General features: G+C 37.8%; 46 protein-coding genes, 1 tRNA gene and 1 pseudogene (1 of these 48 running past the window's edge). 24 read left to right on the forward strand and 24 right to left on the reverse strand.

Features of this window, described 5'->3' with window-relative positions:
* Positions 1–250: 250 nt before the first annotated feature.
* A complete protein-coding gene (gene tfoX / locus KP712_RS07365; protein WP_111407845.1) occupies positions 251–904 on the reverse strand; it encodes a DNA transformation protein TfoX in 654 nt (217 codons plus the stop codon).
* Positions 905–1,280: 376 nt separating this feature from the next.
* Here tfoX and recA point away from each other — a divergent pair, with 376 nt between their 5' ends.
* Positions 1,281–2,345, forward strand: coding sequence for a recombinase RecA (gene recA, locus KP712_RS07370; protein ID WP_048953163.1), 1,065 nt, complete (start codon positions 1,281–1,283; stop codon positions 2,343–2,345).
* Between the two features lie 79 nt (positions 2,346–2,424).
* Entirely contained in the window at positions 2,425–2,883 is a 459-nt protein-coding gene (gene recX, locus KP712_RS07375) for a recombination regulator RecX (protein ID WP_048953162.1), read from the forward strand.
* Here the strand turns inward: recX and crcB are convergent.
* From crcB to hcp, 4 genes are all read right to left on the reverse strand, one after another.
* Positions 2,880–3,266: a fluoride efflux transporter CrcB gene (gene crcB, locus KP712_RS07380; RefSeq protein WP_048953161.1), complete on the reverse strand. Its 387-nt coding sequence runs from the start codon at positions 3,264–3,266 to the stop codon at positions 2,880–2,882. The genes recX and crcB overlap by 4 nt on opposite strands.
* Positions 3,266–4,084: a Cof-type HAD-IIB family hydrolase gene (locus KP712_RS07385; protein WP_048953160.1), complete on the reverse strand. Its 819-nt coding sequence runs from the start codon at positions 4,082–4,084 to the stop codon at positions 3,266–3,268. The genes crcB and KP712_RS07385 overlap by 1 nt, the downstream gene beginning before the upstream one ends.
* Before the next feature lie 111 nt (positions 4,085–4,195).
* Positions 4,196–5,218 (reverse strand): NADH oxidoreductase, encoded by a 1,023-nt coding sequence (hcr, locus tag KP712_RS07390; RefSeq protein ID WP_215770780.1) that lies wholly within the window; start codon positions 5,216–5,218, stop codon positions 4,196–4,198.
* A 102-nt stretch (positions 5,219–5,320) separates the two neighbouring features.
* The gene (gene hcp, locus KP712_RS07395; RefSeq protein ID WP_215770781.1) at positions 5,321–6,973 is read right to left on the reverse strand and encodes a hydroxylamine reductase; all 1,653 of its coding nucleotides are present in this window, start codon (positions 6,971–6,973) and stop codon (positions 5,321–5,323) included.
* A gap of 363 nt (positions 6,974–7,336) precedes the next feature.
* On the opposite strand from hcp, the gene KP712_RS07400 reads away from it, so the two are divergent.
* From KP712_RS07400 to mnmG, 10 genes are all read left to right on the forward strand, one after another.
* Positions 7,337–8,341: an ornithine carbamoyltransferase gene (locus KP712_RS07400; protein ID WP_215770782.1), complete on the forward strand. Its 1,005-nt coding sequence runs from the start codon at positions 7,337–7,339 to the stop codon at positions 8,339–8,341.
* A 9-nt stretch (positions 8,342–8,350) separates the two neighbouring features.
* Positions 8,351–9,283, forward strand: a complete 933-nt coding sequence (gene arcC / locus KP712_RS07405; RefSeq protein ID WP_114908408.1) for a carbamate kinase — start codon at positions 8,351–8,353, stop codon at positions 9,281–9,283.
* Positions 9,284–9,388: 105 nt separating this feature from the next.
* A complete protein-coding gene (locus tag KP712_RS07410) occupies positions 9,389–10,918 on the forward strand; it encodes a YfcC family protein (protein WP_005658950.1) in 1,530 nt (509 codons plus the stop codon).
* Positions 10,919–11,008: 90 nt separating this feature from the next.
* Positions 11,009–11,476 (forward strand): Lrp/AsnC family transcriptional regulator, encoded by a 468-nt coding sequence (locus tag KP712_RS07415; RefSeq protein WP_139989312.1) that lies wholly within the window; start codon positions 11,009–11,011, stop codon positions 11,474–11,476.
* 81 nt (positions 11,477–11,557) lie between these two features.
* Entirely contained in the window at positions 11,558–12,262 is a 705-nt protein-coding gene (pepE, locus tag KP712_RS07420) for a dipeptidase PepE (RefSeq protein ID WP_215770783.1), read from the forward strand.
* A gap of 17 nt (positions 12,263–12,279) precedes the next feature.
* Positions 12,280–13,575, forward strand: coding sequence for a C4-dicarboxylate transporter DcuC (gene dcuC / locus KP712_RS07425; protein WP_005635328.1), 1,296 nt, complete (start codon positions 12,280–12,282; stop codon positions 13,573–13,575).
* A gap of 69 nt (positions 13,576–13,644) precedes the next feature.
* On the forward strand, positions 13,645–14,916 hold the full coding sequence (locus tag KP712_RS07430) for a M20 family metallo-hydrolase (RefSeq protein WP_215770784.1): 1,272 nt from the start codon (positions 13,645–13,647) through the stop codon (positions 14,914–14,916).
* A 91-nt stretch (positions 14,917–15,007) separates the two neighbouring features.
* On the forward strand, positions 15,008–16,981 hold the full coding sequence (cpdB, locus tag KP712_RS07435) for a 2',3'-cyclic-nucleotide 2'-phosphodiesterase (RefSeq protein ID WP_215770785.1): 1,974 nt from the start codon (positions 15,008–15,010) through the stop codon (positions 16,979–16,981).
* A 194-nt stretch (positions 16,982–17,175) separates the two neighbouring features.
* Positions 17,176–17,544, forward strand: coding sequence for a rhodanese-like domain-containing protein (locus KP712_RS07440; protein WP_140530022.1), 369 nt, complete (start codon positions 17,176–17,178; stop codon positions 17,542–17,544).
* Between the two features lie 454 nt (positions 17,545–17,998).
* Positions 17,999–19,888: a tRNA uridine-5-carboxymethylaminomethyl(34) synthesis enzyme MnmG gene (mnmG, locus tag KP712_RS07445; RefSeq protein ID WP_215770786.1), complete on the forward strand. Its 1,890-nt coding sequence runs from the start codon at positions 17,999–18,001 to the stop codon at positions 19,886–19,888.
* A 117-nt stretch (positions 19,889–20,005) separates the two neighbouring features.
* On the opposite strand, the gene cydC is transcribed toward mnmG, so the two are convergent.
* From cydC to KP712_RS07460, 3 genes are all read right to left on the reverse strand, one after another.
* A complete protein-coding gene (cydC, locus tag KP712_RS07450; RefSeq protein WP_215770787.1) occupies positions 20,006–21,664 on the reverse strand; it encodes a thiol reductant ABC exporter subunit CydC in 1,659 nt (552 codons plus the stop codon).
* Positions 21,657–23,402, reverse strand: a complete 1,746-nt coding sequence (locus KP712_RS07455; protein ID WP_139989324.1) for an ABC transporter ATP-binding protein/permease — start codon at positions 23,400–23,402, stop codon at positions 21,657–21,659. Before KP712_RS07455 ends, cydC begins: the two co-directional genes overlap by 8 nt.
* 140 nt (positions 23,403–23,542) lie before the next feature.
* The gene (locus KP712_RS07460; protein WP_279386095.1) at positions 23,543–25,822 is read right to left on the reverse strand and encodes a TonB-dependent hemoglobin/transferrin/lactoferrin family receptor; all 2,280 of its coding nucleotides are present in this window, start codon (positions 25,820–25,822) and stop codon (positions 23,543–23,545) included.
* Between the two features lie 268 nt (positions 25,823–26,090).
* Between KP712_RS07460 and hemC the strand changes: the two genes are divergently transcribed.
* The 4 genes from hemC to KP712_RS07480 are packed head-to-tail and all read left to right on the forward strand — an operon-like array spanning position 26,091 to position 30,308.
* Positions 26,091–27,020: a hydroxymethylbilane synthase gene (hemC, locus tag KP712_RS07465; protein WP_215770788.1), complete on the forward strand. Its 930-nt coding sequence runs from the start codon at positions 26,091–26,093 to the stop codon at positions 27,018–27,020.
* Between the two features lie 12 nt (positions 27,021–27,032).
* Complete coding sequence (locus KP712_RS07470; RefSeq protein WP_215770789.1) at positions 27,033–27,779, forward strand: uroporphyrinogen-III synthase; 747 nt, start codon at positions 27,033–27,035, stop codon at positions 27,777–27,779.
* 9 nt (positions 27,780–27,788) lie between these two features.
* The gene (locus KP712_RS07475; RefSeq protein ID WP_140524278.1) at positions 27,789–29,036 is read left to right on the forward strand and encodes a uroporphyrinogen-III C-methyltransferase; all 1,248 of its coding nucleotides are present in this window, start codon (positions 27,789–27,791) and stop codon (positions 29,034–29,036) included.
* Between the two features lie 9 nt (positions 29,037–29,045).
* Positions 29,046–30,308: a heme biosynthesis protein HemY gene (locus tag KP712_RS07480; RefSeq protein WP_215770790.1), complete on the forward strand. Its 1,263-nt coding sequence runs from the start codon at positions 29,046–29,048 to the stop codon at positions 30,306–30,308.
* Positions 30,309–30,401: 93 nt separating this feature from the next.
* Here KP712_RS07480 and psiE read toward each other — a convergent pair whose 3' ends face one another.
* From psiE to plsB, 13 genes are all read right to left on the reverse strand, one after another.
* Positions 30,402–30,821 (reverse strand): phosphate-starvation-inducible protein PsiE, encoded by a 420-nt coding sequence (psiE, locus tag KP712_RS07485; RefSeq protein ID WP_215770791.1) that lies wholly within the window; start codon positions 30,819–30,821, stop codon positions 30,402–30,404.
* Between the two features lie 204 nt (positions 30,822–31,025).
* Entirely contained in the window at positions 31,026–31,454 is a 429-nt protein-coding gene (locus KP712_RS07490) for a F0F1 ATP synthase subunit epsilon (RefSeq protein ID WP_005629232.1), read from the reverse strand.
* Positions 31,455–31,484: 30 nt separating this feature from the next.
* The gene (gene atpD / locus KP712_RS07495) at positions 31,485–32,858 is read right to left on the reverse strand and encodes a F0F1 ATP synthase subunit beta (RefSeq protein WP_215770792.1); all 1,374 of its coding nucleotides are present in this window, start codon (positions 32,856–32,858) and stop codon (positions 31,485–31,487) included.
* A gap of 16 nt (positions 32,859–32,874) precedes the next feature.
* Positions 32,875–33,744: a F0F1 ATP synthase subunit gamma gene (gene atpG / locus KP712_RS07500; protein ID WP_140520017.1), complete on the reverse strand. Its 870-nt coding sequence runs from the start codon at positions 33,742–33,744 to the stop codon at positions 32,875–32,877.
* 15 nt (positions 33,745–33,759) lie between these two features.
* Positions 33,760–35,301, reverse strand: a complete 1,542-nt coding sequence (gene atpA / locus KP712_RS07505) for a F0F1 ATP synthase subunit alpha (RefSeq protein ID WP_005629241.1) — start codon at positions 35,299–35,301, stop codon at positions 33,760–33,762.
* Positions 35,302–35,313: 12 nt separating this feature from the next.
* Complete coding sequence (atpH, locus tag KP712_RS07510; protein ID WP_005649413.1) at positions 35,314–35,847, reverse strand: F0F1 ATP synthase subunit delta; 534 nt, start codon at positions 35,845–35,847, stop codon at positions 35,314–35,316.
* A gap of 12 nt (positions 35,848–35,859) precedes the next feature.
* Positions 35,860–36,330 (reverse strand): F0F1 ATP synthase subunit B, encoded by a 471-nt coding sequence (gene atpF / locus KP712_RS07515; protein WP_046949257.1) that lies wholly within the window; start codon positions 36,328–36,330, stop codon positions 35,860–35,862.
* A 38-nt stretch (positions 36,331–36,368) separates the two neighbouring features.
* On the reverse strand, positions 36,369–36,623 hold the full coding sequence (atpE, locus tag KP712_RS07520; protein ID WP_005632219.1) for a F0F1 ATP synthase subunit C: 255 nt from the start codon (positions 36,621–36,623) through the stop codon (positions 36,369–36,371).
* A 48-nt stretch (positions 36,624–36,671) separates the two neighbouring features.
* Positions 36,672–37,469, reverse strand: coding sequence for a F0F1 ATP synthase subunit A (gene atpB / locus KP712_RS07525; RefSeq protein WP_046943039.1), 798 nt, complete (start codon positions 37,467–37,469; stop codon positions 36,672–36,674).
* A gap of 36 nt (positions 37,470–37,505) precedes the next feature.
* Positions 37,506–37,880, reverse strand: a complete 375-nt coding sequence (locus tag KP712_RS07530; protein ID WP_048953129.1) for an ATP synthase subunit I — start codon at positions 37,878–37,880, stop codon at positions 37,506–37,508.
* 125 nt (positions 37,881–38,005) lie between these two features.
* Positions 38,006–38,617, reverse strand: a complete 612-nt coding sequence (rsmG, locus tag KP712_RS07535) for a 16S rRNA (guanine(527)-N(7))-methyltransferase RsmG (protein WP_111407833.1) — start codon at positions 38,615–38,617, stop codon at positions 38,006–38,008.
* A 183-nt stretch (positions 38,618–38,800) separates the two neighbouring features.
* Positions 38,801–40,474 (reverse strand): YadA-like family protein, encoded by a 1,674-nt coding sequence (locus KP712_RS09135; protein WP_252346389.1) that lies wholly within the window; start codon positions 40,472–40,474, stop codon positions 38,801–38,803.
* Positions 40,475–40,702: 228 nt separating this feature from the next.
* Positions 40,703–43,129: a glycerol-3-phosphate 1-O-acyltransferase PlsB gene (plsB, locus tag KP712_RS07545; protein ID WP_215770793.1), complete on the reverse strand. Its 2,427-nt coding sequence runs from the start codon at positions 43,127–43,129 to the stop codon at positions 40,703–40,705.
* A 175-nt stretch (positions 43,130–43,304) separates the two neighbouring features.
* Between plsB and lexA the strand changes: the two genes are divergently transcribed.
* The 6 genes and pseudogenes from lexA to KP712_RS07575 all read left to right on the forward strand — a co-directional run bounded on the left by lexA (position 43,305) and on the right by KP712_RS07575 (position 50,716).
* On the forward strand, positions 43,305–43,928 hold the full coding sequence (gene lexA / locus KP712_RS07550) for a transcriptional repressor LexA (RefSeq protein ID WP_005632942.1): 624 nt from the start codon (positions 43,305–43,307) through the stop codon (positions 43,926–43,928).
* A 142-nt stretch (positions 43,929–44,070) separates the two neighbouring features.
* Positions 44,071–44,895, forward strand: coding sequence for a diaminopimelate epimerase (dapF, locus tag KP712_RS07555; protein ID WP_215770794.1), 825 nt, complete (start codon positions 44,071–44,073; stop codon positions 44,893–44,895).
* A 129-nt stretch (positions 44,896–45,024) separates the two neighbouring features.
* A complete protein-coding gene (gene purL, locus KP712_RS07560) occupies positions 45,025–48,972 on the forward strand; it encodes a phosphoribosylformylglycinamidine synthase (RefSeq protein ID WP_215770795.1) in 3,948 nt (1,315 codons plus the stop codon).
* A gap of 128 nt (positions 48,973–49,100) precedes the next feature.
* Positions 49,101–49,730 (forward strand): YkgB family protein, encoded by a 630-nt coding sequence (locus KP712_RS07565; RefSeq protein ID WP_140523550.1) that lies wholly within the window; start codon positions 49,101–49,103, stop codon positions 49,728–49,730.
* Positions 49,731–49,816: 86 nt separating this feature from the next.
* Positions 49,817–50,044 (forward strand): annotated as a pseudogene (locus tag KP712_RS07570) (phosphoribosylformylglycinamidine synthase subunit PurQ); the annotation flags it as partial.
* A 291-nt stretch (positions 50,045–50,335) separates the two neighbouring features.
* Positions 50,336–50,716, forward strand: a complete 381-nt coding sequence (locus tag KP712_RS07575) for a cupin domain-containing protein (protein ID WP_111407827.1) — start codon at positions 50,336–50,338, stop codon at positions 50,714–50,716.
* A 281-nt stretch (positions 50,717–50,997) separates the two neighbouring features.
* On the opposite strand, the gene selB is transcribed toward KP712_RS07575, so the two are convergent.
* Both selB and selA read right to left on the reverse strand, forming a co-directional pair.
* The gene (gene selB, locus KP712_RS07585) at positions 50,998–52,857 is read right to left on the reverse strand and encodes a selenocysteine-specific translation elongation factor (RefSeq protein ID WP_215770796.1); all 1,860 of its coding nucleotides are present in this window, start codon (positions 52,855–52,857) and stop codon (positions 50,998–51,000) included.
* Positions 52,854–54,239: an L-seryl-tRNA(Sec) selenium transferase gene (selA, locus tag KP712_RS07590; protein WP_215770797.1), complete on the reverse strand. Its 1,386-nt coding sequence runs from the start codon at positions 54,237–54,239 to the stop codon at positions 52,854–52,856. The genes selB and selA overlap by 4 nt, the downstream gene beginning before the upstream one ends.
* 70 nt (positions 54,240–54,309) lie before the next feature.
* On the opposite strand from selA, the gene KP712_RS07595 reads away from it, so the two are divergent.
* Both KP712_RS07595 and mutS read left to right on the forward strand, forming a co-directional pair.
* Positions 54,310–54,404: transfer RNA gene (locus KP712_RS07595), tRNA-Sec, on the forward strand.
* Between the two features lie 58 nt (positions 54,405–54,462).
* Positions 54,463–57,048, forward strand: coding sequence for a DNA mismatch repair protein MutS (mutS, locus tag KP712_RS07600; protein ID WP_215770798.1), 2,586 nt, complete (start codon positions 54,463–54,465; stop codon positions 57,046–57,048).
* A gap of 125 nt (positions 57,049–57,173) precedes the next feature.
* Here mutS and fabR read toward each other — a convergent pair whose 3' ends face one another.
* On the reverse strand, positions 57,174–57,671 hold the 3' portion of the coding sequence (gene fabR, locus KP712_RS07605) for an HTH-type transcriptional repressor FabR (protein ID WP_065265674.1). Its footprint extends 126 nt past the window's final position; 498 of the gene's 624 nt are visible here — the last part of the coding sequence; the start codon falls outside the window, past its right edge; its stop codon occupies positions 57,174–57,176.

The raw sequence follows: 57,671 nt of genomic DNA on the forward strand, positions 1-57,671 counted from the left end.
CTACTTAAAAAAGTAATTATGAATTTTCAGTTAAGCACCTATTAAGACTTCAAAATTAAAATATTTTAAAACAAGTCAATCAACAAGTGCCCACACAGATTGTCTGATATATTGTTAAAGAGCAAAAAACAACGACGCACTTGGAAACTTAAAGACTTCACAACAGTGCGTCGTTGTGTGCGGTGCATTATAGGCGTTTTAAAACCCTTTGCAACCCCTTTTTAAGAAATTTTATTTGAACGCGCAAATTTTACTCATCATCTAATTTTTTATAACCTTTTAAACCGTTAGCCCTCAAAACTTCATTCAATTTTTTTAATAAAGCTTCTTTTTCTGCTTTAGTGAACATTTGGCTATTTTTATTAAGTAATGCTCCAACTAATTTCCAGTAGAAATCTAAAGTAGCACCACTTCCTGCTTTTTTTAATCGAACCATAGCATTCTCTGCGCCAATTTCCCTCAGCATTTTAACATCTAAAATACCAGCTTTAATTAGCGCTCTCTCATGCCTAATAGTCAAGTTAGCCAAATCTTTCAAACGGTTTAGTTTATTTAATGTACGCTTCAACTTCTGCTTTTGAATTTGTTTAATAGATAGAATTACTAGTTTTCTACATAATGCATTATCACCTATAACCTGATTAGATAAAGCATAATACTGAGAAAGAACAAAGCGTTTATTTACTTCATTTGTTGTAAAAGGCTCACAACCAAGCCTAATAAGATAAGATGCTAACTCTCCCTCCCCTCTCAAGTAGAGTTTCTTATTTTGCCAAATTGCAAACATCGTTTCTCCTTTATGAAATAACCCATATCCTGTAAAAAGGTTCCTGGAGGTAACATTTCCTACCAACTGATCTAACAGAGAGCAAACTACATCAATATGTTCGTCTTTTATATTCATATATATCTCCAAAATGAATAATTTGTTGAAAAAATCGGTAGAAGTACTTCTGCTTTTTTTATATCACGAACTTTTTTCATTACCTAAAAATAAATTTCAATTTTGTGAACCTGATCGCAAAATAAAATTTATTTTTAAAGAAACACTTAAATTACTATGAATAATCAATATAGTAAAAATCCTTCTTACAACATAAAATAGAGATAAAAGAAGCAAATTTATTTCTAACTATTTTTATTTATTTTATCTATAAATATTCAAAACTAATTCTGAACTGTTGTTCACATTTCTCATAAAATATAGAAATTTCTCTTGACCTGTACATCAATACAGATATAATCACAAAAAACTTGAACATTCAAACAGGAATTCACTTATGGCGACTCAAGAAGAAAAACAAAAAGCACTAGCTGCAGCATTAGGACAAATCGAAAAACAATTTGGTAAAGGCTCAATTATGAAGTTAGGCGATACCAAAACGTTAGATGTAGAATCTATTTCTACTGGATCACTTGGCTTAGATGTTGCACTGGGAATTGGTGGTCTACCTATGGGACGAATTGTAGAAATTTTCGGACCTGAATCATCTGGTAAAACAACATTAACTCTTTCCGTCATTGCTCAAGCGCAAAAAGCGGGAAAAACCTGTGCATTTATTGATGCAGAACACGCCCTTGATCCTATTTATGCAGCAAAACTTGGGGTGGATGTAAAAGAACTTTTTGTTTCTCAACCAGATAATGGTGAACAAGCACTTGAAATCTGCGATGCATTAGTTCGCTCTGGCGCAATTGATGTAATCATTGTTGACTCCGTTGCCGCACTGACACCCAAAGCTGAAATTGAAGGGGATATGGGTGATTCCCATATGGGGCTACAAGCTCGTTTAATGTCACAAGCTTTACGTAAACTTACTGGCCAAATTAAAAATGCAAACTGTTTAGTTGTATTTATTAACCAAATCCGAATGAAAATAGGTGTGATGTTTGGTAACCCTGAAACTACCACAGGCGGCAATGCATTAAAATTCTATTCTTCTGTTCGCTTAGATATTCGTCGCACAGGTTCTGTAAAAGATGGCGAAAATATCATTGGAAATGAAACCCGCGTAAAAGTAGTGAAAAACAAACTAGCAGCACCATTCCGTCAAGTAGATTTCCAAATTCTTTATGGTGAAGGTATTTCAAAAGCAGGGGAATTATTAGAACTTGGTGTAAAACACAAGCTTGTAGAGAAATCAGGTGCGTGGTATGCCTATAATGGAGAAAAAATTGGCCAAGGTAAAACTAACTCAATGAAATGGCTCAATGAAAATCCAGAAAAAGCAGATGAGTTAGAAGCTCGTTTACGCGCAGAATTAGTGGCTAATCCAGAACAAGCTTTAATGGCTGATATTGAACAATCTGAAAATAGTTCCGGATCAGAAAGTGATTTTGAATAAATCAAATCATTAACGCCAAAAGTGCGGTCATTTTTAACCGCACTTTATATCAACTCAATAAAAATAAAGGAATCATTCCTTGTCATCCCTTGCTTTTAATTACATAGTTAATCTTCTTTCTCGCAGAGAATATAGTGAATTCGAGCTCCGCAATAAAATGCAGGAAAAGAACTTTTCGGAAGAAGAAATTGATGATGCATTATCTTTATGCCAGGCAAAAAATTGGCAAAGTGATCGTCGTTTTTCAGAAAATTATCTAAATTCACGCGCACAAAAAGGTTATGGTGTAGGAAGAATTCGACAAGAATTACTCCAATTAAAAGGTGTGTCTTCTGATATTATTGATGAAGTTTTAATGGAATCAGAAATTAATTGGTATGAAATGGCTGAGAACTTGTTACGTAAAAAATTCCCAAATTACAACGAACAGCAAACGCCTAAAATGAAACAAAAAATTTGGCAATATATGCTATCACATGGATTTCGTAGCGATGAATTTGCTGATTTAATTGGGCAAAACCAAAGTGAATGGGATTAAGATAAAAGTTGAGAACAAATTTTATATATCCAAATGCCCAATACAGTCATAGCTAAACATCCGAATAAATGCATCATCAATACACAAAATCCATTTAACCACTTGTCATTAAAAAATAATTCCACAATTTCGGAAGAAAAAGAAGAAAATGTGGTTAGCGATCCTAAAAAACCGGTAATTAAAAATAACCGCCATTCAGAACTAATTTGTGGAAATTGCCAAAAAAGCCCAAGTAATACACCAATAATTAAACAACCAAGCAAATTAGCTATTAAAGTTCCAAAAGCAAATGAGGAAAATAAAGGATTAAATAACAATCCTATAGCCCAACGCAATGACGCACCTAATATTGCACCACAACTTATAAATAATAATGCCTGCATTAATAATCTAATCCAAATTGGGTTCGCAAATAACGAGCGACTGATTCTTCTTTATTTGAACCAATAACTTCTAACTCTGGACAAGCTTTTTTTAAACGAACATCTGCATCTTGCATGATGCAGCCCTTACCAGACCAAGAAAGCATTTCTACATCATTCATTCCATCACCAAAAGTAATACAGTCTTTTAACTCATACTCACGTGATTCGAGTAAATGTTTTAATGCATCCCCTTTTGAAACATTCTTATTCATTACTTCCAAACAAGCTAATGCTGAATAAACAATTGTCGTTACGTCACCAAACTTATCTCGTAAATAACTTTCTACTTCAACTAAATCCTCAGGAGTTTTACCAATAAAAAAGACTTTTTCTGTCCCACGTCCATGATGTTTGGAAAAATCGACAACGTTATAATCGAATCCAGATTCTTTATGGAACTGACGCATTGCAGGGATATCTTTGTTAGTAAACCAACCTTCATCTTGATAGCTATTCATGCATACTTTGGAAGTATCAAATGGCGTTTTGTAAAGCTCGAGAACTAAGTCTTCAGGCAAACTATTGCTATAAAGCAAATTACCCTGTAAATCCCGTACACGAGCACCATTTGATGTAATCATAACCGCACGTTCCGCACCAATTTTTCCAAGAATAGATGACACATCGGTATGGTTACGCCCCGTTGCCAAAATGATATCCACTCCGTTTTGCTCTAATGCTCTCAGCGTATCAATGGTAAGATCACCGACTAAATGTTCAGGAGTTAAAAGGGTGCCATCTAAATCAGACACCATTGCTCGAAAAGGTAAATTCATAAAAAACTCAAAAAATAATTTGCGGTTATCATATCACTAAATATACAAATTGCCCTTGTCTAAGATCAATGTATAAAAACCGTAATAAAAATAACCGCACTTTATTAAGGATTAAGGCATTAAATCAACTGATATATTTCCTTTCATTTGACAGCAACACGCTAAAACATAACCTTGTTTAATTTCATCTTCTGTCAGTGGTCCGTTTGAACTCACTTCATAATCACCACTCACCACTAAAGTTTTACAAGAACCACAAATACCTTCTCTACAAGCGGCAATAATCGGTGCTTTATGCTCTTCCAAAGCAGCTAACAATGTTTTTCCAACAGGTACAGAAAAAGTTTGAGGTAGTGGATTAGTAATAGAAAGCGTCACTTGTTTACTATTATCTAACATACAATTTTCTGCTGAAGAATGAAATTGCTCTAAAAAGAAACGCTCGGATGGGATACCAAGGGATTCTGTCATCGCACGTAAATCATTCATATAACTCTCTGGGCCACAAGTCAGCACTGTATAATCAGCTATATTGGGTACAAGGTCAGATAACATTTGACTATTTAAACGTCCAGATATAAAGCCATCATCCGCATCAACAGAAGCATTAATAAATAATTTTAACTGTGGAAATTGTTCTTTCAGTAATGCCCATTCTCGTTTAAAGATAACATCTTTAGGCGAATGGACACTATAGAATACAACCACATCTACACCTGGTTTATTTTTTAATAACCAGCGCGTCATAGACATGATTGGCGTAACGCCACATCCACCAGCCACAAGTAAATATCGATCACTTACAATGCGGGTACAGGTAAATTTACCCATTGGATCGGATAGCCAAATTTGATCACCTTCTTTAATTTCGGATGTAATCCAATTAGAACCTACTCCGTTTTTAATACGACGAACAGTTAAAGTAACAAAACGGCTCATTCCTGGCGTAGACGATAGCGTATAAGCTCGTACAATATTTGGTGTATTACGAATACTTACTAAAGCATACTGGCCAGGCTCATAAGGGTAAAAATCTTGTGCGATTAATTCAATTGTATAGACATCATCAGTTTCCTGATGAATAGCATGTACCTGCATTTCGTTATAACACAACGGATTCTGATTATTTGACATAGAATTTTCTCTTTGAAGATAGAAAAAAGTGCGGTGGATTTTTAAAATGTTTATAAAACTAAACTACAAATTAAAAAATCGACCGCACTTTTCTATGAAATGTTATTTAGCTAAAGCTTCTGCCATATCTTGTTCTGGAGTAGTCAAGCCGCGCAAACCGAATTTTTCATTTAATAATGCCATCACATTATCATTTAAAAATGCTGGAGCAGTCGGCCCTGTATAGATATTTTTAACACCTAATGCCAATAAGGTAAGCAAAATAACAATAGCTTTTTGCTCAAACCAAGAAAGTACCAGCGTTAATGGCAATTCGTTAACGCCAATACCCAGTTTTTGTGAAAGATTTACAGCAAGCATTATCGCAGAATACGCATCATTACATTGCCCAACATCTAACAAGCGAGGTAACCCATCAATAGAGCCAAAATCCAATTTATTAAAACGATATTTACCACAACCTAAAGTTAAAATCGCACAATCTTCCGGCACTTGACGAGCAAAATCAGTGTAGTAGCTACGTTCACCTTTGCTGCCATCACAACCGCCCACTAAGAAAACATGACGTAATTTTCCACCAGCAACAAGATTAATCACCGCATCTGAAGCATCTAATAAAGTTTGACGACCAAACCCAACGGTAATTTTGTGTTCTAATTCATCATAAGGGAATCCTGCCATTTCTTGTGCTTTTGCGATAACTTGACTGAAATCACGATCTTCAATGTGCGTTACACCAGGCCAGCCTACAATACTACGGGTATAAATACGATCTGAGTAATTACCAACATTAGGATCAATAATACAGTTAGAGGTCATAATTACAGGACCAGGGAATTTCGCAAATTCTTTCTGCTGATTTTGCCAACCGCTTCCATAGTTACCAACCAAATGGTTGTATTTTTTCAATTCTGGGTAACCATGCGCAGGCAACATTTCACCATGAGTGTAAATATTTATTCCTGTTCCTTCCGTTTGTTCTAAAAGTGCTTTTAAATCTTTTAAATCATGACCAGAAATTAAAATACATTTTCCTGCTACAGGCTTCACATTTACCGTTGCTGGAATAGGATGGCCAAATGCTTCTGTTTCACCCGCATCTAATAAACTCATTACTTGAAAATTCATATTACCGATGCCAAGAGCCTTTTCTAACAATTCATTTAGATCACTTGGATTCGTTCCTAGCCACGCCATAAACTCATGGAATTGACGATATACTTCATTATCAAATTTACCTAAAACATGGGCATGTTCCATATAAGCAGCCGCACCTTTTAAACCGTATAAACAAAGCATACGTACGCCATGTACTTCTTCTCCAATCAAAGTGCGATCAGAATTTAGGGCAAAATTCGCAGCTTGTTTTGTTAAATCAGAAATCGTTGCACCTTCAAGCTGTAAATGAGCTAATGGATGGTTTATATCAATACTTGGATTTAGTGTACGGCAACGTTTCATTAAATTATCGCGATAAGCTATGGCTTGTTGCGCATATTCAACAATACGTTGAGAATCAAAGTTTACATTAGTCAAGGTAGAGAAAAATGCCTGTGCTGTAAAAGCATCAATTTCATTATCGATAATAGCTAAATCTCTTGCTTGAATAGCCCAAGCAGATAAGCTTTGCAGAGTTGCAATAAGAAGATCTTGTAAATCAGAAGTTTCCGCAGTTTTACCGCACATTCCTTGAGAGTAACTACAACCATTACCCATTGGAGTACGCATAGTTTGTTCACATTGTACACAGTACATAATTAAGTCCTTTTGTTAGAATAGAAAGTTTCGTTATAAACCCGATAAAATCACTCAGATTTATGGAAAAATGATAAAACCTTTTTTCTACTAGATACAAAAGGAAATTTTAATTAATTAGAACTTGTTTGATCTAGATTAAGCTAATACCAATAATGAATTGATTTTCTAGTTTAGAAAAACATAAATTCTAATAACACTAAAAACCTCGCAATAAAATTCGATATCTTTACATTACTAGCTGAAATACGATAACAAATTTCATTTTATCTCTCTTACAATACAATTGTTCGAACAACAAGCAGTATCATCGAATGACGTATGTTTATTCCCAATGGATAGTCAAAACACAAGGAGATTATTATGGCTTTCAATATAAAAAATAGACATTTACTTAGTCTTGTTCATCACACAGAACGTGAAATTAAATATCTCTTAGATCTCTCTCGAGATTTGAAACGAGCCAAATATGCAGGCACAGAACAACAAAAATTAAAAGGCAAAAATATCGCGCTCATCTTTGAAAAAACCTCCACCCGCACACGCTGTGCATTCGAAGTCGCCGCTCATGATCAAGGCGCACAAGTCACCTACATCGACCCTAACTCCTCCCAAATTGGCCACAAAGAAAGTATGAAAGATACCGCCCGCGTATTAGGCAGAATGTATGATGGCATTGAATATCGTGGCTTTAAACAAAGTATCGTTCAAGAACTTGCTGATTATGCTGGTGTGCCAGTATTCAATGGTTTAACCGATGAATTCCACCCAACACAAATGCTTGCCGACGTACTTACCATGATTGAACATTGCGACAAACCATTAAGCGAAATTAGCTATGTATATATTGGAGATGCTCGCAATAACATGGGTAATTCACTTTTATTAATTGGTGCAAAATTAGGTATGGATGTTCGTATTTGTGGACCTAAAGCATTATTACCAGAAGCAAGTCTTGTGGAAATGTGCGAGAAATTTGCGAAAGAAAGTGGCGCTCGTATTACTGTAACTGAAGATATCGACAAAGCGGTGAAAGGTGTAGATTTTGTTCATACTGATGTGTGGGTTTCAATGGGTGAACCATTAGAAACTTGGGGCGAACGCATTAAATTATTACTTCCTTATCAAGTCACACCTGAATTAATGAAACGCACTGGTAATCCAAAAGTGAAATTTATGCACTGCTTACCAGCCTTCCATAACAGCGAAACCAAAGTTGGCCGTCAAATTGCTGAAAAATATCCTGAATTAGCTAATGGTATTGAAGTGACTGAAGACGTATTTGAATCTCCAATGAACATTGCATTTGAACAAGCAGAAAACCGTATGCACACAATTAAAGCAGTCATGGTAGCAAGTTTGGCATAAGGAGAGCGTATGAGAATAGTGATTGCATTAGGCGGTAATGCGTTATTACGACGCGGAGAGCCGCTGACAGCCGAAAATCAACGACAAAATGTTCGCATTGCTTGTGAGCAAATTGCTAAGGTTTGGCCAAATAATGAATTAGTAATTGCGCACGGTAATGGCCCACAAGTGGGTTTGCTCGCATTACAAGGTGCTGCCTATACTGATGTGCCAACCTATCCTTTAGATGTATTAGGTGCAGAATCAGTAGGAATGATTGGTTATATGATTCAACAAGAACTCGGTAATTTAGTTCCATTTGAAGTGCCATTTGCAACTTTATTATCTCAAGTAGAAGTTGATATCAACGACCCAGCTTTTAAAAATCCAACTAAACCAATTGGCCCTGTTTATACGAAAGAAGAAGCTGAACGTTTGGCAAAAGAAAAAAATTGGTCTATCGCACAAGATGGTGATAAATATCGTCGCGTTGTGCCAAGTCCATTACCAAAACGTATTTTTGAAATTCGTCCAGTCAAATGGTTACTTGAAAAAGGCAGTATCGTAATTTGCGCGGGTGGCGGTGGTATTCCGACCTATTATGATGAACACCATAATTTACAGGGTGTTGAAGCTGTTATCGACAAAGATTTATGTTCAGCTTTACTTGCAGAAAATCTTGACGCTGATTTATTTATCATCGCAACTGACGTTTCCGCAACTTTCGTAGATTGGGGTAAACCAACTCAAAAAGCAATTTCTGTCGCATCACCAGAAGCCATTTCAGAACTTGGTTTCGCTGCAGGTTCCATGGGGCCGAAAGTACAAGCCGCGATCAACTTTGCGAAACAAACAGGAAAAGATGCAGTAATAGGCTCTTTATCTGATATTGTGGACATTGTGAAAGGAAAAGCTGGTACTCGTATTACGAAAAAAGCTGAAGGTATATCCTATTATGCTTAAATAATAAAAGAACTTTGAGAAATCATTCTCAAAGTAAAAAGTGCGGTCGGTTTAACCGATGTTTTTACCAACCGCACTTTAAACGTTAAACATAAGGAGCTCGCTATGGATGCGTCCAAAAAGAAGAAAACGTTTAATTTCCCATCAGCGTTTACTATTTTATTTGCAATATTAATTCTCGCTGTTGGATTGACCTGGGTAATTCCATCCGGTTCATATTCAAAATTAACATATAACTCCACTGATAATGTTTTTGTCGTCAAAGCTTACGGCGTTGATGATAAAACTTATCCCGCCACAACAGACACTCTTGATAATCTCAATATCAAAATTAAACTCTCCAACTTCACCGAAGGCGTGATCAAAAAACCAATCGCTATTCCTGGTACCTATCAACGTGTAGAACAACACCACAAAGGCATTGAAGACATTACTAAAAGTATGGTGGAAGGCACCATTGAAGCTGTTGATGTCATGGTCTTTATCTTCGTATTGGGGGGTATGATTGGTGTTATTAACCGAACAGGTTCTTTTAATGCTGGTTTGATGGCTCTTGCGAAAAAAACCAAAGGTAATGAGTTTTTTATTGTATTCAGCGTATCCGTTTTAATGGTGTTAGGCGGCACAACATGCGGTATTGAAGAAGAGGCCGTGGCATTCTATCCAATTCTGGTGCCAGTATTCTTGGCTCTGGGATATGATGCGATAGTCTGCGTAGGGGCAATATTCCTTGCTTCATCTATGGGAACTGCATTCTCTACAATTAACCCATTCTCCGTTGTTATTGCATCAAATGCGGCTGGTATTCAATTTACTGAAGGTATTGGTTTCCGTGCTCTAGGTTTAGTTTTAGGGGCAACTTGCGTAATAGCATATCTTTATTGGTACTGTAAAAAAATCAAAGCTGACCCAAGTTTTTCTTTCACTTATGACGATCGCGAAGAATTTCGCCAACGTTATATGAAGAACTTTGATCCAAATGCAACTATCGCATTCTCAGCTCGTCGCAAATTAATTTTAACGCTTTTCTGTATTGCATTCCCTATTATGATTTGGGGTGTAATGGTTGGCGGATGGTGGTTCCCTCAAATGGCCGCATCTTTCCTTGCCATTACCATCATCATTATGTTTATAAGTGGCTTGTCTGAAAAAGATATAGTGGAATCCTTCACTGAAGGTGCATCAGAATTAGTAGGCGTATCCTTAATCATCGGTCTTGCTCGTGGCGTAAACTTAGTGCTCGAACAAGGTATGATTTCTGACACTATCCTTGATTATATGTCTAATGTGGTTAGTGGTATGCCGGGTAGCGTATTCATCTTAGGCCAATTAGTCGTATTTATTTTCCTAGGTTTAATCGTACCGTCTTCTTCAGGCTTAGCCGTGCTTTCAATGCCAATTATGGCGCCACTTGCTGACTCAGTGGGTATTCCACGCGATATCGTGGTTTCCGCTTACAACTGGGGACAATATGCAATGCTATTCTTGGCTCCGACAGGATTAGTATTGGTGACACTCCAAATGTTGCATATTCCATTTGATAGATGGGTTAAATTCGTGATGCCAATGATTGGATGCTTATTATTAATCGGATCTATTTTACTGGTAGTACAAGTATCCTTATATAGCGTTTAATTAGTCAAAATTGCCGCCTAAATCACAGTTTTTCTAGGCGGTTTCTTTTATAATAAGTTATCTTTTTTGTTAGCATAAAAAGGATTTACTATGCTTAAAAAATGTTTCGATAATATCGATACTCGTATTCTTAAAGCATTACAACGAAATGGTCGATTACAAAATAATGAATTGGCCAACGAAATAGGTCTCTCCAATTCAGCTTGTTTACGTCGAGTAAATCAATTAGAAGAAAGTGGCGTAATAGATAACTATGTAGCCTTATTAAATCCTAAAAAAGTAAACTGTAATCTCATCGTTTATGCATTAGGCTCTTTCTTTGAAGAAGACCCAGAATTAAAAGAGCGGTTTATTTTTGAAGTAAAATTAATCCCTCAAATTACCGAATGCCATTTTATGGCTGGCAGCTTTGATTTCTTATTGAAACTCAATGTATCCGATCTTGATCAATTTAATTACATCAAAAACACCTATCTTAATTCTAGGCTTGGCATTAAAACCTTAAAATCAGAAGTAACACTAAAAACGGTTAAATCAACAACTGAGTTGCCTTTATAAAAATCCAGCTTTTATTCTGGATTTTGTTTTTAGCTTCGGCATAATAGCAATAACTTTTCATCCCTAAAAAGGATTATAAATATGAAAAACATGTTACTGCTCAGTAGCTCAAAATACAAGAACACAGGTTATCTTGAACACACTGTACCTTGGTTACAAAATTTCTTGGCTGATTATCATGGTAAAACAATTGCTTTTGTGCCTTATGCTGGGATACGCCGCACTTTTGATGAATATGAAAAAAATGTGCAAAATGCACTTTCTGATTTAGGGATGAATATTGTTTCCGTTCATCATGGTAAACAGCATCGAGATATCATTGAACAAGCAGATGTCATCTCTATTGGCGGCGGGAATACATTTTGTTTGTTAAAACAGCTTTATGAACACAATTTGATTGATATCATTCGTGAAAAAGTAAATAACGGTACGCCTTATTTTGGTTGGAGTGCTGGCGCCAATGTAGCGGGAGCATCTATTATGACAACTAATGATATGCCAATTACTTATCCTCCTTCATTTCAAGCATTACAGCTTTTTCCTCATCAAATTAATCCGCACTTTATTTCAGGAAAAATGCAAGGCCACAATGGTGAAAGCCGAGAAGAACGTTTGGCAGAATTTTTACTCATTAATCCAACTGCATTTGTATATGCATTACCTGAAGGTTCTGCGCTTCATATACAAAATGAAATGGCAACTGTTTTGGGTGAAAATCCTATTTTGTGCTTCAGTGAAAATATGGAATGTGGCACATTTGACATCAATACAACTTTTTCTTATTAACTTAAAAGGAACATATAATGGAATTATTTAAATCCATCGTTGCAGTGATTGGCATTATTGCCACAATTTATTTTTTGATAAAAAAAGCCGAAACCCGAACCGTTTTGATTGGTGTCGGCTTAATTATGTCCATTCTGACGCTTAATCCAATGGGCGCATTAGATGCTTTTGCCAAAAGCATGACATCTGGCGGATTAATTATGGCCATCTGTTCTAGTATGGGTTTTGCTTATGTAATGAAATACACTCAATGTGATACTCATCTAGTGCATTTACTTACTAAACCATTAAGCGGATTAAAATTCTTCTTAATTCCGATTGCAACAGTCATCACCTTTTTCATCAATATAGCTATTCCTTCTGCTGCTGGTTGTGCAGCTGCAGTTGGCGCAACATTAATTCCCGTTTTAAAAAGTGCGGGTGTTCGACCAGCTACTGCTGGTGCAGCTATTTTAGCTGGGACTTTTGGATCAATGATGAGCCCAGGTTCTTCTCACTCAGCAATGATTAGTGAAATGTCAGGCTTAACTATCGCTCAAGTAAACCTTTCACATGCGCCATATAACATGATTGCGGGAGCAATAGGTGCTGTTGTTTTAACAATTCTTGCGCTTGTTTTTAAAGATTATGGTGAACAACATCGCCAAGCTTATCTTGCAGAACAAAAAGAAAGTGAAATTAAAGTTGTTGAAGGCGTCAATGTACTTTATGCCCTTGCACCATTAATACCATTAGTTATTTTAGTAATTGGTGGAACGTCATTACAACAAGTACCGGGTCTTGAATGGACTAAAATGGGTGTGCCTCAAGCGATGTTGATTGGTGCAATTTATGGCATTATCGTAACTCGCATTTCCCCAGTAAAAATTACTGAAGAATTTTTCAATGGTATGGGAAATTCTTATGCAAACGTACTTGGTATTATCATTGCAGCCAGTGTATTTGTGGCAGGATTAAAATCTACAGGTGCAGTGGATGCTGCAATTTCTTTCTTAAAAGAATCCAACGAATTTGTACGTTGGGGTGCAACAATTGGACCATTCTTAATGGGCTTAATTACAGGCTCTGGTGATGCAGCAGCGATTGCCTTTAACAGTGCTGTCACACCACATGCTGTAGAACTCGGCTACACTCACGTAAATCTTGGTATGGCAGCAGCCATTGCAGGTGCAATCGGTCGTACAGCTTCACCAATTGCAGGCGTAACCATTGTTTGTGCAGGCCTTGCGATGGTAAGCCCAGTAGAAATGGTAAAACGTACCGCACCAGGCATGATACTTGCTGTTTTATTCTTAGCATTATTTATGTTGTAAAAATAGTAAAAAATTGACCGCACTTTATTTAAGTGCGGTCTGTTTTTATAGACTTTTAGAGGAAAAAAAATGAACTTAGATTTAAATCAACTTGTTAAATGGCGTCGTGAATTTCATCGTTTTCCAGAAATTGGTTGGAGTGAATTTTGGACAACTTCTCGTATTGCGGATTACTTGGAAGATTTAGGTTGTTTTGAAATTTTTCTTGGCAAACAAATTATAAATCCAGACTTTGTTCGTGGACGAAAACAAGCCGTAGTAGATAAAGGTTTATCTAATGCAAAAGCCTATGGAGCCAATGAAAAATGGCTCAAAAAAATGGAAGGATATACTGGTTGTGTGGCATTATTTGATTCAGGTAAACCAGGAAAAACCATCGCATTACGTTTTGATATCGACTGTGTGAATGTAACGGAAACTCGCTCACCCGAGCATATTCCAAATAAAGAAGGTTTTGCCTCAATTAACGATGGTTTTATGCATGCTTGTGGACATGATTCACACATTACAATAGGTTTAGGTGTTGCATTATGGATCGCTCAGAACAAAGATAAACTCACTGGAAAAGTAAAAATTGTATTCCAACCAGCAGAAGAAGGTGTTCGAGGTGCAGCAGCCATTGCACAAAGTGGCATAATTGATGATGCAGATTATTTTGCTTCTTCACACATTAGTTTTTGCGCGAATACAGGCACAGTTATTGCTAATCCAAGAAATTTTCTTTCCACTACAAAAATTGATATTCGCTACAAAGGTAAACCTGCACACGCAGGTGCTGCGCCCCATTTAGGTCGTAATGCTTTATTAGCTGCAGCGCATACAGTCACTCAACTTCATGGTATTGCACGCCATGGTGAAGGCATGACAAGAATTAATGTGGGTGTGCTAAAAGCGGGTGAAGGACGAAATGTCATTCCATCTTCTGCTGAATTACAATTAGAAGTGCGGGGAGAAAATAAGGCAATTAATGAATACATGACTGAACAAGTCATGCAAATAGCCAAAGGTATCTCCATAAGTTTTGATGTCGCATATGAAACTGAAATTGTAGGTGAAGCAGTGGATATGAATAATGATATTGAACTTATAAAACTTATCGAAGAAATATCTCTTGAACAACCACAAATAAATAACGTAAATTCAGATTATGCTTTCAATGCAAGTGAAGATGCGACTATTTTAGGTAGACGTGTACAAGAACACGGGGGCAAATCTATTTACTTCATTCTTGGTGCAGATCGCACAGCAGGTCATCATGAAGTAGAATTTGATTTCGATGAAAATCAATTGCTTACTGGGGTTAATATTTATACTTCTTTAGTACAAAGATTATTAGCTTAATTAAATAAAATATTTTTACTCCTTTCTTTTAAGAATCCTCTATTTTTCTTAGAATAAAGGCAATATCTACACACCTTATAAGGAAAACTCAATGATTAATAGACGTCATTTTATTCAAATCGGTGCAAGCAGTATTCTTGCATTAAGTGCAAGCCGTTTTGCGACAGCAAAAGGTAAACATGATGTAGATTTACGTATTGTTGCTACTACTGACGTTCACAGCTTTTTAACAGACTTTGATTATTACAAAGACGCACCAACCGAAAAATTCGGTTTTACTCGTGCGGCAAGCCTTATTCGTCAAGCACGTGCTGAAGTAAAAAATAGTGTATTAGTAGATAACGGTGATCTAATTCAAGGTAATCCAATTGCAGACTATCAAGCTGCACAAGGCTATAAAGAGGGTAAATCTAACCCTGCGGTCGATTGTTTAAATGCGATGAATTATGAAGTGGGTACATTAGGTAACCACGAATTTAACTATGGTCTCAATTATCTTGCAGATGCCATCAAACAAGCTAAATTCCCAATTATAAATGCCAACGTAGTAAAAGTCGGAACTGAAGAACCTTATTTCACACCTTATGTCATTCAAGAAAAATCAGTTGTTGATAATCAAGGTAAAACACATAAATTAAAAATTGGTTACATCGGTTTTGTACCACCGCAAATTATGGTTTGGGATAAAGCGAGCCTTCAAGGCAAAGTCGAAACCCGTGATATTGTAAAAACAGCACAAAAATATGTACCTGAAATGAAGAAAAAAGGGGCTGATATTGTCGTTGCATTAGCTCACACAGGCCCATCTGATGAACCTTATCAAGAAGGTGCTGAAAACTCAGCATTCTATCTAGCGGATGTTCCACATATTGATGCGGTTATTTTTGGTCACTCACACCGTTTATTCCCAAATAAAGAATTTGAGAAATCACCAAATGCAGACATCGTAAATGGTACAGTAAAAGGTGTACCGGAAAGTATGGCTGGTTACTGGGCAAATAATATCAGTGTGGTGGATTTAGGATTAACAGAACACAAAGGCAAATGGATTGTTACCTCTGGAAAAGCGGTTCTTCGTCCAATCTATGATGCAGAAAATAAAAAAGCACTTGCAGAAAATGACCCAGAAATTACCGCACTTTTAAAACCAGTTCACGAAGCGACACGTAAATTTGTTTCTCAACCTATTGGTAAAGCAACAGATAATATGTACAGCTATCTTGCATTAGTACAAGATGATCCAACCATTCAAATTGTGAACCAAGCACAAAAAGCCTATGTAGAAAAAGTTGCACCAAGTGTTGCAGCAATGGCTGGCTTACCTATTTTAAGTGCGGGAGCACCATTTAAAGCGGGTGGTCGTAAAAATGACCCAACAGGTTATACCGAAGTAAATAAAGGTGAATTAACTTTCCGTAATGCGGCAGACTTATATCTCTATCCAAATACATTAGTGGTTGTTAAAGCGACAGGCGAACAATTAAAAGAATGGTTAGAATGTAGTGCTGGTATGTTTAAACAAATTGACCCTACAAGTGATAAACCACAATCATTAATCGACTGGGAAGGTTTCCGCACTTATAACTTTGATGTGATTGATGGTGTTAATTATGAATACGATCTAACCAAACCTGCTCGTTACGATGGTGAATGTAAATTAATTAACCCAAAATCGCATCGTGTAGTGAACCTCACTTATCAAGGCAAACCAGTTGATCCAAAAGCAGAATTTTTGATTGCAACGAATAACTATCGTGCTTACGGTAATAAATTCCCAGGCACTGGCGATCAACATATTGTTTACGCATCACCAGATGAAAACCGTCAAATTTTAGCTGATTACATTAAAGTAACCAGTGAAAAAGAAGGTTCTGTAAACCCTAGCGCAGATAAAAACTGGCGCTTTATGCCAATTAAAGGCAACGATAAATTAGATGTTCGTTTTGAAACCTCACCAAGTGAACAAGCAGCTCAATTCATCAAAGAAAAAGCACAGTATCCAATGAAACAAGTGGGTACAGATGAAGTTGGATTTGCTGTATATCAAATTGATTTATCTAAATAATAATTAGAAAAATAAAATGCCGCCTGAATATCAAAATTTAGGCGGCATTTTTTCTTCTAAAGTGCGGTCAAGTTTTTAAGGTTTTTTGATTAATTTTTAATTCATTCTCTTTATGTTTACGGGTAATATAGCAACTAATCACATTCCAAAATTCATCGTTCAAAACTATTATTTTTATACAAGGAGATTAAATAATGAAAAAATTATTAACCACTATCCTTTCTGCAACAGCCATTCTTTTCCCTTTAACAACGTCTGCAAATACTACGCATAAAGTAGAACAAAGTGCGGTACAACCAGAAAAAGCAAAAGGGATTTGGATTGATGTACGTTCTGCGGAAGAATTTAATAGTGGTCATTTGCAAAATGCGGTTAACATTCCACACGATCAAATTATTGAAGGTATTAAAGCTGTTAGCTCAGATAAAAATGCCCCTATCAATCTTTATTGCCGTAGTGGTCGACGTGCAGAAGTTGCATTAAATGAGTTGAAAAAAGCTGGTTACACTAACGTTACTAATCATGGTGGTTATGACGATTTAATTAAAAAAGGTTTGAAATAATAGCACTCAGTTCCTTATAAATTCCCCTAAATTTCTTACTAAAGCATTTAGGGGATTTTTTTATTCAAAATAAAATCAAATAAAAACACCCTGTGGATAACTCATAAATAATCTGTCATAAAACTGTTTTTACTCACTTGATAACTTTGAGAAAAAATAAAATTGTTAATAACTTTCCATTTTACACACAAGATTTTTAAAGAAAATGATCGCATTTTCACAAGATCTTTAGATCCTATAACACCAGTTTCCGTAAGGATCGAATAAGGTTACTCACAACCTCAAAGGATCTTAATAGTAACAATAATAAGATCTTTATATATAAAAAGAGATCTTATTTACTAATACAAACGTGATCTTTCAAAGGATCAATAGATCCATTCTTTTTTTGTCAGGTGTTTTAAATTTCTGTAAAATAACGCTAATTTTTTGATCCGAATAAATAGAGATAGATATGTTTTACACTGAAACTTATGATGTGATTGTGATCGGTGGTGGCCATGCGGGTACAGAAGCTGCGCTTGCACCAGCTCGAATGGGATTAAAAACCCTTTTATTAACACATAATGTAGATACTTTAGGGCAAATGTCTTGTAACCCTGCAATTGGTGGGATCGGTAAAGGTCATTTAGTAAAAGAAGTCGATGCAATGGGCGGTTTAATGGCTCATGCTGCAGATAAAGCAGGGATTCAATTTCGTACTTTAAATAGCAGTAAAGGCCCAGCAGTGCGTGCTACTCGAGCTCAAGCTGACAGAGTTCTATATCGTCAAGCTGTTCGTACTACATTAGAAAATCAACCCAATTTAGATATTTTCCAACAAGAAGCGACAGATATTCTGATTGATCAAGATCGAGTTACAGGCGTTAGCACAAAAATGGGATTAACTTTTCGTGCTAAATCAGTGGTATTAACTGCAGGTACTTTCTTGGCCGGTAAAATTCATATTGGTTTGGAAAATTATGAAGGTGGTCGTGCAGGAGATCCTGCTTCTGTAAATCTTTCACATCGATTAAGAGATCTCGGATTACGTGTAGATCGCCTTAAAACAGGTACGCCGCCGCGTATTGATGCGCGTACGATCAATTTTGATATTTTAGCTAAACAACATGGTGATGCCGTATTACCGGTATTTTCTTTTATGGGATCTGTTTCTGATCACCCTCAACAAATTCCTTGTTATATCACCCATACCAATGAACAAACTCATGAAGTGATCCGTAATAATTTGGATCGCAGTCCAATGTATACCGGTGTGATTGAAGGGATAGGGCCACGTTATTGTCCATCCATTGAAGATAAAGTTATGCGTTTTGCGGATCGTAATTCACATCAAATTTATTTGGAACCAGAAGGCTTAACCAGTAATGAAGTGTATCCAAACGGGATCTCGACCAGTTTGCCGTTTGACGTGCAAATGGGCATTGTGAATTCTATGAAAGGTTTGGAAAAAGCGCGCATCATTAAACCAGGTTATGCCATTGAATATGATTATTTTGATCCGCGTGACTTAAAACCAACGTTAGAAACAAAAGCTATTTCAGGTTTATTCTTTGCAGGTCAAATTAACGGTACAACAGGTTATGAAGAAGCTGCAGCTCAAGGCTTATTGGCGGGGATTAATGCTGGTCTTTATGTACAAGAAAAAGATGCATGGTATCCACGCCGTGATCAATCTTATACTGGCGTATTGGTTGATGACCTTTGTACACTTGGTACCAAAGAACCGTATCGCGTATTCACTTCTCGTGCAGAATATCGTTTGTTATTACGTGAAGACAATGCAGACATTCGTTTAACACCAATTGCCCATGAATTAGGTTTAATTGATGAGGCTCGTTGGGCGCGCTTTAATCAAAAAATGGAAAATATTGAACAGGAATGCCAACGCTTACGCAGCATTTGGCTGCATCCGCGTTCTGAATATTTAGAAGAAGCGAATAAAGTACTTGGCAGCCCACTTATGCGTGAAGCCAGCGGTGAAGATTTATTGCGCCGTCCAGAAATGACCTATGATATTTTGACTTCTTTAACGCCATACAAACCAGCAATGGAAGACAGAGAAGCCGTAGAACAAGTGGAAATAGCGATTAAATATCAAGGCTATATTGAGCATCAACAAGAAGAAATTGAAAAACAAAAACGCCACGAAAATACAGCTATCCCAGCTAACTTTGATTACAGCAAAGTATCTGGTTTATCTAATGAAGTGCGTGCGAAGTTGGAACAGCATCGTCCTGTTTCCATTGGCCAAGCCAGCCGAATTTCAGGTATTACCCCTGCTGCAATTTCAATTATTTTGGTGAATTTGAAAAAACAAGGCATGCTGAAGCGTGGGGAATAAGATTTTCTGTGTTTGAAAGTAAAAGTGCGGTGAATTTTCACCGCTCTTTTTTATAAGATTAGTTTTAAAATATAATTAAATCGCACCTTTAACAGTGCGATTTTTTCTTATATTAATTTAGGACATTCTGCCGTTTTCTATACCAATCACCTGATCACAAATTGCCATCGTGGATTGGCGGTGGCTAACGAGAATAATCAATTTTTCAGCTTTAACATCGAGTAATGATTTCAAAATCATTGCTTCGTTTAAGCTATCCAAATTGCTGGTTGGCTCATCAAGCAAGATAATCGGCGCATTATGCAAGAATGCTCGGGCAATACCGATACGTTGTTTTTCACCATCAGAGAGGTTACCGCCCAATTCCGTCATTTTTGTTTGATAGCCTTGTGGCAAGCTTAAAATGAAATCATGAATTGAGGCTTTCTTCGCCGCTTCCATAATATCTTCTAACGTTGCATCACGGCGAGCAAGGCGAATATTTTCTTCAATGGTTTCGTTGAAAATATAGGTTTGCTGGGTAATGTATGCCATATTGTCTCGCAAACTACGAGTGTTGATATTCGGTAAAGTTTCACCATTAATTTTGATGCTACCTGATTTAGGATCATAAAAACGCATCAGTAATTTCAACAAGGTACTTTTACCGCTGCCACTTCTGCCGTGAATCCCTAAAATTTCGCCTTTTTTCACTGACAAGCTGACATCCGATAAAATTTGTTCTTCACCATAAGCAAAACTTACGTTCTCAACATCAATGCGAGAAACATCCTTCAAATCCACCGCACTTTGCACGTCTTTTAATTCTGGCTCTTCCGCTAACAAACTCAATACACGCTCACCTGAAGCCAAGGTTTGTAATAAGTTGCTTGAAAGGTTACTTAAGGCTATAACTGGCCCATAGCTCGACATTAATAAAATCACACCAATTAAAAAGGCTGAGAAATCAATTTTATCTAAGCTAAATAAAATTAAGCCAGTAAACAGCATAATGATGTTGAAAACAGATACTGCCACTTCAGTATAAACACGGACTTTTGCTTCTTGATCTTTGATGCGCTCAAAAGCCGTATCTATTTTTTGGCTACGTTGTTGAATTTCTGCTAAGCGTTGTTTTGCATAACCAAAAAGCTGAATTTCTTTCATACCACGCACACTGTCTAGGAAGAAATCATTCATTTCGCCTACTAATTCACGATAGCGTCTGCCATCTTCACGCGCCAATTTGGTAGTGATAATCGGTAAAATCACGCCTACTGTTAAATACGCAGCCAATGCCACAAGCACAAACCAACCAGAAAGATGCGCAAAAACCAACAATAAAATCGCAGAGGTAAAGAACGCGATCATAATTGGTGCGATGGTGTGCGCATAAAATACTTCAAGCAATTCAATATCATTAGTCACTAAAGACACTAATTGCCCTGCTTGTTTATCTTGTAACTTCACAAAAGCTAAGCGGCGCAAAGAAGAAAACACTTTATCACGCAATAATGCCAATAATTTAAAAGCGATGTAGTGCCCTGACATTTGCTCTAAATAACGCAATGCGCCACGAGCCACCGCCAATACAATAAGTGCGGTCAAAATTCCAGAGAAACTTAAATGGGTATCAAAGTTTAAAAGATTCACTAACCCCATCGCACCCAGCACCATAATAAAGATGGCAGCCAGGAAACCGAGCGTTCCCATGGTGATAGTAAACGCCATAATGTGCGCAAGTGGTGTCACTAATTTCAACAAATGCCCCATTACAACAAAACCATTTTTACGCATTTGCCACCTCTCTAATTTGTTCTAAATCTTTTTGTTGTTGGAACATTTCAGCATACGCACCTTGTTTTTCCATTAAGGTTTCGTGAGTGCCTTGCTCGATCAATTTGCCTTGGTCAAGTACGTTAATACAGTCCGCATTTACCGCATTTGCCAAGCGGTGAGAAATCATCACAATGGTTTTTTGTTGTTTAAATTGTTGAATGAACTGCAAAATAATTTCTTCGCTTTCTACATCAATATTACTGGTCGCTTCATCAAAAATATAAAGCTCGGCATTGTGTAATAAAGCACGCGCTAAGGCTAAACGTTGAATCTGACCGCCCGATAAATTCGTACCACGGCTTAATAGCTGCATATCTAATCCGCCATTTTCGCGTACAAATTGGGCAAGATTCACTTGTTCTAAACACGCATAAATTTGTTCATCTGTGGCATCAATTTTCGCCATCGTCATATTTTCACGCAGTGTGCCTTTAAACACGTAGCTACTATGGCTCACCAACGATACTTTTTGATAGAAAGAAGTGAGGTCTATTTCTGAGGCGTTTTGTCCATTAAACAAAATTTCACCTTGTTGCGCTTTATTAAAGCCCATCAATAACGAAACTAAGGTTGATTTACCGCAACCACTTTTACCCACAAACACAGAAAGTTGGTTTGGTTGAATCGTTAACGTTAACCCCTGAATTGCCGGTTTTTCAGCAGAATACGCAAAATGTAGATCTTTAATTTCCACTTGAACGTTATTTTTGGCTTCAAAATCCATCGCACTTTGTTGGGTTTCCACTGGCGTATCAAGCAATGTGAAAATTTTATCTGAAGCCGCTTTACCATTCATCGCCACATGGAAGAATGAACCAAGCAAACGAAGCGGAATAAAGAACTCGGAGGAAAGTAGAATAAATAAAATCACGCCTAAGACGCTGAGTTGTGCATCTTGGAATTGCAATAATGCGGTTAAAATCCCAATTGCTGCGCCACCATAAGCGAGTAAATCCATAAGAGAAACCGAGTTAAGCTGCATGGTAAGTACTTTCATGGTGATTTTGCGGAAATGCTCTGCTTCTTCATCCATCGCTTTCGCTTTATAAGCATCATCTTGATAGATTTTTAGCGTAATTAAACCCTGTAGGTTATCTAAAAAGCTGCTGCCTAATCCCACATAGATGGACCAATATTTTGCTAAGAGTTTTTTCGCAATTTTATTTACCGCAATGATCGACATAGGGATAAGCGGCACGCAAATTAATAAAATAATGGCTGTTTTAAAGCTGAAAAAAATCAAGAAAACAAAGAGGGTAAGCGGTGCAAGCAAGCTATAAAAAAGCTGCGGCAAATAACGCCCAAAGTAGATTTCAAGCTGTTCTACACCTTCTGATGCCACTTGGATAATGCTTGAGGTGGATTGTTGGTTCACTTGGTTAAGCGGCATAGAAGCCAATTTACGGTAGATAAGGCTACGCAATTCATGCTTCACTTTTGTGCTGGCAAAATAAGATGCCTGCACTGATTTTTTACCCGCAAAAGCACGCAGTGCCAATGCCGCAATTAAAATCACACCTAAACCCACCGCACTTGACATCGTCAACTCTTTAAAATAAGCGGCCTGTAAAATATAAGAAAACACGACGGCACTAATAATCCCGCCAACTAATGCCACCCAATTCCACAACACTGTGACGCCAATCCATTTTTTACTATCGGCCACCGTGTTAATTAGGCGTTTATCTATCATCATAATGATTGCTCCTAAAATAAAAAGAAGTACGCATAGAATTATGCGTACTTTATATGTAGGGAATGGAAGTTAGTACAATCCATGCACTCAAATTATTTATGTGCGTGAATGGAAAACTATTCACACACCCTACAAATTAATTAGAATCGAATTTCTACAGAGGCAGAGAAGTTGCGACCTGGTGCATAGAAACGTTCAAGACCGACCCCGTTTCTATCAATATTATTTGTTGTGCTGTGTGCATTAATACCGCGCAACGCATCCCAAGTATGGTATTTTTTATCAAATAGGTTATATACCCCAGCTCTTAATATAATAGCTTCTTTGATTTTATAAAAACCGAATAAATCGACTAAATAGGTAGATTTATTAAGGTATTTATAGTTTTCAACAGATTGGTACAACTCTTTTTTTGAACACTGATCTTCACCAGTCCAATCATCATATTCCCACGCTACACAACGATCTTTAATTTCAAGTGTTTTGGCATCTTTTGCTTTTTTGCTCCCTAAATAGGTTAATCGGCTAAAAATGCCCCATTTACCATTTGGATCTTCATAATCTAACCCCAAAACAGCTTTTATTGGCTGAATAGAAAGTAGACTGGTAGAGTTCGATAACTTCCCTTTACTATAACCTAATGCAGCATGTAATTTAAAGCCTTGAGGAATAGGAAAAATAGTATCTAAATTCAAACTACCTTTTACTTCTACACCATGTACCCTTGCATTATCAACATTTACCATTTGTTGCACTGGAGTTTGATAAGTTCGTCCATATTGAGTCTGTTCAATAATACTTTCTTGCTCAAATAAGAAATCACGATACCGAGTTTGATATAAACTAACATCAAATATACCTTTTTCATTCTGTGCTTTAGCAAAAACTGTATGGTTGATACTGCGCTCAGACTTCAATCCGGGATTAGATTTCCATGTTCCATAAGCATTAGTAAAACTGAAATATAATTCAGTGGCAGTAGGAATACGATAACCTGTACTCAATTGATAGCCAAATTTCCAAGTATCTGTTGTTTGAGCATCTAAACCTAGAAAACCGCTCCAATTTGAAAAACTACTTTGTGCCGGTTCCCCTTCTGCTAAACAAGCCTTACTACAGGCCGCATTTAAAGCTTTAGGAGAAAGTTTAGCATAATCATAGCGAGTACCAACATTTGCAGAGAATGTTGGTCTCCAACCACTTTCAAAACGAGGATTCCATGTAATTTGATCTTTTAGTGAAGCACCGTATATTCTCGTTTTTACAGGTCTTTGAATGGTATACCAGTCGTCTAATCCAAATTCATTGGTATCATGGTTAATGTTTTTAAATTCTCGTTCACTTGCGTAGGTTCTAAAAGAGAAGACATGCTCGCCCCCCAAATTAAATGGCATGCTTTCTAATTCAGCAGAAATTCGTTTAAACACAGTTTTCATCCGACGATCATAAACTTCACTCAATTGTTTTTCATTTGTTAGCCAATCGCGTTGACCTTTATAGTTAACCGCTGCCAAATCTGTTTTTTGATAATCAAAATCTAATTTACTGAATGCTAAGTAATTAGATTCCGGCGTATAGAGATAATATGCATTGACATTAATACGTTTATTTTGATCATCCGCTTCACGCCAAGCACTTCCGTATGAAGTGTAGCTACGTTCATCGACATATCGGCTACCTTTTTGCCCATTAAGACCAACACCAACCTTATGATGTGGAGTAATTTGATAGCCCACCTTAGCTAAATAACTATGAAAACGGTGGGTAGCAGGATCTGGATGTTGACTTCTTGTGTAATTAAATTCAGGTCCCTCCCCCCTACTCTTAATTTCATGACCTGTACGTTGTGAGTACATCAAAACAGCATCCACCTTATCGCCAACATACCCAAGACCTAGAGTTCTGACCCACTCACTATTTTTGCTGGCATATCCACCACGTAATAAGGCACCAAATTTATTATTGGATTTAACAATATCTTGTGCATCTAAAGTATGGTAATTAACACTGCCACCTAAAGCACCACTACCAGAATTAAGAGCATCTGAGCCCCGAACAATATCAATATCTCTAACTAACTCTGAATCAATACTCAAACGAGAAGGATTAAAATTGCCATAACGCGAATAAAGTGAGTTTTCCTCACTATCAGGCAAATTCACACCATCTACACTAATACCAACTCGATTACCTTCTACTCCACGAATAGAAAAACCCTTTAGGAACCGCCCGTTGTCACTGATCCCTACATCAGTCGTATATCTCACTAAATCTCGAGTATCTCGAATCATTTCTTGTTGGATAGTTTTTGCATTCGTGCGGATAACATTTGACTGTGTTTTATGTTCAGACGATATTTCATCCGTAATCTTAATTTCAGACAATTGCTCCTCAGCCAAAGCATAACTCGTAACAGACATGCCTGCAGTAATCAGCAACAGAGCATAAGGGGTTAATTTATGTTGTTTCATTTATGATTTCCTTAAGTTATATAAATGATAATTATTATAAATAATGAATTTTTTATTTTGTATATGTTTTTGATAATTATTTTTATTTTGTGATTGAGATCAAAAAATTAAGTTGAACTTTTATTTTGCTAATCATTATCACAGTACAATCAAAATGACTTTTTTTCCTAACAGTGATAGGATAATTGGTAATTTTATTATGTAAATTGAATCAATTATGACCCAATCTCGAATTGTAAAAATCGCAACGCGTCAAAGTCCTTTAGCTTTATGGCAAGCAAATTTTGTGAAAGAGCGCTTAGAGCAATTTCATTCCCATTTAACAGTTGAACTTGTGCCTATGGTGACAAAAGGTGATGTGATTTTAGATTCACCTTTAGCAAAAATTGGGGGAAAAGGTTTATTTGTGAAAGAACTAGAGCATGCATTATTGGAGAAGCGAGCAGATATTGCTGTACATTCAATGAAAGATGTACCAATGACTTTTCCTGAAGGTTTGGGCTTAAGTGTGATTTGTAAACGCGAAGATCCTCGAGATGCTTTTGTTTCAAATTCTTACTGTTCTTTATCTGAATTACCACAGGGCTCGATTGTAGGAACATCTAGCTTACGTCGTCAATGCCAGTTAAAACAGCTTCGACCAGATTTAGATATTCGTTCTTTACGTGGAAATGTGGGTACGCGTTTGAGTAAACTTGATGCTGGTGAATACGATGCCATTATTTTGGCTTCTGCAGGTTTAATTCGTTTAGGTTTAGCATCTAGAATTGCTTCTTTTATTGAAGTAGAACAGTCATTGCCGGCTGCAGGACAAGGTGCCGTAGGAATAGAATGCCGAACGGATGATATAGTCGTGAAAGATTTATTAGCACCGCTAGCTGATGAAGAAACAACAGCATGTGTTTTGGCTGAACGTGCGATGAATACTGCATTACAAGGTGGATGTCAGGTACCAATTGGGGGGTATGCTGTGTTACAAGGAGATGAAATTTATTTACGTGCATTAGTGGGTGATGTGGATGGTTCGTTGATTCTTCGAGCAGAAGGCAAAAGTGCGGTAGAAAATGCAGAAGAATTAGGCCGTACTTTGGCTAAACAGTTATTAACGCAAGGTGCTGATAAAATTTTAGCAAGAATTTATGCATAATAGGGGGAAGTAATGGCTGTCTTAGTGACTCGCCCTGACGAACGTGGTAGACAATTGGTTGAGGTGTTAAGTCAATCAGGTGTGGCAGCACTTCATTTGCCTTTATTTACTCTAGAAGAAGGCTATGAGCTTGTTAATTTACCCACTAGATTAAATCAACTCAATGCTGGTGATTATGTGTTCTTGGTTTCTAAAAGTGCGGTGGATTTTGCAGATAAAATATTAAAAAAAACAAATAATATTTGGAGAAAAGATTTACATTTCTTTACAGTTGGAGAACGAACCGCACAGTATTTTTCTTGTCAAAGCGAGCGCAATGTGCGTTACCCTATTCGTTCTGAAAGCAGTGAAGGTTTGTTAGAGTTACCCGAAATGCAATTTTTGCAAGGAAAACAAATTTTAATATTACGAGCTAATAATGGTCGAGATTTTTTCCGCAAACAAGCGGAATTACGTGGAGCATTGGTAAGCTATGTTGAATGCTATCGTCGGGAGCCTCTTCTTTATGATGCAGAAGAAAAAATAAATATTTGTAAGCGTTTAGGTGTAAATACTATTGTGGCGACAAGCTTAGACATCGTTCAATCTCTATTAACATTTGTGCCTGAAAATGATCAGGCATGGTTAAAACAATGCACACTGATTACTGTAAGCCAACGTATTGCTAATTTTACGAAAGAAGCTGGTTGGGCTAATGTCGTCATTTCTCCTAAAGCAGATAACACAAGTTTATTAAATACCTTACTTAAGACTCATTAAGGAATTGATATGGCAAAGAATCAATCAAATGATATCACTGAACAAGTCAGCGATACCCCTGAAATAGTAGTAGAAAAAACGGAAGCGGAACAATCTGCTGAACAGCCTGTTCTTCAACAAACGATAGTTAAAAAAAATGGTACAGCATTAAGTTTGTTAGCCATTTTAATTGCGCTTGGTGTTGGTGGTGCTGGTTATTATATTGGCCAGCAACAAGTTACAGACTTTCAGAAAAAGTTAATTGTTCTTGAAAACCAAGTCGGAGAGTCAGCCTCTCGTGTTACTTCAAATGAGAAAAATGAGCAAGTAAGCCAATTGGAAAGTGGTTTAAAAGCCATGCAGGAAAAGGTAATTCAATTAGAAGAATTTAATAAAAGTAAAACGGAAGAAATTACTACTTTACAGGCACAAATAAAACAAGTGGGTCAACTTGCAAGTGCACAACAACCAAATGATTGGTTATTCTCTGAAGTCGATTTTTTATTGAATAACGCACTACGTAAACTTATTTTAGATAATGACGTTGATACAGCTATTTCTTTATTGAAATTAGCTGATGAAACGCTAGTTAAAATTAATAATACTCAAGCTAATTCTGTTCGTAATGCGATTAACCAAGATTTGAAGAAATTACTTTCTCTTTCTAGTGTGGATCAAAATTCAGTAATGCAAAAACTTTCACAGCTTGCCAACACAGTTGATGAGTTGCAAGTGCTTAATGTAAATTTTGATGACACCCCTGAAAATAATAATAAATTATCCGACAGTATCGAGGATTGGCAACAAAATGTTGAAAAAAGTGCTACTTCTTTCTTAAATCATTTTATTCGTATTTCGCCAAAACAAAGTGCAAATAAGAAAGAATTATTAGCACCGAATCAAGATATTTATCTTCGTGAAAATATTCGTTTACGTTTACAACTTGCTATTATGGCTGTACCTCGTCAACAGGATGAGCTTTATAAACAATCTTTAGATGCTGTGTCTTCTTGGGTTCGTAGCTATTTTGATACAAATTCTGAAACTACGCAGAACTTCTTAAAATCTGTGGATGAATTGTCTGAATTGTCTATTTATGTGGATGTTCCAGAACAATTGGCAAGTTTAACATTGCTTGATAAATATCTTAATCGCTTACCATTAGATGTACAAAAAGTAGAAATTGAGACAGATAAAGCGGTTGAAAGTATGCCGAAAGTAGAGGATACAATGCAAAAATCTGAAGATAAACCGGCAAAAGCCGAGCATCAACAATAAGGAGAGCCTATGTTTAGAGTGCTTTTTCTAATGATAGCGCTGCTTGCAGGACTTGTGGGTGGACCTTATCTTTCTGGTCAGCAAGGTTATGTCCGTATTGAAACGGCTAACAATATTATTGAAATGTCTATTACAACGCTAGTCATCTTTTTTGTTATCGCGTTAGCAATCATTTATGGATTGGAGTGGATTATTACCCGATTTTTACGTTTAAGTAGAGGATCTTACAACTGGTTTTCACGCCGTAAACGTGTTAGAGCACAAAAACAAACCCTTGAAGGTTTAGTTAAAATGAATGAGGGTGATTATGCAAAAGCAGAAAAATTGATTGGTAAAAATGCCAAACACTCTGCTGAGCCAGTATTAAATCTAATCAAAGCTGCTGAAGCTGCACAACAACGTGGTGATGAATTTAGTGCAAATCGTTATTTAATTGAGGCAACAGAGTTAGCGGGTTCTGATAATTTATTGGTTGAAATTGCTCGGACTCGGATTTTATTACAACAAAATAAATTACCAGCAGCGCGTAGTTCAGTAGATAGCCTGCTTGAAATGTCTAACCGTAATAAAGAAGTATTAAAACTTGCTGTGGATATTTATTTGCGCTCTAAAGCTTATCAAGCGCTTGATGAAATTTTAGACAGTGTAGAAAATGGTGGTTTATTTAGCACAGAAGAGTTTCAAGAACTTCGTACGCAAACAGAAAATGGCCTACTTGATGAAAAGATGAATGAGGAAGGCGTTGATGGATTACTTACATGGTGGGATGAGCTACCTCGTCGTCGCCGTAATAATGTTGATTTAAAAGTAGGCTTAATTCAACGTTTAATTGATTGTAATGATCATGAGTCTGCAGCAGAATTTACCCTTGAAATCTTGAAAAAAATTGGTGACAACACACCAATTGGTAAAGCGCTTTGCACTCAAATTACACGTTTACAGCCGGAAGATAACAGTAAGTTAATTAAACTTGTAGCAAAACGAGCTAAGCGAGCAGGTGATGTAGAAAAATGTTGTATTAATCGAGCGTTGGGCTATTTATATGTTCGTAATAACGAATTTTCCCAAGCTGCTGAAGTTTTTAAAAAGGTGATTGCTTGTCCTAATCAATTAGAATCAAATGATTTGATGATGGCTTCTTACGTTTTTGAACAGTCTGGTGATAAAGTCCTAGCAGAACAAGTACGACAAGATAGTTTAAAATCCGTAATGGCTATAGACAATATTCCTCTTGAAAAAAATGAGGAAAATATGCTAAAAAATGGAGATTAGCTTTCAAAAGCAAATTAGAATAAATACTAATTATAATAGATAAAACGCACTTCAATGAAGTGCGTTTTATTATGCTTTGGGATTTTTATATCTTTATAGATTTTTAAGTCTGTTAGAATATAAAACAAGGCAAAGCGCAATAACCATAACAAGAATTGAACCAGCAAATAATAAGGTATCAATTGAGCTTTCATGATTTACAATAATGAGTCGTAACATTGCTGTAATCCCTGCGTATATAAAATAGCGCAATGGAAAATGATAGCCACTTTTAAAATATTGAACTATTAATCCTATAAACCCGAAATATAAGAAAAACATTACAGCTTGTTCAGCAACATCATAGGGTACAAAGCTTGATGTATTTAAAACCATCATTGCTAAGGTATAAGTTATTTTACCCAAAGCAATAATTAGTACAATTGCTAATGCAATTAATGCAGAACTTAACACTATTTTTAGGACTCCTGTTATCATTTTAGGGAGCTTTTCTAATTCCGAAGATTCTTCCATTTTTCTTCCTTAAGGATAAAATTTAAAAAGGCGTATATTTTAATCTAATATAGAAAAGTTGGTCAAAGCTATTTGGGAAAATAATATAGTATAGAGTGGCTATAATAAGTGAATAGAGTAGTCAACAGTTGATATAGAAAGGTATGTTTAAAGGATATATTATTAGATATAAAAAGTGCGGTGAAAATTCACCGCACTTTTTTATTACCGTCTTGTTTTCAAGAGTTTTTCAGTCAACTCATAAGCTCGAAGTTTTGCTAACTCTTTAGAAAGTTTTGCTACCAGTAAATCATGATCTACATCTGATGCATGAGATACAATGTTCTCTTCAGCTTTACGTTTTGCTTCGCGAATACGATCTGCATCTAATTCACTACCACGGATAGCAACATCTGCTAGCACCGTAACAATATTTGGTTGAACTTCTAAAAAACCACCAGAAACATAGATAACTTCTTCATTTCCATCTTGAAGGGTAAATTTAACAATCCCAGGCTTAATTGCCGTTAGCAATGGTGTGTGTCCAGGGAGAATTCCTAATTCCCCCTCAACACCTGTTGCTTGGATTTGTTTTACTTCACCTTCAAAGATTTTTCGCTCTGCGCTTACTATTGTTAAATTAAATGTCGCCATTTTTGTTCTCCTTCAAATGACTTGAAGTGATTACATATTTTTGGCTTTATCTAGCGCTTCGTCGATTGAACCTACCATATAGAACGCTTGTTCTGGGATATGGTCGTAATCACCGCTTAAAATACCTTTAAAGCCGCGAATGGTTTCTTTTAATGGAACATATTTACCTGGAGTACCATTAAATACTTCAGCAACGAAGAACGGTTGTGATAAGAAACGTTCAATTTTACGTGCACGTGCTACCACTAATTTATCTTCTTCAGATAATTCGTCCATACCAAGAATTGCGATAATATCTTTCAATTCTTTATAACGTTGTAAAATACCTTGTACACCACGAGCAATATCATAATGCTCTTGACCAACAACAAGTGGATCTAATTGGCGTGAAGTTGAATCTAATGGATCAACCGCTGGGTAGATACCTAAAGATGCAATTTGACGACTTAATACAACGGTTGAGTCTAAGTGCGCAAAGGTTGTTGCCGGAGATGGGTCAGTTAAGTCATCCGCAGGTACATATACCGCTTGTACAGAGGTAATAGAACCTGTTTTGGTTGAAGTAATACGTTCTTGTAATACACCCATTTCTTCCGCTAAGGTTGGTTGGTAACCTACCGCTGATGGCATACGACCTAATAACGCAGATACTTCAGTACCAGCAAGGGTATAACGATAGATATTATCCACGAAGAATAATACATCACGACCTTCATCACGGAATTTTTCTGCCATGGTTAAACCGGTTAACGCAACACGTAAACGGTTACCTGGTGGCTCATTCATCTGACCATAAACCAAAGATACTTTATCTAATACGTTAGAATCTTTCATTTCATGATAGAAGTCATTACCTTCACGAGTACGTTCACCTACACCCGCAAATACAGAGTAACCTGAGTGCTCGATCGCGATGTTACGGATTAATTCCATCATGTTAACGGTTTTACCTACACCCGCACCACCGAATAAACCAACTTTACCACCTTTAGCAAATGGACAAATTAAGTCGATAACTTTGATACCAGTTTCTAATAATTCCGTACTGTTTGATTGTTCTTCATAGCTTGGTGCAGAACGGTGGATAGCCCAACGCTCTTCTTCACCGATTGGACCTTGTTCATCAATTGGTTCACCCAATACATTCATAATACGACCAAGGGTTTTTGTGCCTACCGGTACTTGAATCGGATCATTCGTGTTTTCTACTTTTAAACCACGTTTTAAACCGTCAGAAGCACCTAATGCGATACAACGTACCACACCGCCACCTAATTGTTGTTGCACCTCAAGTGTTAAACCTGATTCAACTTTTAATGCATCGTAAACTTTTGGCACTGCATCTTGTGGAAATTCAACGTCAATCACCGCACCGATGATTTGTACAATTTTTCCTGCTGACATTACCGTTCCTCTTTTCTTAAATCGCTGCCGCACCGGCTACGATTTCATTCAATTCATTTGTGATACTTGCTTGACGAGCTTTGTTATACACCAACCGCAGATCATTAATTAAATTACCTGCATTATCAGTTGCTGCTTTCATTGCTACCATTCGAGCCGCTTGTTCTGAAGCTAAATTATCTACAACCGCTTGATAAATTTGGGATTCTAAATAACGAACTAAAAGGCTATCTAATAGTACTTTTGGTTCTGGTTCATAAAGATAATCCCAAGTCTGTTGTCTTTCATTTAAATGATCGTCTTTAGATTCTGGTAAAGGAACTAATTGTTGTACAACAGGTTTTTGCGACATCGTATTAACAAATTTATTGTATGCAATATAAACTGCATCAATTTCACCATTACGATAAGCATCAAACATTGTATTTGCGACACCAATTAATTCTTCTAGAGCGGGCGTATCGCCTAAACCAGAAATTTGACCTTTGATATTAAATCCAAAGGAACGGAAAAAACTAATCCCTTTTGAACCTATTAAGCCCAAATCTGTAGAGATATTTTGTTCTTTCCAATTTTTGATTTGGTTAAGTGTGGTTTTGAATAAATTAACATTTAACCCACCACACATACCACGATCTGTTGAAATAACCAAGATACCGATTTTCTTCACTTCACGCTCAACTAAGAACGGATGTTTATAACCGACACTTGCTTTAGACACATGACTAATAACGTTACGGATAGTTTCAGAATACGGACGAGATGCAGCCATACGATCCTGCGTTTTACGCATTTTCGAGGTTGCCACCATTTCCATTGCCTTAGTAATTTTTTGTGTACTTTGTACACTGGCAATTTTGGTTTTTATCTCTTTTGCACCTGCCATCTTATCTCTCCGTTACTACCAAGCACTATTCGCTTTAAAACTATCTAAAATACCTTTTAATGTATCTTTGATTTCGTCATTATAGTTACCGGTTTTAGTAAGCTCTTGCATAAACTCAGCGTGATTACGGTTAGAATAATCTAAAAGTGCGGTCTCAAAACTTGCAATTTTTGATAATTCCACGTCATCCAAATAACCAAATTCAACAGCAAACAATACAACCGCTTGTTCTGCAACAGATAATGGAGCAAATTGTTTTTGTTTTAATAATTCAGTTACTTTTTCACCGTGAGAAAGTTGCTTACGAGTCGCATCATCAAGATCTGATGCAAACTGTGCAAACGCTGCTAATTCACGATATTGAGCTAGCGCGGTACGAATACCACCCGCTAATTTCTTAATAACTTTAGTTTGCGCTGAACCACCAACACGAGATACTGAAATACCTGGGTTTACCGCAGGACGAATACCTGAGTTAAACAAGTTAGATTCTAAGAAGATCTGACCATCGGTAATAGAAATTACGTTGGTTGGAACAAACGCAGATACGTCACCAGCTTGGGTTTCAATAATCGGAAGTGCGGTTAAAGAACCTGTTTTTCCTTTCACTTCACCTTTAGTGAATTTTTCTACGTAATCTTCGTTTACACGAGAAGCACGTTCTAGTAAACGAGAATGTAAATAGAACACATCACCTGGATAGGCTTCACGACCTGGTGGACGACGTAATAACAATGAAATTTGACGATAAGCTACCGCTTGTTTTGATAAATCATCATAAACAATTAATGCATCTTCGCCGCGATCACGGAAATATTCACCCATCGCACAACCAGCATAAGGTGCTAAATATTGTAACGCTGCTGATTCAGATGCGGATGCGGCCACCACGATAGTATTTGCAAGCGCACCATGTTCTTCTAATTTACGCACGACGTTTGCGATAGTAGAGGCTTTTTGACCAATCGCAACATAGATACATTTAATACCTGAATTACGTTGGTTAATAATAGCGTCAATTGCTAACGCAGTTTTACCTGTTTGACGGTCACCAATGATTAATTCACGTTGACCACGGCCGATTGGCACCATTGAGTCAACAGCTTTATAACCAGTTTGAACAGGTTGATCAACAGAACGACGATCGATAACACCTGGTGCAATCACTTCTACTGGTGAGAAACCATCATTTTCAATTTCGCCTTTACCATCGATTGGTTGACCAAGCGTATTAACTACACGACCTAATAAACCACGACCAACTGGTACTTCAAGAATACGACCTGTACATTGAACTTCCATACCTTCCGCTAAATCTGCGTAAGGTCCCATAACTACTGCACCAACAGAATCGCGTTCAAGGTTAAGTGCCATCGCATAACGATTACCTGGTAAGGCGATCATTTCACCTTGCATCACATCGCTTAAACCGTGGATGCGAATAATACCATCGCTTACAGAAACAATTGTCCCTGTATTACGCGCTTCACTGACCACGTCGAATTGAGCGATGCGTTTTTTAATCAATTCACTAATTTCAGTTGAATTTAGTTGCATCTTGTATTCCTCTTATAATTGCAACTCGTTTGCGAGACGAGTAAGTTGCCCACGGCTACTTCCGTCAATCACAAAGTCTTCAGTACGAATAATCACACCAGCAATAAGTGCGTTATCCACGTTGCAATTTAATTTCACTTTGCGAGCTAATCTTTTTTCCATTGCAGCTGCAATTTTTTCGATTTGTGTTGCATTCAATGGTTGCGCAGACGTTACTTCAACTTCTGCAATAGCTTGGTGCTCCTCTACGTGATGTTTAAATTCTTCAAACACCGCAGGAATAGCACTCAAACGCTTATTTTCAGCCATTAACCGAATAAGATTTTGCCCATATTGATCCAATTGTTCGCCACAAATAGAAATTACTGTATCAGCTAATTTCTGTGCAGAAAGAGAACTACTTAAGTAAGCTTTTACCGTTTCATCTTCAGCTACGGCTGCAGCAAAACCTAACATTTCAGTCCATTTTTCGACCGCACTTTGTTCAATGGCAAAGTCGAATGCAGCTTTTGCATAAGGGCGAGCTATTGTAGTTAATTCTGACATAAGCTAAGCCTCTTATAACTCTGCAACTAATTTATCAATAATGTCATTGTTTGCCGCTTCATCAATAGAACGACCCACAATTTTCTCAGCACCAGCCACTGCCAATGAAGCCACTTTAAGACGTAATTCTTCTTGAACACGTTTACGTTCTGCTTCTACTTCTGCATAACCTTGAGCAATAATTTTTGCTTTTAGTTCTTCGGCTTCTGCCTTCACTTCGTCTAATACTTCATTGCGACGTTTATTCGCTGCATCTAAAATTTCTTGAGCTTGTACTTTTGCAGCTGAAAGTTCTTGTTCAACAAGATTTTTCGTATCTGCTTGCTCTTTTTTAGCTGCTTCAGCTGACGCTAAAGCGTTCGCAATTTGGCTTTGACGTGTTTCAATCGCATTAATAATTGGTGGCCAAACAAACTTCACACAGAACCATACAAAAATAATAAAGGCGATGGTTTGACCAATTAATGTTGCATTAATATTCACAACATACCTCCTTCGTTAATTAGGAAATTTGTTGTTTATTAACCTAATAATGCAGCAAATGGATTTGCGAATGCGAAATATAAACCGATACCTACAGCGATCATCGCAATCGCATCAAGAAGACCTGCAACAATAAACATCTTAGTAAGTAGTGAATTAGCTAATTCAGGCTGACGAGCGGCAGACTCAAGGTATTTACCGCCAAGAAGACCAAAGCCAATCGCAGTACCTAACGCAGCAAAAGCAAGCATAATCGCAGAAGCAATGATTGTTGCACTAATTACAGTTTCCATAAATTTTCTCCGTTGTTGAGAGTTGAGTTGTTAAATAAAAAATAAAAATTAATGTTCCGCTTTATTATATGCAATACTCAGGTAAACCACAGTAAGCATCATAAAGACGAAGGCTTGTAATGCGATAACCAAAATATGGAAAATCGCCCACACCAACTGCAATGGCACACCCAGTGCAGCCACAAACGCATTGGCTGAATACATCACGGCAATCAAAATAAAGATCAGCTCACCAGCATACATATTTCCGAATAAACGAAGTGCTAATGAAACAGGCTTTGAGATCAACGTCACGGATTCAAGAAGAAGATTAACAGGGATAAATGCCCAATGATTAAAAGGGTGTAAAGTGTATTCTTTTGCGAGACCTTTAATACCCTTAGATTTAATCGTATAAAAAAGGATTAATACAAATACTGAAATCGACATTGCAAATGTCATATTCATATCCGTAGTCGGCACGGCTCGTACAGGAATATGATGATCGCCTGTAATAATAGCAAACAACTGGGGAATATAATCCACAGGTACCAAATCAATAGTATTCATAATCATCACCCATACGAAAATAGTTAAAGCCAACGGCGCTATCACATCTCGTTTACCGTGATAATTTTCTTTTACCACACCATCAATCCATTCTACAGCCATTTCAACAGCACATTGTAGTTTACTCGGCACACCTGTTGTTGCTTTTTTAGCCACCTTGCGAAAAATAGCTAAGAAAAGGAAACCGCACAACACAGAGAAGAAAAACGTATCAAGATTAAACGTCCAAAAACCTTCACCTGTTGTAAGATAAGTTAAATGGTGTTGGATATATTCAATTGAAGTTTGTCCAGACATAATCGATCCTTTGTTCTGAAGAAGAATAACCCAAAGCTAAATTTTATTGAGAATAAGTGGAATAACATTATTCAGCACTAACGCCAATAAAAAACCAACAAAAAACGCAATAAAATTGATAACTAATAACCATTTGATGGCAATAATGATAAAAACCATCGTTAAAATAAACTTTATTGCTTCAGCACGATAAAGTGCGGTCAGTTTTGTTGAAAAATTTTGTTTTCTGTAAAAAATGATAAATATGAATGTACAAAAAGGCAAAAAGGCACTTAAAAAACCGTAGCCAAAATCTACCGCACTTTGGCGTTGCCATCCATAAATAAGCAAATAAAAAACTACAAGCAAAAGACTCTCAATAACAATAGCTTTTCTGTAGTTTTTTTTAGCGTGAGATAAAATGCGCGACATCACTTTTACAAAATAATTTTAGCTCGCCGATTATACCTTTGCTGGATTTAGATTCAACTTAAAAACACATAAAAAGTGTTATATAAATCACACTTTTAGAAAATAATTTATCTATTTGTTACTTTTTAACGCAAAACGATTAAATGTCGCTCACCTATAAGTTCGGGAACATGTAGTTCAATCACTTCTTGAATAGTGTATTTTTTATTCAATTCATTAATTTCATCTTCCTGATAAATACCTTTTAATGCATAAAAATGACCGTTTTCTTTGGGTAAATGATGGCACCAATCAGTCATATCTTTTAATGAAGCAAAAGCGCGACTTAATACGCCATCAAATTTATCTTCAGGTTGATATTCTTCTACTCGACTTAAAACAGGAGTTACATTAGTGAGCCCAAGCTCACGTACTGCATTTCGAATAAAACTAATACGTTTGCCTAAACTATCAAGGAGGACAAATTGTTTGGAAGGATTAATAATTGCTAAAGGTAAACCAGGCAAGCCAGGGCCAGTACCGACATCAATAAAACGATCACCTTGTAAATAAGGACTTACAACAAGGCTATCTAAGATATGTTTGACTAACATTTCTTGTGGATCACGAACTGACGTCAAATTATAAGCTTTATTCCATTTATTGAGTAAATTGACCAGATCAATCAGCTGCTGAATTTGTTGATCACTTATTTTTATATTTGCTTGCGCAAGTAAACTAGCTAATTTGGCTTTCATATTTATTATCTCTTTAGAAAATTGCGCTATTTTACTTAAAAGTGCGGTGAAAATCTTTAGTGTTTTTTTACTTATAATAAGATTCCGTCTTAATTTATTTCTAACCAGTCTATTAACGCCAATATTTTGTTTAATAAAGAAAAAAGGACAGACACAATGTCTGCCCTTATAGGTAATATTTATTTACCACTCAAAGTTTACACCAGCGTTATAAGTTACACCGCCACCTTGTGTAAATGCAACCCCTGCTTTAGTCGCAATGTTTTGGTTATAACGATAACCAGTACCAATCGCTACTGCAGTTTGAGATTTATAACCACCTACAGCTGCTGTAAAGTTTGCTTTACCCACAGTATATGGTTGGAATAAACCTGTTAAAGCAGCTTGAGCAGCAAGACCACGTTTAAGATCTTTATCAAGTTTATTTACTCTATTATCTAAATGATCAAGACGTTTTGTATGAACATTAACATCTGTACGTAACTTATCAATGTCTACTTTATGAGCATTAACATCGGTACGTAAGTTATTAATATCTGCTGCCTGAGCACTAACAACTGAATTATCCGCTTTTAATGCAAATTTATTATCGGTTTCAGATTTTGAGTAAACGCTATTCTTGTCAGCTTTATTTGCCAACTCAGTTTTATCTGCTTTAGCTACTAACTCAGTTTTGTCTGCTTTAATTGCTAACTCAGTTTTGTCTGCTTTAATTGCTAACTCAGTTTTATCTGCTTTAACATCTAGTTTGCTGTCGCTTTCAGTCTTAGTATATACATCTGATGCATTTGCCTTTCTAGATAAAGCATCTTCTACATCATCAATATCTGCTTTTTTGTCTAGCTCTGTATTTGTAGCATCGGTAAATTTATTATAAGCGTCATTAAAACCTTTAACATCTTCGACTAAATTATTATGCTCTTTTAATAATTCATTATGAGCATCTGTTAACTTAACAACATTGTCATCAATGTCGCTGACTGTTTTTGATAATTCACCGATTCCTTCTTCGTTATCTTTAACCTCTATTTTAAGGTCTTCTAATGCTTGCTTATCTGCTTTTCCACTTACACCCTCTTTAACCTTATTTTCAACCTCAGTTAAAGAATCATAGCCTTTCAGATTTTTAATTTTTTCAATCTCTTTTGTATTTTGCTCTACAGTGGCTTTATCTGCTTTTTTAGCAATATTATCATTTAACTCTTCAACAGCTGAACTTACTGATTTAATTAAACCAGGTTTTTCATCTGTACCATCTCCAGCCAAAGCTTCTTGTAGGTTGTGTACTTTATCTTGAATACTATCAAATCCTTCTTTAACATTTTCAGATAACTTGGTTACATCGTCGAGACTTGCTTTTTCTTTTTGCAATGTCTCTATTGCTTCTGCTCTTGCAGTTAATTCAGTATTTATATCATCTACAGCACTCTGATCTGCTTTTTTAGCAATATTATCATTTAACTCTTCAACAGCTGAACTTACTGATTTAATTAAGCCTGGATTATTTTCTGTGTTATCTCCAACCAAAGCTTCTTGTAGGTTGTGTACTTTATCTTGAATACTATTAAACCCTTCTGTAACATTTTCAGATAACTTGGTTACATCTTCGAGACTTGCTTTTTCAGTTTGCAATTTATTCAATGCTTCTGATACAGCGCTCTTATCTGCTTTTTCAGCGATACTATTGGTTAATTCTGTTTTTACTGCTTCCGTTTGTTTTGTAATCTCTGCTTTAATAACTTTACCAAAATCACTTCCAGCGGCCTCAACAGATTTATCTTCTGCGGTAGCTGAAGCCGAAATAATACCACCAACAAATAATGCTATTGCAGTGCGTTTTAATATTTCACATTTCATAAAAATAATCCTTTTTGGTTAATTCAGTTTACGTTGTTTTATAAAATAATTGCAAAAAAGTGAATGAATCAATTATCCCAAATAATTAATATATCTCAACTTTAAAGCGTATAATTTATACACCTAAAAGGCATAAAATACAATTTCAATAAAGTGATCTAGATCACAATTTCAATATAAAATACAAAGTGCGGTGGATACTCACCGCACTTTGTAACATGGCAATATTTAGTTATCTTCAACTTTAGCCACCGTGCCTTTTACAGTGAGGCAAATTTCAGTTGAAATTAAATGTGCAAGAATAGAGGATAATGCCTCTAATTTTTCAAGGTTACCTTGGCCGTTATCATCAAAATAACCTTGTTCTTTTAAGTTTGCAATGAACATAGAAAAGACTGCTTTATCAAAGAACTCTGGTGCATTAATACCATGTAACACAGATAAACGCTGTGCAACAAGTTGGCTTTCTTTTTCGAGTTCTGCACGTGAAATATCTGGTTGTTTTTGCAAAATTGTCACTGTGATGTAATAACGTTGCAAGATTTCACGCATTCCTGCAGACCAAAGTTGTAAAATACGTACTTTCGATTTATTGATAGATAAGAAATTATCATTAGAGTTAATCACCTGTTGGCGCGCAAATTCATCAATAATTTGGTGAATTTGAGTTTTTAACTCTTCTTCACTAAAGTGCAAGAATAACTCGCCTTTTAAGAACGGATAAATCTTGCCGACAGCTTCGACTAATAAATCTTTTTGAATCGCCTCATAATGCAAAATGATGCTTGCAACTAAAGATGGCAATACAAATAAGTGCTGTATGTTATTGCGATAGTAAGTCATCAAGACGGCTGATGCGCGTTCCAAACGCACAATTTCCCCAAAGTTATCCTTTTCGACTAACACGCCAACACGATCAAGCGTTAATACATGGTTTAACATCATTTCAGGCGTAGCCGTTGGCAATACAACATCTGCGGAATAAGGCACGTTTTGTAGTAATTGTTGGTAACTCGCCAGTTGTTCTAAAAGTTGCTCACGAGAAAGTGCACGCTGACGAGAAGACAACAATGCCGTCCCAACTAAATTCATTGCATTCACCGCGGCGGCTTTATTAATGTTCACCATCACCTGTTTTGATACAGAATCAACTGCAGGAGCAAACCATTGTGGTTTTTCTTCGTGATTTTGCTCTTTCCAATCAGGGAAATGTTGGCTCAAATAGTTGGAAAGCGTAATTGGCTCACCAAAATTCACAAAACCTTGACCGAGATTGCGTAATTTTTTAATTACTCGAATAACCAAACCCGCATTTTCTTTTTCTTTCGCCGCACCACGCAATTCTTTTGCGTAAGTATCCACTTCCAATACGTGCTCATAGCCCACATAAACTGGCACAACAGATATTGGACGAGTTTGATTATGTTGCAACGCTTGAAGTGTCATCGACATCATGCCTGTTTTTGGCGCAAGTAAACGACCAGTGCGCGAACGACCACCCTCAATAAAATATTCTACCGAATAACCACGATGAAATAACTCTGATAAATATTCGCGGAAGATTGCAGAATATAATCTATTTCCTTTAAAAGTGCGGCGAATAAAGAATGCGCCCCAACTACGGAACATTCTACCTACAGGCCAGAAATTTAAATTAATTCCTGCTGCGATATGCGGCGGAACAAGACCTTGATGATAAAGCACATAAGAAAGCAATAAATAGTCGATGTGGCTACGGTGACAAGGCACATAAACAATCTCATGACCTTCAAGTGCTAATTTACGTACACGATCTGCATTTTGCACATCAATACCAGAATAAAGTTTATTCCAAAGCCAACGTAAAAAACGATCAGCGGCTCGCAAACTTGAATGACTTACATCAGCAGCAATTTCATCCAAAATCTTATGCGCTTCTTTTTGGGCTTTTTCAATACTGATATTTTTCGATTTCGCTTCATCTTCAATCGCATGTTGAATCGCTTCTGATTGCAATAATTTATTAAACATAGCTTGGCGATTCGGTAAACGAGGGCCTGTTGCCGAAATGCGCTGTTTAGCAAAATGCATTTTTGCAACTCGAGCCAGCTTCTGCGCAATTTTTTCATCGGAGCCATGCTCATTCACCATATAACGTAATGAAACAGCTTGAGAAAAACGTACAAAGGTATCACGTCCAAACCAAATAGCAGCAAAAGTTTTTTGCATGCCATTTAACAAACGCAAGTTAGGCAAACCGGATTTATCTTCATGCCCAGGAGAACGCCCCCAAAGAACGGAAACTGGAATAAGTTGCACATCTAAACTCTCAGAAGTGCGGTGTAATTCGAGGTATTTATTGAAGATCGTGGTGGTTTCATCTTTCGCACCTTTCGATTTAAAAATGCGGCGTCCCTCATCTAAATATACATAACGAGGCAACTTCACACCATCAATTTCATTTTTCTCAGTAGGATCAGGTAAACCTAACGCCAAACAATTTCGACGGAAAATAACGAAATCGGTTTGGGAGGTATAAGGCAAAACATAAACAACAGGTTGGTGAATATTGAGGGAAAGCTCTTCTATCGGATTGGCTGGAATTGGATTATTTTTCACTAATACTGACAGAGGCAAGCTCAATAATTGACGATACATATTTACAAAATTTGCCATGATAAATTTTCTCTTTGTTGTAAATTTGAAATATTTTAACACATCCGATCTCAACCGCTTTAAAAAATTTAGTGACAGAATGTGACCTAATACACAGATTTAAAAAAATAACTATTGCAACTTCACACAATCTGTATACAATACCAGTTATCTGTATTTAAAAACAGGAGTGTATATGAGACCATTAACAGCACGCCAACAAGAAGTGTTGGATTTATTAAAACGTCATTTAGAAACAACAGGCATGCCACCAACACGAGCCGAAATCTCTCGAGAATTAGGCTTTAAATCACCCAATGCGGCAGAAGAACATTTAAAAGCGCTTTCACGCAAAGGTGCGATTGAAATTATTCCAGGCGCATCTCGCGGTATCCGCATTTTAGACAATAGCGCAAATGAAGAATTTGATGGTTTACCACTGGTTGGTCGCGTGGCGGCCGGAGAACCGATTCTTGCAGAACAACATATCGAAGCAACTTATCGCGTAGATGCCGATATGTTTAAACCACAAGCAGATTTCTTACTAAAAGTTTATGGTCAATCCATGAAAGACATTGGTATCTTAGATGGTGATTTATTAGCTGTACATAGCACCAAGGATGTACGTAATGGACAAATTGTCGTTGCCCGTATTGAAGATGAAGTGACGGTAAAACGCCTTGAGAAAAAAGGTTCTATCATTTATCTACACGCAGAAAATGAAGAATTTGATCCAATCGTGGTAAATCTTGAAGAGCAAGAAAACTTTGAGATTGAAGGCATTGCCGTAGGGATCATTCGCAATAATGCTTGGATGTAATCTGAGTAAACTAGCGAATAAAGTGCGGTAAAAATTTCCTGTGTTTTACCGCACTTTTCTTAATCTAAAATTCTGAATTTGCCATTCTTTTTACCGCTCTCTATAATGCAATCAATCTTGAATTTAAATAAAGGATGGAAAAATGCAGTTTTCCAAAATGCACGGATTAGGCAACGATTTTGTTGTGGTTGACGGTGTTACTCAAAATGTTTTTTTTACGTCAGAAACCATTCAACGCTTAGCTGATCGCCACCGTGGAATTGGTTTTGATCAGCTTTTGCTTGTTGAGCCACCTTATGATCCTGAACTCGATTTTCATTATCGTATTTTCAATGCCGATGGAAGTGAAGTTTCGCAATGCGGAAATGGTGCCCGCTGTTTTGCTCGTTTTGTGACATTAAAAGGATTGACTAACAAAAAAGACATCGCGGTTAGCACGCAAAAAGGCAATATGGTTCTAACGGTAAAAGACGATAACCAAATTCGTGTGAATATGGGCGAACCTATTTGGGAGCCAGCAAAAATTCCATTTACCGCAAATAAATTCGAGAAAAATTACATCCTACGTACAGACATTCAAACCGTCTTATGTGGTGCCGTTTCAATGGGGAACCCTCATTGTGTTGTGCAAGTAGATGATATTCAAACAGCAAATGTTGAACAACTTGGCCCTTTGCTAGAGAGCCACGAACGCTTTCCCGAACGTGTCAATGCTGGTTTTATGCAAATCATCAATAAAGAGCATATTAAACTTAGAGTTTATGAACGCGGTGCTGGAGAAACGCAAGCCTGTGGAAGTGGCGCTTGTGCAGCTGTTGCAGTTGGAATTATGCAAGGTTTATTGAGCAATCGAGTTCAAGTCAATTTGCCGGGCGGTTTATTAATCATTGAATGGAATGGCGTTGGTCATCCGCTTTATATGACTGGCGAAGCAACCCATGTATATGACGGTTTTATAACCCTTTAATCTTCTTATCCCCATCTAACTCTTAAAGGTGGGGATTTTATTCCCGGATCACGCAAACGTTTTCGTTTGTAAAAATATCCTTTATAATACCCCTCGATTTTCATTCCTATCCTCATAAAGGAACCCCTTATGCTTCAAACTTTTCGTGGCTCACCCGCCCTTTCTGAATTCCGTATTCAAGGCTTAATGCAAAAATTCCAACAAAATCAATTACCGGTGAAATCGGTTTATGCGGAATATTTGCATTTTGTGGAATTAAATCGACCGCTTGTTAGCGAGCAGGAAGCTAAGTTAAAAGCATTGTTACATTACGGCCCAACCTTGGCAGAACACGATGCCAAAGGCGAAACTTTTATCGTGATTCCACGCGTCGGTACCATTTCTTCTTGGTCTTCTAAAGCGACAGATATTGCGCATAATTGTGGTTTAAATGAAGTGGAGCGTATTGAGCGTGGTTTGGCGTATTATTTTGAGTTAAGCCAACCGCTTGAGGAAAAAACGACAGAAAAATTGACCGCACTTTTACATGACCGAATGATGGAAACCGTGGTGCGCAATCCAGAAGATGCTGAGATTTTATTCCGTCATCAAGATCCGAAACCGTTCAAAACCGTGGATATTTTAAAAGGTGGACGTGAAGCTTTAGTCACAGCCAACGTAGAATTAGGCTTGGCACTGGCAGAAGATGAAATTGATTATTTGGTAGAAAACTTCACTCAATTAGGGCGCAATCCGCACGATATTGAACTTTATATGTTCGCACAAGCTAACTCTGAGCACTGCCGCCATAAAATCTTTAATGCGGATTGGATTATTGATGGCAAAAAACAGGATAAATCCCTGTTTAAAATGATTAAAAATACCTTTGAGAAAACCCCTGATTTCGTGCTTTCAGCTTATAAAGATAATGCAGCGGTGATGGAAGGCTCAAAAGTTGGCCGTTTCTTTGCAGATCAAGATGGGCAATATCGCTATCACAATGAAGATGCACATATCTTAATGAAAGTGGAAACCCACAACCACCCAACCGCGATTTCACCATTCCCAGGTGCCGCAACAGGTTCTGGCGGGGAAATTCGTGATGAGGGTGCAACGGGTCGTGGTGCCAAACCTAAAGCAGGTTTAACTGGTTTCTCGGTATCAAACCTTATCATTCCAAACTTTGAACAACCTTGGGAAAATCCACTTTCCAAACCAAACCGTATTGCTTCAGCCTTAGATATTATGATTGAAGGTCCATTAGGTGGCGCAGCATTTAACAACGAGTTTGGTCGCCCTGCGTTATTGGGTTATTTCCGTACCTATGAAGAGAAAGTTAATAGCTTCAATGGTGAAGAAGTGCGTGGTTATCACAAGCCGATTATGTTAGCGGGTGGTATCGGTAATATTCGTGGCGAACACGTTCAAAAAGGTGAAATCCCCGTTGGAGCGAAATTGATCGTATTAGGCGGCCCAGCCATGAATATCGGCTTAGGCGGTGGGGCAGCGTCTTCTATGGATAGCGGTAAATCAAAAGAAGATTTAGATTTTGCTTCCGTTCAACGTGAAAACCCAGAAATGGAACGCCGCTGCCAAGAGGTGATTGACCGTTGCTGGCAATTAGGTGATGAAAACCCAATTCTCTTTATCCACGATGTAGGCGCAGGCGGTTTATCCAACGCGATGCCTGAATTGGTGCACGATGGCGAACGTGGCGGTAAATTTGATTTACGCTCAATTCTTTGCGATGAAAAAGGTATGTCACCATTGGAAATTTGGTGTAACGAATCGCAAGAACGTTATGTCTTAGCCGTTGCGCCAGAAAAACTCGAATTATTTACCGCACTTTGTGAACGTGAGCGTGCGCCATTTGCTGTCATTGGTGAGGCAACGGAAGAGAAACATTTAACCTTGCACGATAGCCATTTCGACAATAACCCAATTGATTTACCAATGAATGTGTTATTAGGCAAAACCCCGAAAATGACCCGTGAGGTTTCGTCAAAAACCGTCGAAAACCGACCGTTTGCAACGGAAAATATTCAATTAAAAGAAGCTTTCCATCGCGTATTACGCTTACCGGTGGTGGCAGAAAAAACTTTCTTAATCACCATTGGCGACCGTTCGGTAACCGGTATGGTGGCACGTGATCAAATGGTCGGCCCATGGCAAATTCCGGTGTCTGATGTGGCCGTGACAACCGCGTCATTAGACAGCTATCACGGCGAAGCAATGGCAATGGGCGAGCGCGCACCCGTGGCATTATTAGACTTCGGGGCTTCTGCACGTTTAGCGGTAGCAGAATCCATTACCAACATTGCGGGCACCAACATTGGCGATATTAAACGCATTAAACTGTCTGCAAACTGGATGTCTGCAGCAGGTCATGGTGGTGAAGATGCCGGCTTATATGAAGCCGTAAAAGCAGTGGGTGAAGAGCTTTGCCCTGCATTAGGCATTACCATTCCGGTGGGTAAAGACTCCATGTCGATGAAAACCACTTGGGAAGAAAATGGCGAGAAAAAATCGGTTACTGCACCGCTTTCTTTAGTGATTTCATCTTTTGCGCGCGTGGAAGATATACGCAAGACCGTGACACCTCAATTACGTACAGACAAAGGCGCAAGCCGTTTATTGTTGGTTGATTTAGGCGAAAGAAAAAATCGCCTAGGTGCGACCGCACTTGCGCAAGTGTATAAGCAATTAGGTGACAAACCAGCCGATGTGGTGAACGTAGCCAAACTGAAAAATTTCTTCGATGCAATGCAAGTATTGGTGGCAGAGCGTAAATTATTGGCTTACCACGACCGTTCAGACGGTGGTTTAATTACCACGCTTGCAGAAATGGCGTTTGCGGGTAACTGTGGCGTGGATGTGGATATTTCTCCGTTATTCGATAGCGGAAAAGGATGGGCGCTTGAGCTCGGTGCGGAACACTATGCGCAAGAAATTTCCGAGTTAGCCATTTTATTTAACGAAGAATTAGGCGCGGTGATTCAGGTATTAGAGGCGGAACTTGACGCTATTTATACGGTGTTGAAAACACATGGATTAGAGGGAATTACCTACGACATCGGCAAGGTTAGCAACGATGATCGCATTGTGATCCATCAATTCGGAAGGGAAATTTTGGATGAAAAACGCTCTGAATTGCGTGGCATTTGGGCAGAATTGACCCATCAAATGCAACGCTTACGCGATAACCCAGAATGTGCTGACCAAGAATTTGAAGCGAAAAAAACGACAGACAACAAAGGTTTATCGGCTTACTTAACCTATGATGTAAATGAAGATATTGCTGCGCCGTACATCAGCAAAGGCGTGAAACCAAAAGTAGCCGTATTGCGTGAACAAGGCGTAAACAGCCACGTTGAAATGGCAGCGGCTTTTGACCGAGCAGGCTTTGCGGCGATTGATGTTCACATGAGTGATTTAATGACAGGCCGTTACAACTTAAACGACTTCAACGCGATGGTGGCCTGTGGTGGCTTCTCTTACGGTGACGTATTAGGCGCGGGCGGCGGCTGGGCGAAATCCATTTTGTTTAACCCACAATTACGCGATCAATTCAGCCAATTCTTCGCCAATGAAAACACGCTTTCATTAGGTGTATGTAACGGCTGTCAATTTATCTCCGCCCTTGCGGAAATCATCCCTGGTGCAGAAAATTGGCCACGTTTCGTGCGCAATAAATCAGAACGTTTTGAAGCCCGTGCTGCGATGGTGAAAATCAATGACACCAACTCATTGTGGTTTAAAGGCATGGCAGGTTCTCATATGCCGATTGCGGTTTCTCATGGTGAAGGCCGTGTAGAATTCAAAACACCGGAAAATTTGACCGCACTTCAAGCGCAAAACTTAATTGTGGCACAATATATCGATAGCCATTTAAACGTGACTGAAACCTATCCAGCCAACCCGAATGGTTCGCCATTAGGGATTACTGCCATTTCTAACGTGGACGGTCGTATTGCTGCGATGATGCCACACCCAGAACGTGTATTCCGTGCTGTGAGCAACTCATGGTATCCAGAAGATTGGTCTGAAGATGGTGCGTGGATGAGAATTTTTAGAAATGCTAGAGTGAATTTTAAATAATGTGAAATTGCTCACAGAAAATTAATACAGAATAAGAGATACTGGGCGAGTCAGTATCTCTTTTTTATACTGAACAATTCTTGGATATTTTGTCCGTAATATCAATTGAACTATATGAGGAGTTCTTAATGAGTAGTTTAGTTACATTGCTAGCTAATATTGTTGCACCATTGCAACGTCAATTTATTAACTTTATCCGCATTGCTATTTGTGTAGTGATGGTTTGGATTGGTGGCTTAAAAGTTTGCCAATATGAGGCAGATGGTATCGCACATTTTGTGTCAAATAGCCCTTTCTTAAGCTTCCTTTACAAAAATGGAGCAAACATGGTAGAAAATGATAAGGGTGTTTTAGTAAAAGAATATACCCTATATAAAAACCCTGAAGGCAAAATGGTCGCAAAAAATATTGAATGGCATAAAGCTAATGGCACCTATACAGCTTCTTATATTATTGGCGCGATGATCGTGACCATTGGTATTTTAGTATTAGCGGGGATTTGGTCTCCAACACTCGGGCTATTTGGAGGCTTACTCACCTTTGGCATGTCGATAGTCACGCTGTCGTTCCTGATATTTACGCCAGAAACCTGGGTGCCTAATTTAGGCGGGGACTTCCCAACACCTAATTATGGATTCCCATATCTCTCAGGCGCTGGACGACTCGTGATTAAAGATATTATTATGATGGCAGGCGGTTTAGTTGCTGCATCAGAATGTGCGAAACGCTATTTAAATAATAAAAAACAATTTGCTTAATTGCGTTATTTTAAAAGGCTTGCTGGGAAAAACAGCAAGCTTTTTTGTTATTAAGAGATACAAACCAATAACAAAGAAAGGAGACTGAATTCAAAACTTTTGAAAATTTGACCGTACTTCAAGCCCAAAACTTGATTGTGGCGCAGTATATCGACAGTCATTTAAATGTAACTGAAACCTACCCAGCCAACCCAAATGCTTCAGCATTAGGGATTACCGTGATTTCTAAAGTGGACGGTCATATTGCTGCAATGATGTCACACCCTGAGCGTGTATTCCGTGCCGTGAGCAACTCATGGTATCCTGAAGATTAGTCTGAAGATGGCGCTTGGATGCGAATTTTTAGATTTACTTGATACAATGGTTCATGAGGGAACAAGTGGAGGACCAGTTATTGATCTAGAAACGGGATATATTTTTGCAATCATTCTTGTTTTAACCGTATTGAAATTGCATAAAACGGATGGGGATCATTTGAGAAAAAAGGTGTAATAAAGAGTTATTTTTGTGATGCTTTTTGTATTTGAGAATAATTTGCATTGAAATAGTTGAGTAAAAGTGTCAGAATTAGGACATCTAATTCAAAACACAGAAGGAGACTTGTTATGAAAAAAGTGTTATTAGCCTCATTACTCAGCTTTGGTATTGCCTCTATTGCACAAGCAGATATTGGTGTAGTAAAAGATGGCTTCGGTAAAATTATGCAAACGGAACAGTTTACCGTGGTGAAAAAAGCCTTGAAGAAAGGAGAGCAATTAAAACGTCATAACCACGAAGGCGATAGTGTGATTTTTACCGTACTAAGCGGAAAAATGAATGTGGTATTGAATGACAATGAAAAACATGAAATCAATGTAGGGCAAGTGCTTAACTTTGATGGAAAATACTTTATTCAAGGCGAAGCTGCAGAGGACTCAGTCATTATGGTGACATTAGTTGAGGTAGATGATGCCACACATGAGCATCATCACGATCACAAACACTAATTAAAGCAAAAGCGGTTCAAAATGGTAAAACTTTTACCAAATTGAACCGCTTGCTGATCTGCACCCCAAAAACTCAACGCCAGTATCTGGGAAGTTGGTAAATACACAAGTTGCGTCAGATTTTATTCAATAACGCATCGTACATTTGATTTACGTCAGTGAAGAACTGATAAAGTATTTTTACACACGTTGTATGGGAGCAATTACACTTTGTATTGTTCGAGCTCTTCACTTGGTTATTTACTTCATTGAAGTTAGTTATATATCAGTAAAATATTTCCTTATAAATCAAAAATGTTTTTATCGCGTAGGATATGATCGTTTCCTTTGCGACGTAAGAAACCAGTACGATCAAAATATTCCATGAGTTGAACCGTCAGTTTTCGCCCAAAATTTAATCGATCTCGAATTTCATTTACTGATGCTTTCCCTTCTTTTTCTGCGATTTGCTTAATAAGGCGAGCATAGGCATAAATGTTTTCAGTTAAGAAAAATCTATCTTTTACGATGGGGGTGAGATACCCTAGTTTGCCTGCTTTATACATAAAGTTACGCATTTGGGATTCATCCATAGCCAAGGCATTTGCCATATCACGCACCCAAATTGCTTGACCTTGAGCTTTTTCAAATTCATCGAGTACACTTGCCCAATATTTTTGTTCTTCTTGGCTAAATTGGATTTTATGTTCGGGTAAGTGAAGCCAACCTCGAGTTTGCTGTAATCTTCCCTCTTCTAATATTTCATCAATAAAATGATTGATCAAGTTTTCAGGCTGGTTTAAGGCGGCCATTCGGTAGAGGCGTGCTTTGCTTACACCAAGTTGATCATTATGCTGTTCATGGTAGGTATTAAGTGCGGTTAAAATTAGTTGTATTTTTTCTTTTTTGTAGTCTGTATTAAAGCACCAATCTTGATAGCGAACAGCGCTACGTTCGGTAAGTGCATCATCTAGTTGTTTATTTGTGAGTTGTTCTATCCACATCAGTTTATGAGCTGATATTGCATTATGTTGAAGGATGAATGCAATTCGTTGGGCTGCATTTTCAGCAAGCGCTAAATTTGCCAAGAAGCTTAATCGACCCTCTGTTCGTTTATGGCGTCTGGGTGAATCAATTTCTAATACGCGAGCACCTGCAATTAACGATTTAGCATCACCACTGCGTAAAATAAGCTTGTCTCCGAAAGCCAAAAATAATGGTGAATCTAATATGATTTCAGCCAAAGTGCGGTCATTTTTAGCGGCATTTTTTCCTTGTAATAAGGTGAGCTTACCCGTAGTGCGACTCGCTCCGTGATAAATATGCACTGGTTGACTTTCATTTAATGGTACTTCAGCCAAAATTTGTACACTGATGCGATCTGTTGGTGGGAGAGGTTCGTCCTGCAATAACCAATCGCCTCTTTTCATTGGCGTGCGATCTAAATCAGCATTTAAATTTAAAGCTAAACGTTGCCCCGCAATACCTTGTTCGCTTGATGTATTTTGTGCGTGAATCGCTTTTATACGAACTTTCTGTCCAGTGGAGAGGTAAATTTCATCGTTGACTTTCACTGTTCCTGAAAAGGCTGTACCAGTCACGACGGTACCCGCCCCTTTTACGCTGAATACTCGGTCTATTGCGTAACGGAAAGGTTTCTGGGTATCAGCTAATTCAGGTAGATTAGCTAAGTAATGACGCAATTCACTGATGCCTTGTCCTGTTTCTGCTGAGGTAACGAAGTAGTTAGTATCGCGTAAAAAACTGTAATCTTGTTTAATTGCTTGGATTAACGATTCAACTTGCTCTGAATTTGTACGATCTGCTTTTGTGATGACAACAATAATTTCGTGGAATTGAAGCTGGCGCAATATCGCTAAATGTTCTTTTGTTTGCGCTGCAACGCCTTCATCCGCAGCGACAATTAACATTGCATAATGCACACCACCTAAACCCGCCAGCATATTTGACAAGAATTTCTCGTGCCCAGGTACATCAATAAAGCCAAGAACTTTGTTTTCTAAAGGCAGATAGGCATACCCCAAATCAATGGTCATTCCTCGTTTTTTTTCTTCTGGTAAATGCGCGGTATTTGTGCCAGTTAATGCTTTTAATAATGCTGTTTTGCCGTGATCAACGTGACCTGAAGTAACAATAATCATAGTTCATCCAATGTATTTAATAATGTTTCAATATCCGCGAGGCTACGTAAATCTAGCCAAATTTTTCCGTTTTCCATTCGCCCAATAATAGGTTGAGAAAGTTGTTTAAAACGAGCTGAAAGTGCGGAAAGTTTTGCGTTTGTTTTTTCTGCAATAGTAACAGCCACGGAAGGGATTCTTTCCATTGGTTGTGAGCCGCTACCGATTTGTGCTTGGCTAGCTTCAATTTGAATCTCAAATTGTGAATTTAAGCGAGATTCTAACTGCTCTTTTAGACGCATAGCATTTATTTTGAGTTGTTCTAATGGTTGCGTGAGTAAGCGCAGAGTTGGTAATTTTTCGGTTAGTTTTTCAGGATTTAAATATAAACGTAATGTGGCTTCTAAGCCGGCTAAAATGACTTTATCGCAACGTAATGCACGCTTGAGAGGATGTGCTTGTAATTGTTCGATCCATTCTTTTTTACCCACAATAATGCCTGCTTGCACACCACCAAGTAATTTATCGCCAGAGAAAGAGACCAAATCCACACCTTGTGCGACTTTTTCTTGCACGGTCGGTTCTTTTGGCAAGCCATATTGGCTTAAATCAACTAATGCGCCGCTGCCTAAATCAGTTACTACGGGTACATTCATTTCTCGGCCTAGTTCCGCAAGCTCTTCTTCTGAAACTGAAGAGGTAAAACCACAAATTTGATAATTGCTGCTATGCACTTTCATTAAAAAAGCCGTATTTTCAGTGATAGCATTACGATAATCTTTCAGGTGAGTACGATTAGTGGTGCCCACTTCCACTAAATAGCATCCTGCTTGTTCCATAATATCTGGGATACGAAATGCGCCGCCGATTTCAATTAATTCGCCACGAGAAATAATTACTTCTTTACCTTGAGCAAAGGTCGCTAACATTAACAATACCGCAGCAGCGTTGTTATTTACAATACAGGCTGCTTCCGCACCTGTGAGTTTGTATAATAATTCACTGATGTAATTATCACGATGACTACGCTTACCTTCATCTAAATCATATTCAAGCGAAACATTTTTTTGCATCGCAGAAAGCGCTGCCTGTTGTGCTGCTTCAGACCAAAGTGCCCGCCCAAGATTTGTGTGCAACACCGTGCCAGTCAGATTATGCACCGCTTTGATTTGTACTTGGTTCTGTCTTTGTAGGCGAGAATGAATTTCTACAAAAGTGCGGTCAAAATTAGAAAAATATTCAGGAAGTTGATTATTTTTTTGAATAAATTGACGAGCTTGTGTTAATAATTCTCGACATGTTTCCACGACTGCAGCGTGGCCAAATTCAGTAATGAGTTGTAACCCTTGAGAGGTTTTGAGAATCTTATCAACGGAAGGAAGTTGTTGAAAAAGTGCGGTCATTTTTGAATCCGTTTAAAATAACGTTGAATTGCCGATTAATTTACGCTAAAGTAACCTCAATTTCAACCACGGAAGGTCGTCATCTCCGGTGAGGTGGCAGGACTTCAAATCCTGTTGGGGACGCCAGCGTTCCCGGGTGGGTTCAACTCCCATGACCTTCCGCCAATCTATATAAATCCGCATAGATTCACTTAAATATCTCATCTTACAAGTAGGTAGCCCCATGTTTTCCGGAGAAACATTTCAACAACATACGCCAATGATGCAACAATATCTAAAACTCAAAGCTGAGAATCCAGATATTTTGTTGTTTTATCGCATGGGGGATTTTTACGAGTTGTTTTATGACGATGCGAAAAAAGCGGCGGCATTGTTGGATATTTCTTTGACGAAACGAGGTCAATCTGCTGGGCAACCCATTCCAATGGCGGGAGTGCCTTATCATGCGGTGGAAGGTTATTTAGCAAAATTGGTTCAGTTAGGTGAGCCAGTGGCGATTTGTGAACAGATTGGTGATCCAGCCACAAGCAAAGGGCCTGTGGAACGCCAAATTGTGCGAATTGTTACACCTGGTACGGTAAGTGATGAGGCACTTTTGCCTGAACGCCAAGACAATCTGATTGCCGCGGTATATCAAGAGAAAGAAAAATTTGGATTAGCCACTTTAGATATGACCTCTGGCCGTTTTCAGCTTTGTGAACCTGCAGATAAAGAAACTTTACGCGCTGAATTGCAACGTATTGCACCTGTGGAATTGCTGTATTGTGAAGAATTTAATGAAATGGCTGCGATTGAACATTGCAAGGGATTACGCCGTCGCCCGATTTGGGAGTTTGAACTTCGCACTGCCATTACGTTACTGAATCACCAATTTGGCACAAAAGATTTACGCGCCTTTGGTGTTGAAAAATCCCCTCTCGGCTTAAGTGCGGCAGGTTGTTTATTGCAATATGCAAAAGAAACGCAACGTACCGCATTACCACATATTCAAAGCATTAGCTTAATTCAAAATCAAGACTGCATTCAGTTAGATGCTGCCACGCGCAGAAATCTTGAATTGACGCAAAATCTTGCGGGTGGCACAGAAAATACACTAGCGTCTGTATTGGATAAATGCGTTACGCCAATGGGCAGCCGTTTGCTGAAACGCTGGATTCACCAGCCTGTTCGTAATGTGGAAAAATTAAAACAACGCCAACAAGCGATTGCGGAAATTCTGAATTTTGATTTAGTCGATGAACTCCAACCTTATTTGCAATTAGTCGGCGATATGGAACGTATTTTAGCACGTGTGGCGCTACGTTCAGCGCGTCCTCGAGATCTGACGCGCTTGCGCACGGCATTAGAACAAATTCCAGCATTACGCACGATTATTCAACAAAAAACACCGCCATTTTTAACCGCACTTTTCAGCCAAATTGCCGATTTCAGCGAGCAATGCGATTTATTGCAACGTGCATTGATTGAAACGCCTCCTCTTTTAATTCGGGATGGTGGCGTGATTGCTAAAGGATACAATGCCGAGTTAGACGAATGGCGTATGCTGTCTGATGGTGCAACACAATATTTGGAAAATTTAGAAAAACGTGAGCGTGAAAGCACTGGTATTGATACGCTAAAAATCGGTTTTAATGCAGTGCATGGTTATTACATTCAAATTAGCCAAGGCCAAGCCCATAAAGCCCCGATTCATTATGTCCGCCGTCAAACCCTGAAAAATGCAGAGCGTTACATTATTCCTGAGCTCAAAGAATATGAAGACAAAGTACTGAAATCAAAAGGCGCAGCGCTAGCATTAGAAAAGCAGCTTTACGATGAATTGTTTGATTTATTATTACCGCACTTAGGCACGTTACAACTGGCGAGCCTTGCACTTTCTGAATTGGATGTATTGGTCAATCTTGCGGAGCGGGCAGATACGCTTAATTACGTGATGCCAACATTCTGTGATGAAGTGAGTGTGAAAATTGAAAATGGTCGCCATCCTGTCGTGGAACAAGTATTGAAAGATCCTTTCATCGCCAACCCAGTGGAGTTAAATCATAACCGTCATTTGTTAATTATCACCGGGCCAAATATGGGCGGTAAAAGTACTTATATGCGCCAAACCGCATTAATTACATTGCTGGCGTATATCGGCAGCTTTGTGCCAGCAGACAGCGCGCTAATTGGACCGATTGATCGTATTTTCACTCGAATTGGTGCGTCTGATGATTTAGCCTCAGGACGTTCAACCTTTATGGTGGAAATGACTGAAATGGCAAATATTCTTCATCAAGCGACTGCGCAAAGTCTCGTGCTTATTGATGAAGTCGGTCGTGGCACATCCACTTATGATGGACTTTCTTTAGCTTGGGCTTGTGCAGAATGGTTAGCGAAAAAAATCCGCTCACTTACATTATTTGCCACCCATTATTTTGAATTAACCGCATTGCCAGAACAGCTAGAAGGCATCGCCAATATTCATTTAGATGCTCTTGAGCATAACAACACCATCGCCTTTATGCATGCTGTACAAGATGGCGCAGCAAGTAAAAGTTATGGTTTGGCGGTGGCTGCTTTGGCTGGTGTGCCACAATCCGTTATTAAACTAGCAAAACAGAAATTGACAAAATTAGAAAAAACCTCAGGTCATTCAGCCGATCAACAAATTCAGGCATTGCGTGAAGTCAATCACACGCAAGGTGAATTATTGTTTGAACAAGAAACGGATACACTAAGAGAGGCAATCGAAAAACTGGATCCCGATGATTTAAGCCCTAAACAAGCATTGGCATATTTGTATCAGTTAAAGAAAATGGTAAGTTAAAATATAGAGAAGAATGGCCACATTTCATAAAGCAAAATGTGGCCATTTGTTATGTTATAAATGAATAATAGGATAACTAATCCAGTTTTGCGGATTTAGTTGTAAGCCAAAAAGTGCGGTTAAGTTTATGTGTGTTTTCCTTTTTCTTTTTGAGCCGCGAAATCTGCACCTTTTGCTAACATTCTTAATTGTAAAATTACGCGTGTTTTGAGTTGTTCTCTTTCAGCTTTATTCATATCTAAAGCATTTGCTCCAGCGGTGAAGACAATAGTCACAATGCCTTCAGCTTGAACATATGCAATATATTGAGAATACTGATGCTTAGATGAAATATACTCTGCGAGTTCATCGACAAAATGTTTGATTTCTCGTGCGGCCGCAGTTCGAAATGCTTGGGAGGTACCCGAGCTTTCACGTAATAATAAGCGGAAAACATTTGTGCTATTGGTAATAAATTCAAAAAACGTATCAACAGAAACAGAAATTACACTACCACCAGCATCGATACGTTTACGTGCTTGTCGCATTAATTGACGCAAAATTAAACCAGCTTCATCTACCATTTCTAAGCCTAATTCATCCATGTCGCTAAAATGACGATAAAACGAAGTTGGCGCAATACC

Origin of the sequence: Haemophilus sp. SZY H68, from assembly GCF_018829685.1 — a bacterium.
Classification (GTDB): Bacteria; Pseudomonadota; Gammaproteobacteria; order Enterobacterales; family Pasteurellaceae; genus Haemophilus; species Haemophilus haemolyticus_K.

What these genes read in the sequence shown, in the direction of transcription:
- KP712_RS07400 (WP_215770782.1), top strand. Translation starts at nt 7,337, where the DNA reads ATGGCTTTCAATATAAAAAATAGACATTTACTTAGTCTTGTTCATCAC.
- KP712_RS09135 (WP_252346389.1), bottom strand. Translation starts at nt 40,474, where the DNA reads ATGAAATGTGAAATATTAAAACGCACTGCAATAGCATTATTTGTTGGT.
- KP712_RS07565 (WP_140523550.1), top strand. Translation starts at nt 49,101, where the DNA reads ATGAGTAGTTTAGTTACATTGCTAGCTAATATTGTTGCACCATTGCAA.
- atpD (WP_215770792.1), bottom strand. Translation starts at nt 32,858, where the DNA reads ATGTCAGCAGGAAAAATTGTACAAATCATCGGTGCGGTGATTGACGTT.
- atpG (WP_140520017.1), bottom strand. Translation starts at nt 33,744, where the DNA reads ATGGCAGGTGCAAAAGAGATAAAAACCAAAATTGCCAGTGTACAAAGT.
- dapF (WP_215770794.1), top strand. Translation starts at nt 44,071, where the DNA reads ATGCAGTTTTCCAAAATGCACGGATTAGGCAACGATTTTGTTGTGGTT.
- hcp (WP_215770781.1), bottom strand. Translation starts at nt 6,973, where the DNA reads ATGTACTGTGTACAATGTGAACAAACTATGCGTACTCCAATGGGTAAT.
- atpH (WP_005649413.1), bottom strand. Translation starts at nt 35,847, where the DNA reads ATGTCAGAATTAACTACAATAGCTCGCCCTTATGCAAAAGCTGCATTC.
- hemC (WP_215770788.1), top strand. Translation starts at nt 26,091, where the DNA reads ATGACCCAATCTCGAATTGTAAAAATCGCAACGCGTCAAAGTCCTTTA.
- psiE (WP_215770791.1), bottom strand. Translation starts at nt 30,821, where the DNA reads ATGGAAGAATCTTCGGAATTAGAAAAGCTCCCTAAAATGATAACAGGA.
- KP712_RS07440 (WP_140530022.1), top strand. Translation starts at nt 17,176, where the DNA reads ATGAAAAAATTATTAACCACTATCCTTTCTGCAACAGCCATTCTTTTC.
- KP712_RS07480 (WP_215770790.1), top strand. Translation starts at nt 29,046, where the DNA reads ATGTTTAGAGTGCTTTTTCTAATGATAGCGCTGCTTGCAGGACTTGTG.
- KP712_RS07470 (WP_215770789.1), top strand. Translation starts at nt 27,033, where the DNA reads ATGGCTGTCTTAGTGACTCGCCCTGACGAACGTGGTAGACAATTGGTT.
- rsmG (WP_111407833.1), bottom strand. Translation starts at nt 38,617, where the DNA reads ATGAAAGCCAAATTAGCTAGTTTACTTGCGCAAGCAAATATAAAAATA.
- cpdB (WP_215770785.1), top strand. Translation starts at nt 15,008, where the DNA reads ATGATTAATAGACGTCATTTTATTCAAATCGGTGCAAGCAGTATTCTT.
- lexA (WP_005632942.1), top strand. Translation starts at nt 43,305, where the DNA reads ATGAGACCATTAACAGCACGCCAACAAGAAGTGTTGGATTTATTAAAA.
- arcC (WP_114908408.1), top strand. Translation starts at nt 8,351, where the DNA reads ATGAGAATAGTGATTGCATTAGGCGGTAATGCGTTATTACGACGCGGA.
- tfoX (WP_111407845.1), bottom strand. Translation starts at nt 904, where the DNA reads ATGAATATAAAAGACGAACATATTGATGTAGTTTGCTCTCTGTTAGAT.
- atpB (WP_046943039.1), bottom strand. Translation starts at nt 37,469, where the DNA reads ATGTCTGGACAAACTTCAATTGAATATATCCAACACCATTTAACTTAT.
- KP712_RS07490 (WP_005629232.1), bottom strand. Translation starts at nt 31,454, where the DNA reads ATGGCGACATTTAATTTAACAATAGTAAGCGCAGAGCGAAAAATCTTT.
- selB (WP_215770796.1), bottom strand. Translation starts at nt 52,857, where the DNA reads ATGATTATTGTTACTTCAGGTCACGTTGATCACGGCAAAACAGCATTA.
- recA (WP_048953163.1), top strand. Translation starts at nt 1,281, where the DNA reads ATGGCGACTCAAGAAGAAAAACAAAAAGCACTAGCTGCAGCATTAGGA.
- selA (WP_215770797.1), bottom strand. Translation starts at nt 54,239, where the DNA reads ATGACCGCACTTTTTCAACAACTTCCTTCCGTTGATAAGATTCTCAAA.
- KP712_RS07460 (WP_279386095.1), bottom strand. Translation starts at nt 25,822, where the DNA reads ATGTCTGTTACGAGTTATGCTTTGGCTGAGGAGCAATTGTCTGAAATT.
- KP712_RS07430 (WP_215770784.1), top strand. Translation starts at nt 13,645, where the DNA reads ATGAACTTAGATTTAAATCAACTTGTTAAATGGCGTCGTGAATTTCAT.
- hcr (WP_215770780.1), bottom strand. Translation starts at nt 5,218, where the DNA reads ATGTCAAATAATCAGAATCCGTTGTGTTATAACGAAATGCAGGTACAT.
- cydC (WP_215770787.1), bottom strand. Translation starts at nt 21,664, where the DNA reads ATGCGTAAAAATGGTTTTGTTGTAATGGGGCATTTGTTGAAATTAGTG.
- dcuC (WP_005635328.1), top strand. Translation starts at nt 12,280, where the DNA reads ATGGAATTATTTAAATCCATCGTTGCAGTGATTGGCATTATTGCCACA.
- atpE (WP_005632219.1), bottom strand. Translation starts at nt 36,623, where the DNA reads ATGGAAACTGTAATTAGTGCAACAATCATTGCTTCTGCGATTATGCTT.
- mutS (WP_215770798.1), top strand. Translation starts at nt 54,463, where the DNA reads ATGTTTTCCGGAGAAACATTTCAACAACATACGCCAATGATGCAACAA.
- purL (WP_215770795.1), top strand. Translation starts at nt 45,025, where the DNA reads ATGCTTCAAACTTTTCGTGGCTCACCCGCCCTTTCTGAATTCCGTATT.
- KP712_RS07455 (WP_139989324.1), bottom strand. Translation starts at nt 23,402, where the DNA reads ATGATGATAGATAAACGCCTAATTAACACGGTGGCCGATAGTAAAAAA.
- KP712_RS07530 (WP_048953129.1), bottom strand. Translation starts at nt 37,880, where the DNA reads ATGTCGCGCATTTTATCTCACGCTAAAAAAAACTACAGAAAAGCTATT.
- KP712_RS07575 (WP_111407827.1), top strand. Translation starts at nt 50,336, where the DNA reads ATGAAAAAAGTGTTATTAGCCTCATTACTCAGCTTTGGTATTGCCTCT.
- plsB (WP_215770793.1), bottom strand. Translation starts at nt 43,129, where the DNA reads ATGGCAAATTTTGTAAATATGTATCGTCAATTATTGAGCTTGCCTCTG.
- KP712_RS07385 (WP_048953160.1), bottom strand. Translation starts at nt 4,084, where the DNA reads ATGAATTTACCTTTTCGAGCAATGGTGTCTGATTTAGATGGCACCCTT.
- KP712_RS07475 (WP_140524278.1), top strand. Translation starts at nt 27,789, where the DNA reads ATGGCAAAGAATCAATCAAATGATATCACTGAACAAGTCAGCGATACC.
- mnmG (WP_215770786.1), top strand. Translation starts at nt 17,999, where the DNA reads ATGTTTTACACTGAAACTTATGATGTGATTGTGATCGGTGGTGGCCAT.
- KP712_RS07410 (WP_005658950.1), top strand. Translation starts at nt 9,389, where the DNA reads ATGGATGCGTCCAAAAAGAAGAAAACGTTTAATTTCCCATCAGCGTTT.
- atpA (WP_005629241.1), bottom strand. Translation starts at nt 35,301, where the DNA reads ATGCAACTAAATTCAACTGAAATTAGTGAATTGATTAAAAAACGCATC.
- crcB (WP_048953161.1), bottom strand. Translation starts at nt 3,266, where the DNA reads ATGCAGGCATTATTATTTATAAGTTGTGGTGCAATATTAGGTGCGTCA.
- KP712_RS07415 (WP_139989312.1), top strand. Translation starts at nt 11,009, where the DNA reads ATGCTTAAAAAATGTTTCGATAATATCGATACTCGTATTCTTAAAGCA.
- pepE (WP_215770783.1), top strand. Translation starts at nt 11,558, where the DNA reads ATGAAAAACATGTTACTGCTCAGTAGCTCAAAATACAAGAACACAGGT.